The sequence below is a fragment of the Pseudoalteromonas sp. SR43-7 genome (assembly GCF_014163785.1).
Taxonomy (GTDB): Bacteria; Pseudomonadota; Gammaproteobacteria; order Enterobacterales; family Alteromonadaceae; genus Pseudoalteromonas; species Pseudoalteromonas distincta.
Window position 1 is genome coordinate 57,672 of the sequence record NZ_JACJDY010000011.1, and the last position, 57,671, is coordinate 115,342.

The window sequence follows — 57,671 nt, forward strand, 5'->3', positions numbered from 1 at the left end:
ACAAGCGCCTTTGGTTTGGTTGCTTCCTGCGCTTGAATACCAAGGCGAGCTTAAGCAACTTTTGGCAAATAGTTTAAAACAGTTATTTCCACAGCATGTAAGTCATATTTTGTTTTATGGTGCTACAGGCGCTAATGCAATGATTGAACTTGTGCAAAAAAATCAGTGGAAAAAGGTTAACGTACTTGCAGTAGACGCTACACACAAAGCAAACATAAACGGTGAATATGCCTATCAAGGTGTTGGTGGTGCATTTGCAACTGTTACAGCGGTTAAAACTGGTTGGATGCAACAAAGCCACGAACTGGCTCCATCTGTAGATTTTATAAAGCATAACCAATTAAGTGGGATTTTTTCTAACATTGCGCTTAATAGTAAAAAACAAATAGATTTTATATGTGCGCCAGGTAATGGCGTAAACCACGAAAGCGATGTGTGGTTAACAAATTTACAATTGCTCAGTAATTTAATTAGTGAGCATACACATTATGAATTACCTAATTACAAATTAGGTAAAATTGGTGCGCTTGAAGGACTCGTCAATTTATATCAATTGACCTCAAGCCCGGCTATTGTAAATCACTTTAAACACGCGTTAGTGATTTCTCAAGAACAATCAAAATACCAGGCCGCAGCATCATACTTATGGATAAGTGAGGAAGTACACAACTAATGCAAAGTAATACAGTTGTTTTACAAGGAACAAGTTACCCCATTTGCCTCGTTGCTGGTACTGCAAAAGCACCTGCAGGTTACGAAGCTGTTGTAACAAATACCAATGAAAGTGCGAACCGATTAGTTGATCAAGTTAGTGAAACGCTCACAAATGATCCCTCTAAACGGATTGACACTATTAATCTACTTATAAGTATAGGTATTGATGCATCTAAAGCAGACGACCAACGTAAAACCGCTAACTCGCTTATTAAAGCAATTGCTGCAGGGACTATTAAGTGTTTTCGTGAAAAAGTTAAGTATTCTATTCAAGTTAGTGATAATACTAATAGTAGCTCGGAGGATGAAAACTCTAACAAAAAATCTAAGACAACCGCATCGGGGAAAAGTGCATCACAAGCACCTGTAAAAAACACGGGTGGTGCGATTAATAACACCGCAAGCGAAGAGCCAATTATAAATCAAGAGTGCCGTTCAGATCCGGTATCAATGCTGTCGGGCGAAGAAATTCTCCCGCTTATCGACTTTACCCTAGCAGGCAGCCGCCAATTAGTGTGGCGACGTTTGTATCGCTCATCTCATGCTGATGTGTGCACAACAATGGGTAATGGATGGCGCCATGACTTTATGGCAAGCCTTACAGAGCATTACTTGCCGCCGCCAAAAGTGGGTCCTAAGCAAAAAGGCACCTACTGGTTAGAGTACCAAGACGAGCATGGCGCTAAACATAAATTTGAAAAGGTAAAACCTGGCCAATCAAGCTATCAGCTAAGTAGTAACCTTGCGCTACATTACCAAACAAATGGTAAGCAAGTACTTGTAACGCCAGACGACCAACACCTTACCTTTAAACCAGGCGAAAGCGCATGGTTGCTTGAAAAAATAATTAACGAAAAAGGCCAAAGCATCGCGTTTTATTACGATGCGAAAGAGCGCCTACACCGTATAGAAGTAAACAAAGTACGTGGCTGTATTATTAGCTACAACGCGCAAGGTTTATTAAGCAAAATAGCAGCGTACTGCACCGATAAGAACAACAAACAGCAATTGCTATCGCCATTGCTTGCAAGCTATGAGTACGACGAAAACAAAAACCTTGTTCAGTCTACTAATCAGCAAAACGAAACTGAGCGCTACGCCTACAACGCCGCTAATTTATTAACAAAGCGTACCCGAGCCAGTGGCTTTAGCCATCATTTTGAGTGGGATAGCTACTCACCTAGCGCTAAATGTATAAAGCAATGGGGCGATAACAATACCTATACTTACCAGTTTGAATATAACTTAGAGGCTGGAGAGACAACCTGTATAGACTCACGCGGTCATAAAGAGCACTTTGTACATAACGCACAAGGTAAGCTGGTAAAACATACCGACCCTAATGGCAATATTTGGCAATATACATACAATGCGCAAGGGCAAAAGCTCAGTGAAATAAAGCCAGATAGCAGTACAACGCGCTATAGCTACACACCTTTCGGCCAGTTAGAAACAATAACACAGCCAGATGGTAACCAAACCCATTTTGCCTACAACCAACTTGGGCAACGTGTATTAACTACCCTACCTGATGGTCAAACCATTACGCGTAAATACAGTGTAGCTGGCTTATTACAAAGCGAAACCTTTGGCGATGGCCGCACCACGTTATACAGCTACGATAAGCTTGGCCAGTTAACACAACACATAAACAAAAACGGCCAAATCACCAAGTTTATTTGGAACGAGCAAGGCGAGCTGCTAGCAAAACACCTAAACGATGAGCTAATACGTTACAGCTACGACAGCTTAGGCCGCGTAAATGCCACACTTAATAACGCAGGCTTACTCACTCAATATAAATACAATGAGCACGGCCAACTTACACAAACCATTGCCTTTGATGAAAAAGAGCCTGAAAATAAACAGCATCAATATTTTAGCTACGACGAAGCAGGGCGATTAATTAGCTCGCAAAACAGCAAAGGCGATACCACAGAGCAACACTTTGAAGGGCTAAGCCAACCGCATTGTGTTATTCAGCCTGATGGCAGCGCACTGCATTTAACGTACGACAAAGAGCGAAACTTAACAGCCATCGAGCGAAGCGACGGCCACGTATACCGCATAAGTTACGACGCTAACGAAAACCCAACACAAATAACCGGGTTTGATGGCACGCTACAGCAATATAAGTACGATGCTTGTAATCGCTTAGCCTCAGTAACGCAAAGTAATAAACGCCATGTAAAAATAGAGCGCGACAGCCTTGGCCGCGTAACTGCGCAGCATGCAAGCCTTGCAAGCGACTCACATATCGTTAATAACGCCAATTACTACAGCTACACAAAGCAAGGTAAAATTGCGCGTGCACATAATGCGCAATCAACACTTAAACAAACGTTTGATAAAGGCGGCAGGCTACTGTGCGCCGAGCAAGTAAATAACCAGCAACAAGCGCATACTTTAAAATACAGTTATGACGAATACGGCAGACGGCAATCACTTACTCTGCCAGATTCAACCACGCTTAAATACAGCTACAACCACTTTGGCCAGCTAAGCGGCATTAACTTACTGCAAACCAATAGCAAAGAGATTGAGCTCGCAAAGCCGCTTGTAACATTAAGCTACGACAGCCAAGGTAATATTAAAACCCAGCAGTTTTGTAACAGCATAACCCTTACTCAACAGTTTGATGTATTTAATCGTTTAACGCAGCAACAGCTTACACACCCAGCGCAAACACTATTCGATACCTGTACGTACAATTACGACAGCGTAAACCAGCTGATTGCCCGTAAAAACGAAGGTGTAAGCAGTCAAAACATCAACTTTGAATACAACAGCCTCGGGCAGTTAATACAACAAACTTTAGCAAGCTCACGAGCTGATACAACTACGCATTATAAGTGGGATAGTTTTGGTAACCCAGTTAGCCAGACGGTGCAGTCAAATATAGGCGTTGCAAACACTAAAGATACAGGCGAGCAAGCTACAAAACATAATGCTGCCAATAATGATCATACTGATGCTAGCACTTCTATTGATTTAACGCGCGCCAACCATAACGTATACAGCGATTTAGCGCCAAATAGTAATAAAAATAGCAGCAACGCAGACTCAGTAATAAACAATAAAGGCACTAACAACACGACCATAAACAGTGCTACCGAAGCAGACCGTTTAACACACTTTGGCGACAGCGACTTTTACTACGACGAGTTCGGTAACCAAATACGCGAAACCGGCAAAGGCATTAAAACCCGTCGTGAATACAACGCGTTTAATCAGTTAAGCTGTTTTAACAACAACGGCACGCTTACCCAATACGACTACGACCCATTAGGTCGTCGTATCGCCAAGCACACCGAGCACGGTAAAATTGACTACATTTGGGATAAAGACCAGTTAATCGGCGAATGCCAACACGGTGAATATACCTGGTATATCAACCTGCCGAATCAATTTCACCCAGTTGCGCTGATTAAACAAGGCGAGGTGTACTACTACCACCTAGACCAACTGAATACCCCGCGTTTTGTAACCAACAACAAAGCAGAAGTTGTATGGGAAAATCAAGCAGATGTGTATGGTTATGAAGAACCAGAAGCCGAGTCTGACACTAATAAAGGAAACACCTTCACTCAGCCAATTCGTTTTCAAGGGCAATATTTAGATGAAGAGAGTGGCCTGCATTATAACCGTTATCGCTACTACAGCCCCAAACAGCAACGTTTTATAAACCAAGACCCAATTGGCTTAGTGGGTGGCATAAACCACTATCAATATGCGCCGAACCCGGTGAATTGGGTGGACCCGTTTGGGCTAGAGTGTAAGGAAGGAACTGCCACAATTATAAAAATTGGGCATGGTAAAAACATGCATTTTGCGATTCAGGTTAAAACAATATTCGATACCACTGAAACTCATCAGCATGGTGGCATTGAAGAGGATGGCACAATAACTAATACGCTAATCATCCGTTATGATGAGAAAGACTTTGCAGGGCAATCGATCGAAAAAACGACTATTAAATTACCAAATGCTTTAGCAGCAAGTGACTTACAGAGGCAGCTACTTAGAGAAGGCGACATGGCGCTCGATAGAGCTGATTGGAACCCAGAGAATTTGGACACACCATTATATGATCCTGTTAATCAAAGTTGTTTAACGCATGTATTTGATGTGTTGAAAGCTGGAGGTATTGAGAACGTTCCAGAAAACTCCAACAGTAAAGATCGAAAAGTTCAGTTATTTACAAAAAAACTAATGAAAGGGAAAATTGGGCCACCTGAAAAAACGACACTTGAAAAGCATGTAGAAGCAGTTGCTGCGTATAGAAAGCGTTACGAAGATCGACTGGCTGAATCGATAGGTAAAGGTGATTCTAAGAGAAGGCAAGGTGCTTTTAAAGCTAAGATTACAGAGGCTAAAGGTGAACTTGGTGCTTCCATGTATATGGAAAAAGAGTTTTCAGACCCTCCTCCTCCAGCAAAAATGGAAATGGGCTTTGGCCCGGGTCCTGGAGTCGATCAGGTTTGGGCTAAACGAGACGAAAATGGCAAAGTTATAGAGTACTTTGTTGTTGAAGCTAAAGGCCCTGGTGCGAAATTGTTAACTGGTGCAAAAAAAGGCGACCAGATGACTGACCCGTGGGTTAAAAATAGTTTGAAATCAATGAAAAAGTCAGAAAAATATAAAGAGAAAAACAAACTAGGTAAAGATATTTTAAAAGCTATAAAAAATGATGATCCTAAAGTAACTAAATTAGTAATTGAGGCCAAAGAGGTCGAAGGTAAAATTATTGGTGGAAAGCTTCAGCCTCTTCCATAGGAAAAAATATGTTAAAACTAAATAATTATGATTTTGAATTTGATGAGTTATTTGAAGAATCGCCTATTACAATAGAGATAAGACTGAGGCATATGGGTGATCAATCTGTTGAGGTTGGTATCAAAAAGAGGGCTTGTTGGGTTCTTTCTGAAGAGTACCAAGAGTTGGCGTACGCACACTATGTTTTAGAAAATTATGAAGAAGCTAAGTGTTATTTAAAAAAGGCAGCGCCATTCGCGTATTTAACAGGCTTTGATCCTGAATTAAAAGGACACAACAATGAGTGGACAATTCAAGGTGAGTTAAATGTTACTTTGTTGTTTGGTGATGAAACAACAATAAGTAAGTTACGTGAACATGCAGATGACTTTACAACCAGCAGCGTAACTAAGAAAGCTATTTTTTTGTATGATCACTTACTAATAAAAATAGGCACAGGTAAAGTACTGCCGGAAGAAGAAATTGAAAATGCGCTTAAAGAGGCTAAATCAACTAAAGATAAAGATGTACAACAATGCATTGTTCCTCTTATTGAGGCCATTAAAGGTCTTACCATTGGCGATGATTTATTATGGCAATCAAGCATTGACAAAGTAATTGCGTGGCACGCTGATGAGTGTAAATACGGTGACTTCAAAGAAGATGGAAATGCGGTCATGTCATTAAATGCGCTTAGCATGGCTAAATTGGGTAAAGATATGCATGGTTGGCAGTGTAAAACTGACTCACTTTATTTACCGTTATATTTAATTAATGATTAAATCTATCCCCACCTATTTTAAGAGGTAATGATGAGTAGTGTAATTAATCTTTTTATTGTTGATGAAGATGTTTATCCCACAACACTGAATTTAAGTGATGAGCAAAAATATCAAGAGTTGTTAGATATAACCCAAGATGAAGCTACTAGATGGCAATCTATAGAGCTAAACATGCGTGGCTTTATCCCGGCCATTGAGTTACTTGATGCAGTGGTAGGTGGCCAAGGGTTGTTGCCAGTTTGTACATTTAACTATTTCCCTCATCAATTAATTGGGCCGGATGCTAACATAAGTGGTTCTTTTGGCTTTTTTTCAAGTGAGATGGTGCAAGACCTATTTCCTTTGCTAAAAAAGTATTTTGAAGTTGATATAGATAATAGTGAAAATAAAGGTCTAGTAGATGATGTTGAGCATAGGGCTGGTGAGCTCGACCCGCAAGCTTATGAAATAGTTCGCGACCGCTACTTTGTTACGTTTAGAGACGCCGCAGAGCAGAATAAATCTATCGTAGTATTGATAGAAGAGTAAAACATTCAATCGATTTTAAAAGATGCTTTAATATTTTTCTTAGATGAAAACGGAGAAATAATGCCTACAAAAGAAGAGATAAATAAATTTATTACAGCACAAAAGGTGTGTAGTCATTTAGCAAAAAGCATGGCAAGCAAAAGGAAGATAAGGCCAATTCCATATGCAATCGATTTCCTCGATGATAATTATGATTTAACTTGGTACTGCGATGAATGTGTTAAAAAGTATCACCTACCAGAAAACGGTGTTTTTTTATACCACTTTCCGGAAGATGATGAAGAGATAACTGATTACGTTAGAAAGCTAGGTGATTTGAAAAGCCTTGAATTTCAAGTAAGTAAATTAAAAGGGTTTAAAGTGTCAGAGAATTATGACAATGACCCTTTTGCAGAGTTTAGTGAGAATGAAGCTGAAAAACCGTTATTGTTTAGTCAAATGCTATTTGATTCGCTGTCGGGGCTTAATGACGAAAAAGTCGAGCATATGGTGGAGAAAGCATTAATGGTTCCATTTGGCACAGAGATTGACTTAGATGATTCAAATTAATAATAAATATGCAAATGGCTTTTTCAAGCGCAGAGATTAATAACATTAACCAGTACTTTAATTAACTATAACTGCGGCGCTTTAAATCAAACCTAAAGTACAAATTAGCACCGTTATTTCTAATAAAAATTATTAAAATAATACACTTCTATAGAAAAGGAATTTCATGTTCAACTTAAATATGATTGCAAGCGTTGGATTAAAATCAGCAAATAAATCGGCTGACGTACAACTGATACGCTCACTTTTAAATGCTTATGCACGTAAAACGGGGTTATCCCTTATTGTAAATAGTAAGGTCGATCACCACTTTATTGACCTAATTAAGCACTTTCAGAAAAAAGTTATAAAAATGGGGAATCCAGATGGCATAGTTTCTGCGAACCGAGGGACTTTTAGAAAGTTAGTTGAATTTTTATCTAGCATTTATACCAAAGTCTCAATTACAAAGCCTAACTACGGTATCTTAACATGGGATGCTGAGGGTACAGAAGGTGGGGTTTATCACAGCCGCTGTTTCCATGTGCCATCCAATAGGTCTGGGTTAACCATTGGTCGAGGTTACGATATGCGTGATAAAACATCTTCCAAAATTAGTGGTCAACTTATTCAATCGGGCATCGATAATAAAGTGGCTAATGTTATAGCCCTTGCTGCAGGTAAAATGGGTAATGCAGCTAAGCAGTTTGTTATAGAAAAAGACTTACTTGATTTTGAAGTATCAGCACAGGTGCAATTAAAGCTATTTGAAATTGTTTACAAAGAAATGGAAGCTGATGTAAAGCGGATATGTAATAAAACTATAACAAGTCAAACATATGGAAAAACAGATTGGCTAAATTTAGACCCGAAGATAAAAAATGTTTTGATAGATTTAAGGTTTAGAGGAGATTACCGCCCTGCTAGTCGTAAAATTTTGCAAAAACATGTTGCGAACAATGATTTAATATCCTTTAAAGCTGAAATAAATAAAAGTGCTAACTGGGGTGGTATACCGCTTGCCAGGCAACAGGCGCGTATTAAATACATAAACTCATAGGTGTATGATGAAACAATTGATGATTAGCATTTATTTGATTTTTACTTTTTTTTGTACTGAAGCAATAAGTAATGATGACAAAACTTATGTTAGCTTTGATGTTATAGAGATGGATGTGGAAAGGGTTAATGATAACTTATTCCGCTGGATAAAATTTCATCCTGATAGCGAGTTCCCATGTTTAAGATTAGAGATTTTAGAAGCAGGTAGTAATGCGCTTATCAAACGAAAGAATATTTGTAACGTGTATGATGAAGCTTTAAAAGTTACACATGATTTTAAAAAGTTATCATTTTTAGATATCTACAATCTGAGTGTTGAATCTCAGACTCTAACATTTGAGTTGGAGCTATCTCTACTCAGTCAAAATGTGGTTAACATGAATTGTTCAATTAAGATTGAAAATAAAGACTTTTCTCCACTTGTTTGTAACCGTTCAGAGTAGTTGGGGGTAAAGTTTGGTGAGAATACCGTCCACATTTGTGGATGATTTTAATAATTCAAGTTTTAATGGACATATATTTAACATTTTTAATGTAATAACGGCTCCAAACTATCTAAAATAATTACTTAAATAAGTAGGTATGGTTTGGTACGTTTCAAAAAAGCTCAAGAGTTTTGATTAGCTAAAATTTAAAGTTAGGTCTATGGGGATGGTTTTAATGGCTAAAGGTACCGAAACCTTTTTATTATTCCTCCCATGGAAGCTTTTGCGTAGGTTCTGATTAGTAACAATCATCTTACTTTTGGGTACCGTATACTCCGGAATGACTGTGTTAACGCAATACTTTGATACAGAACCTGAGTGGCTGTTAGGAATTTTATTTTCTACAGGGGTAGCATTTTGCCTTATAAATTTCAAAGTAAGCCAAGGCTCTTTTTTTGCGCAAATATATTAAAATTCTATGCTTTATTTTTAGCTGTGATTTGTTTACCGTTTTTTATAATTTTAGAAGGTAATGGGTATTATATTCAACAGCTATCAATGTAGCCTTTATGTTGCTCTCTTTTTATTTAATTAAAGGAGAAAAATACCAAGGTCTTGTTAAATATCAGTATGATTTTTTTAAAGATATAAAAGACGCTCGTGCTGCTGTCGAAAAAGAAATGGCAAAAAGTAACCGAAGGAACAAAAAGTAATAAATTTTATTTACCTTTATTCAATTTAGAACTCTAGGGAGCTATGAACGCCTAAGCTAAGGCGCTATAGAAATGATATGGAACAACAAAACCAACAAACACTAACTAACCTTGTTTACGATATATACGAAAACCCAACTTTAATAGAAGAGCATCAAGTACTTATTAAGCCCTTATTGAGCGATTTAGTTGCTAGTGCACCTGCTGGGTTTGAGGGTATGGCGACGATGATTAATACTCATATTTCTAATGGGTTTAAATTCAAAAATCCTAAAATACAAAAATTTGAACTTGAGTCGGGGCTTTTAAAACTTAAAACATATTTTCAAAAAATAAACCTATAACCCCCATCATAATTACACACTCAATTTTTAATATTAATGCAGCACTAGTGCTGCATTAATTTTTTCTCATCAAGGATGATCTATGAGCCTTATCACCACGAGTATTTTAATGCTGTTTTTACAGCCTTTATTTGTATATTTAGCTCTTTTTAAAGAGTCAGAACGGAGTACTCCAAGCCGTTCATTAGATAACGAAGATGCTATGTATCTTTTTATAGCACCAGGGTTAGCTGTATTTTATTCTGATAACATTTGGCAGGCGTTACTTTATTTAGGAAGTGTATGCCTGTTAGGTTTAATGCTTGCCATTATTGTAAAAAGCAAAGCTAAAAAGCGATTAACAAGAGATGACGCTATCGGGTTTACTATTGCCAGTTTTTTATTTTTTGGGATTATAAAATTAATTATTGGTGGGTTAGGATATTTTTTTACCGAAAATGCCGCGAATGCTTCAGCGCCTGTCATAGGTGAACAAACTTATTCATCAACTACAGGTGAGCTTTTAAACTGGGGCTATTTGTATTATCAGTTTTGGCCAACGCTATACTTTTTACTCTTTATGTTAGCCACATTAGTTATAAAAATAATAGAGAGCCGATTTAATAAACATTCATTTTCAGGCTCGCTGCTAATATTGGGCGCAGTTTTAGCTGGCGTATCGCCGTTATTTGGCAATGCTTTTATTTTAGGTGTGATAGCTAACTTTTTTATATTTTTTGTTATTTGTACGGCATGCATAGAAATTGATAAAAAGAGCGATCCTTCAGCTGGTGCTATTAGTTTTATATATGGTTTTTTGCTTGTGGGCAGTATCGCGTTTAGTAGTATTGGTAAATTAATATATACGCTATTTTATAATTAAATTAGGATTGTTTTTTGATTAAAAAACATGCAGTATAATTGTACCTAATTAGTATGTTCCCCTACTTTTTTTAATATAAATATGGATGGTGTAATTAATTGGCCATAAACATTAAGTAGCTTATAGCTAGGTCTTGGGAGAGTGTTTGCTTTGTTTTTATCGCGTTTAAAAATTTTTGTGTTGGTAATAGTCTCTATTGCCGTTGTTTTTTTTACTACATCACAGGCTTGTGCGGATATGTTTGGCTTTTTTAATAAACAAGAATTTTATTTATCGGCTCCAGTAAAGGGGCAGTTATTAGATAATGGGCAGCCAGTTGCAAACACTAAAGTAATGCGCTCACTCACCTATGGCGATGAATACGTTGACGAAACCACAACAGACGAATACGGTTATTTTACTTTTACAGAAAAAACAATAAAGACAGGTAAGCCCTCTAATATGTTTGATAACGACTCGTTGGTTCAACATATTTATTTAGAAAACGGCACGCCAGAAGGAATTGTTTTATGGTACACGCTTGTTTCAATTCATGAAAAAAGTGACACACTTAAAGAGCTTCTTGCACACTTGAAGTGTGATATTTCTAAAGAGCCGCAAACATACGATATTCCAATTAAAGAAGATACCAGCCACGCTTTTGCGATTTACACATCATGTAAACTTTAACTATTAATTTAAAGGGAACTTATATGAATACTTTGACGCCAACCCAAGCGGTACAGTTAGCTAACCTTGCTTATAAAGCAAAAAGCATTAAAACCACTAACCTACTTCATCGTTCACTTCATGCATCTTTGCGCGACAATTTTAACTTTTCAGTTAACCCTGGCGCAGTACAAGGTGTAACGGGAGGTTTTTTCTCCCATTTATTTAATTTAAGTACGGGTTTTGCTTTAGTAGGGCATGGGCTTGGCGATTATCAGGGTGATTCAGTCATAACAATTCGTGGAACTAATTCGCTAAGAGATGGCTTAACTGATGGCCATTTTGGTTTAAGTGGAGGCTCAAACGGTAGTATGGTGCATGCTGGGTTTAATAAGACCTTTTACAGTATGAAGCCCGCGTTACAGGAGTTTGTTGAAGCTAATATTAAAGATAAAGTAACCGATTGTATTCATTTAGTTGGCCACAGCTTAGGTGGTGCATTAGCGACGCTTTCTGCCGATTGGATTAGAGCTGAATATTCAATACCTGTAAAGCTATATACGTTTGGCTCACCGCGCGTTGGGCTTGAAAACTTCTCTCGGGCTGCGACATCAAGAATTGATAAAATTTATCGCTGTACTCATGGTGCAGACCCAGTTGCTAAGGTACCTTTGTGGCCGTTCTCGCATGCACCTTATAGCGGTCAAGAAATACGCTTAGATAATGGGCAAGGTTTAAAAGGTGCTGCCCATACTCTCAATGGTACGCCTGGCTATATAAACACAGCCAATAGTAATAATTGGAACAACTTAACCATTCAAGCTAATCATTTTTTGAGTACCCCTGTACGTTTGAAGTTTGAAGATAGAAATCAAGCCTCTTTTACTTCCCACTGGGCTGATAAACTAGGGGCTGCGTTAGTCACACTTTTAAAAGATGCGGGCTATTACAGTGCAGTTGCTGCCCAAGCTGCTATTGGTACTGGGCTCACTTTTTACGATATGTTGGCGCGTACTTTAGATAAAATAGCTAAAGCGTCAGCCTCGTTTGCAACACAAACCTTAGGTTTACTAGGGCATATGTTAGTGTTTGCAGGTAAAGTAATTAGTAAAGCGGTGGAGCTTACATATAGCTTTATAAAATCTGTATTCGACTCAACCCTAGGCGCTTTATACCGAGCGGCGAGAGAGGGGCTAAGTGGCTTAGATTAACTTTAATCTAACCCTCAATCTCGCTCTAACAAAATAGCACCACTTTGGTTTTCGCCTAAGTGGTCGTTTTTGTTATAAATAGGGCATTTACTCATAGATAAGCACCCACAGCCAATACATCCATCAACGCGATCGCGCAAACGCTGCATATACGCTATTCGCTCGTCCAGCTGTGCTTGCCATTGCTTTGAAAGGGCTGCCCAGTCTTTTTGCGTGGGTGTGCGCTGATCAGGTAATGTTGCCAATGTTTGTTTAATTTCATCAAGGGTTATTCCCATTGCTTGTGCGGCTTTTATTACCGCTATACGGCGCAGTACATCTTTTTTATAGCGGCGTTGATTGCCGCCATTTCGCCAGCTACGTATTAGTCCTTTGGTTTCATAAAAATGCAGGGTTGATACTTTTACGCCGCTACGCTTTGCTACATAACCCACGGTTAAGTTGGCCTCAGTTAGTTTTTTTTGATCTATTGGCATTATTTTTAATTTCCGTTTGACCTCAATATAACTTGAGGTTTTAAGCTTCTTTCAACATTAAAAAAGGAGCTAACTAAATGCAACAAAAACTTGAGCGTAGCACTGTTATTATTTATTCAAGCGCACGCAAAAATGGTAATACACAGGCGCACGTTAATGGATTTGCAGAGCAAAATAATGTGCGTGTAATATGCTTAGATGATTATAAAATTGCGCCGTATTGCTATAACAAAAACTATAAAAATGATGATTTTTACGCTGTGTTTGAAGCACTTTTAAAATATGATCATTGGGTGTTTGCGTCTCCTGTTTATTGGTACAGCACCACGGTACAAATGAAATTATTTATCGATAGAATAACCGATTATATGGACGATGAAGTATTAAAACCTAAGCTTCGTAGTTTACGCAGTAAGCATTTTTCAGTACTTTCTAATGCGTCATCAAGTGAAGCCCCCGCCTGTTTTGTAGAGCAGTTTAAAAATACGTTTGGTTATTTAGGTATGCAGTTTATTAACCACAGCCATAAAAGTACCCAAAAGGTTGCTTAAATTGCAGCCTTTTTTGGTTGTCTCTGGTAGTTTAGTAATAATCTTAAAAAACACAGGATTGTTTTATGAAATATTTACTATTGTTAGTGCTGCTTTTTAGCCCTTTAATATATGCTACAGAGCAACCAATTAAGGGGTATGGTAATTATTACAATGTACCCGAGCATGATGAAATTAATGACGCTACGGTATTTAAAATAGCCTTTGATGTTGCTGATGGTGCTGAAAAAGGCGCGCAAAATAATTCAATAAATTCGCTAGCGCGTTTTATTAACATGCATGTGGCGCATGGCGTAAAGCCTGAAAACATACAACTTGCATTAGTTGTGCACGGCAGCGCAAGTGTTGATGTGTTAGCTAATAGCGAATATAAAAAACGCTTTAACGCTGACAATAAAAACCGAGCGTTAATTGAGCAGCTACTAGCAAACAACACTAAAGTGTATGTTTGCGGGCAATCGGCTACTCACTTTAAAGTAACGCCAGCGCTTTTAATTGAGGGTGTAAAGATGTCGCTTTCAGCTATGACCGCTCACGCACAACTTCAACAACAAGGCTATACGCTCAATCCATTTTAATGACTCAAATAATAAAAAACATTCTCTGCTTTGGTGACTCAAATACATGGGGCTTAAACCCTGTAACGGGTAAACGTTTTGATGAAAATACCCGTTGGACATCACTTTTAAATAAACACTTAGGGTGTGGCTTTAACGTAATAGAGGCAGGGCAACCTAATCGCACTTTAGTGCATAATCCCCCGTTTGACGGTGTGCTCAATGGTGTCAGCTATTTAAAACCTTATTTGGATAAGCATGATCTCGACCTTATTATTATAGCTCTTGGTACAAACGATCTTAAAAAACGTTTTAATTTAACACCTAGTTTAATAGCAGATGGCTTGAATGATTTAATTAACTCAATACACATTTATTATCAGCAAGGTAGTACTTTAAAATCCCCTAAAATTATTATTGCCAGCCCACCTAAAATAAGAATAACCGAGCAGTATTCACGTATTTATGAAGAGGCTGATACAAAAGCAAAAGAGCTCTCTAGTGCATTTAAAAGCGTTGCAGCTAATAATAAGTGTGCTTTTATTGATTTAAACTCGTTTATTAGCATATCAGATGGTGATGGAATTCATTTTGATAATAACCAACATTTGTCAATAGGCTTTAAAATAGCGCAATTGGTTCAAAGTTCACGCAATAATTGTTGAATCTATCTGTGTGAATTTAATGCGACTTATGCAATCATCTAATAAAGTAGTGATATAAATTAACAACTTCGGGATGCTATGAAAAAGTACCAACAAAAATCTATTATAGCCGTTTTAACCGGAGTGTTAGTTTTTATAACTGGCTGTATTATTTTACTCAATTTTGCAGCGCAGCAATTAACAGCACAAACAAAGTCAGATGCTGAGTATATTCTCACTCATGTAGAAGGTGCGATTGCAGAGAGGCGTCGAATACTTACCCCATTAAATAAGCTTGCGTTTAAACAGTGTGACAACACGACTCTTCTTGAGATGCGCCGCGCTTTATTTGACGCAAAATATGTAATTGATATAGGTTTTTTTAAAGGTAACCAGTTAGTTTGTACTACGGGGGCAGGCTTATTAAGTAAACCAATTAACGATAAACAGCCTGACTTTATTCGAGATGATGAACAAGTGAGGGTTCGTTTTGAGCCAAAGCTTTATTTATTATTATTTAGTGAGCGCCCTATGGAGGTAATTATAGTCAGGCAAGGGGACTATAATTTAATTATGCAGAGTACTCCCTTTACTAATATTGGAGTTACTGCGCCTGATTGGGAAGTTGTTTATAAAACACCAAATACTTTGCATCATTTAGCGGGTAAAGAGGATCTCTATTTTCAAGTAAAAAACAATGTTTTCTTTCCTTACGAAACTAATTTAGTTTGCAGTTCTACAAATAGTCAATATTGTGTGGTAGTGCACTTACCTTGGAGTCTGTTTTTTTCTAATAACCACTTATTACTAATAATTTCGTTAATTTTAACCTGTTTAGCGGGAATATCGAGTGCGTTAATAGTTGATGCAAGAATTGCTGCACGTCGCTCTATTAATCAGCGTATCCGTAAAGGACTTAAAAAGGGATCATTTTATTGGACTTACCAGCCTATTATTTGTTTGCAAAGTGGCAAGCTGATTGGTTGCGAGGTACTTGCACGTTTTGAAGATAAGTACGGTGCTTTATTTCCAGATGAGTTTATTCCGGTTATCAGAAAAAACAATTTAACCTGGACTTTTACTGAGGCCATGATTGCTACCACAATCAAAGAGTTAACTTCTCTAGAGGAATTGCCTGAAGGCTTTAAGGTGTCGCTTAATATATTTCCGTGTGATGTAGAGCTGGGTAATGTATCGTTGTTGCCGCAAATTACAGAGCTTACCAACTCGCGCTTTATTATTTGTTTAGAGATAACTGAAGACGAATACCTTGATACAAGTATCGCGCATGCTCATTTTAGAACCTTGGTTGAATCGGGATTTAACTTATCATTAGATGACTTTGGTACGGGTTATTCAAATTTAAGAAACTTACAAAATTTGAGCTTTCATCAACTTAAAATTGATCGTACGTTTGTTCAAGATATAACAACTGAGGGCTTAAAAGCCTCTATGATCCCGAATATTATGGAACTTGTGCATAAGTTTAATTATACCTGTGTAGCAGAAGGAATTGAAACCACTGAGCAAGAAGCCATTTTAAAAACAGCGGGTGTGCATTACGGACAAGGCTGGAAGTACGGTAAGCCCATGACTGCGTCTAAATTTAAAAATTATATAACTAGTCAGCATTTTTAGATCTCAGCTGCCATACTAAACGTATCGGTATGAAATTTATAAATATTAGGTTTATTATGATCAAATTAACATTAAGTGGTTTTGCACTTTTACTACTTAGCGCATGTACAACACAGTACCCAAACCAGCAATTAACAGGTAAGCAGTTCCCAAGCATTAGTGGCGAAAGCTTAGAGCAAAGTTTGGTGACTATACCTAGTGATTTTAAAGCCGATAAAACACTACTGCTCATTGGGTACAAGCAAGACAGCCAGTTTGATATAGACCGTTGGTTAATTGGTTTAGATATGGCAGGTGTTACGCTTCCTACCTACGAACTACCAACCATTGCCGGCATGGCACCACGTATGTTTAGCACATTTATAGACAGCGGTATGCGCAAAGGCATCCCTAAAGAATTATGGGGTGGGGTAATCACTATTTATAAAGATGGCGAGACAGTTCAAAAGTTTACAGGTAATCAAAGCCCAAATAACTCTCGTGTGGTACTTATAAATAGCAGCGGCGAAATTTTATATTTTTATGATCGAGGTTTTTCGGTTGATGCGTTAAATAAATTAAAAGCGAATATTGAGTAGCCTTTAAATTCATTTGTTTAGGTTAATTAAAGTGAAAGGGAGCGAATGCTCCCTTTATATTGTATTTTATTTAAAACGCGTAACTTACACTAAAGCGCGTTGTACGAGGCATAATGTAACGACCATTTGGTGCATCAGCATTACGTGGATCACCTTCTGTAATGCCTTGCTCATCCGTTAAGTTATCTATTGCTACTTGAAGCTTGATGCCCTCCATTGGTTCTAATATTAAACCTAAATCAACTTTTTCGTAGCCGTCGAGTGTTACAGTGTTTTCGTTATTGCCAAAGCGATCATCAACCGCTGAAAGCGTACCGTATAAAGTTGCATACATACCTTGTAGCTCAAAATCGTAACTTGGCGTTATACGTACTTGCCATTTTGGTTGGCGCTGCGACTGGTTACCATCGTTTGTTGGGCTCTCTGTAATTTCAGCATCTTGTAATGTCGTATTTAAATTAACAGAAAAACCAGAATCATGATTAAAGTTGTAATCAAGCTCTATACCGTATGCTTCGTTTGTTAAAATTTCTGCTGGCACGCCAGGTCGTCTTACAAATGTGTCGCCTTTAACTTCATTTACAAATACGGTTGCATAAAAGTCGGTTGATTCAGTAATTAACTTATAGCCAAGCTCGCCTTGAGTTATTTCTTTAATAAGCTTTTCGCCGCCTTCGTAAGCATCAAAGTTATCTCTAAAGTCATCAAAGTAAGGCATTTTATAACCACGGTTAACACGGGCAAACACACCCATATCATCATTAATTGAATAGTTTAACCCTGTAGTCCACGATGTTTTACTTTCATCATAGCTAACGGTTTTAGTAATAATACCGTCAAGGCCCTCATCTACACTGTATTCTACTTCGTGGTTTTCTTGACGTACGCCAACATCAAGTGTAAATGCATCAGCAAATTTGTATTCACCGGCGACATAAAACGCGTTAGTGCGCGCATCACCTGTTGAGCTTATGTCGTAGTTAAAATCACAACCATTGGTGTTTTGATTACATTCAATACCGGTTAATGCTTCGCCACCTGATTCAAGTACATGGTATGCAGTGTTACCTAAGCTCCACCAATCTTTTGCTGAAGTACTTGCAGTGTAATATCCAAAGGTTGTTGATAGGTCGCCAAATTTCTTCGAAAAAGCTAAATCATTAGTAAATGAGCTGATTTCTTTAAGTACTACCCATCGACCAAGTTGTTGGACTGGGGTATCGCTTGCGTATTCAGTGTTTGTAACTGCTCCAAATGCAGTTTGGCCGTTATCAGCAACTGCTCCAACCGTTGTTGCTGAGCCACTAGGTACTAAACCGTAGGTATTTGCATCGCCTTTAGTAATGTTAAAGCGATCTGAAAAATGCCAACCACCTTTTAGCTCTAGCTTAATACTACCGCCCGAAACATGGCCGTCCCACCCTCGGCCATCACCTAGGTCAATATCAAGTGCTTGCGCATCGGGGCCTGTAAATATTGTTGCTTGACGGTTTAGCGTACCAAGTTGCGTATATTCTGCGTCAATACCATCAACATTAAGGGGTGTTGGTAAGTACCATGCACCGTGATCGTCTGTTTGGCGGGTATAAAAGTTAAGCTCGCCGTTGTCTAAATCTTTAGTAATGTTGATTGTAAATTGGCTACCTTTTTCAGAAGTAAAGCCCGCATCACGAATACCCGGTGAGCTTTTTACGTAACCGCCAACCATAAAGTATAAATCGTCAGTAATTTCACCACTCATCACAGCGTCAACTCGCTGTAAGTCGTAATCAGAAGTTGTGTATTTAAATAAGCCTTCTGTTTCTTCGCCACCACGTTTTAATCTAAAATTGGTTGTTAATCCTGGTTGTCCGTTAGATAAAACAGGATTAGGTCCACCACGCAGGGCTTCTACTGTCTCAATGGTTTCATCAATACGAAACATTGATGAGTTCTCTAAAAATGACAATGTTGAAGCAGGATAAATAGGTGAGCCTTCAATACTGAGTGTTAAAAATGGGGCATCACCACCACCAGGAAAACCACGAACAAATACATTAGCGCCCGATTCACCACCTGAGCTTTCTACCCAAACACCAGGTATTGCTTTAAACAAGTCAGCGGTGCTTTTTGGAGACAGTTTAATAATTTGTTCACTATCGATATTAGTTACCGCATAGCTGGCATCAATTTTTCTAACTCCAACACCCGTAGGTGTTCCCGATACCACAATGCGCTCAACTTTCTGTTTTTCTTGTGTTTGCTCTGCTGCAAATGCGCATTGAGTGCTAAGCGCTAAAGTAATTGCACACGCTAATGTACTTTTTGCTTTATTGATTTTCATGTGTGTGATCCCGTTTTTAGTGTATTAAACAGTGTATTTCAGCAGCCTTTTTACTAAAAATCATTGTAAATAGGCTGTGTATATTGAAACCTTAGAGATAAATGCAAACGTTTGCAATATTTATTTGTAAATTATTTATGAATTTATATAGTTTATTTATTGAGCTTATTTATATGTTAAACACTTTTTAGGTCGTTGTTCGCGCCAGCAAAAAATAATAATGCTATATTGTCAGCGAGTTAGATAATTGTATTGATCAGTGGTAAGCGACTATTTAGGAAGATCATGAATAACAAAAAAATTAAATTAACTGATTTAGCGAAACTAGCAGGCGTGTCTACCTCTACAGTTTCGCGTGCGCTTAATGATAATCCGCTAATTAAGCAAGAAACCCGCGATAAACTTCAGCGCTTAGCTAAAGAGCATAATTTTAGCCTTAATACGGCTGCAAGTCGGTTGCGGACACAAAAAACCAATGTAGTTGCGGTTATAATTAACCTTGACGAACAAACAGAGCAGTCGATTAGCGATCCGTTTTTACTTAAAGTAGTGAGCGAAATTAATCTTGCACTTAATCAGCAAGGGTTAGAGCTTTTACTATCTAACTCCATCATGGCGCAAGACGATTGGGCTAATTATTTTATTAATAGCCGCCGTGCAGACGGTATTATTGTTGTAGGTCAAGGTAAAAACCAAACCAATATAGAAAATGCAGCTAACGCAGGTATTCCGCTGGTGGTATGGGGAGATCCTAAAACACCTAGCAACTACCCCATTGTAGGAAGTGACAATTACTTGGGAGGCTTGCAAGCAACAACGCATTTAATAGAGCACGGAGCTAAAAACATTGTATTTTTAGGTGATCCAGAACATGGTGAAATTAGTGAGCGTCATAGAGGGTACTCTGCCGCATTAGCATCCCATAAATTAGAGCAACATGTTGTATCTATTGATATTACAAGTAGCTCAGCGTATCAATCAATTAACCAATTACTGCGTGAAAAAGGCCTTTATTTTGATGCTATAGTTGCATGTAGTGATATGGTTGCCTTAGGTGCCATGAAAGCCTTAAAAGAGCGTTATGTAAGCATTCCTAATGATGTCGCTCTAGTAGGTTTTGATGATATTGCTATGGCCGACATTAGCCACCCTTCATTATCAACTATCCGACAAAACACACAGTACGCAGCCACGCTATTAGTTCAAAAGTTGATGCAGCAACTAGCTGGTGAAAAAGTTGAATCACAAGTAATTGATATTGAACTGATTACCCGCCAATCAAGTAAAAGATAGTTTATAAATCATGTTGAGTTAATGTTAAATTTAAAATGCAAACGATTGCATTGAGGGCTATTCTAAACTAAACTCAAACCTCACTGATATAAACACACACTGTGTATGCACTCGTTATGGGCATACAATAAAGGTCGTTATAGCGTTTAAATAACGCTGTAAAGCGAGGGCAATTATGAGTAAAACAAAAGTCACACTGGCAATTGCAGCAAGTTACTTTATTTTCGCTATTTTGTTGAATAGCGTGGGCACCGTTATTTTGCAGGCAATAAATACCCTTGGGGTAAGTAAAACAGAAGCTTCAGTGCTTGAGGGGTTTAAAGATTTATCCATTGCGATAATGTCATTTGTAGTGGCTTCGTTTATTCCTCGCCTAGGCTATAAATTGGCTATGCTTGGGGCACTTACTGTTGTTGCCCTTGCTTGTGTAAGTACGGCTTCAATTAGTGACTTTTATGCGTTTAAAATTTTATTTGCCGCCATTGGTTGTGGCTTTGCTGTGGTTAAAGTGTCGGTTTACTCTATTATCGGCCAAGTGACAGATGATGCAAATAGCCACTCTTCATTGTTAAACACCATTGAGGGCATTTTCATGGTTGGTGTGTTAAGTGGCTATTGGATTTTTACTGCTTTTATAGATTCAAACGATTCAACCGCGTGGCTCAACGTTTATTACTTACTAGCAGCTCTGGCCCTAATCGTTATAGCGAGCGTAATTGCTGCGCCTATAAAGCCCGCCATTATAAGTAAAACTAAACGCTCCTGTTGGTTCGATTTTATCGCCATGCTTAAGCTAACATATCAACCGTTAGTACTCATATTTATAATTAGTGCTTTTTTATACGTATTAATTGAGCAGGGCGTAGGTACTTGGCTCCCCACATTCAATAATGAAGTTTTAAAACTTCCTATAGCTATTAGTATTCAGCTGGCCAGTATTTTTGCTGCGGCACTTGCATTTGGGCGCTTAGTCGCAGGGCAAGTACTTAAACACATTCACTGGTTTGTTGTATTGAGCAGTTGTTTAATTGCGATGGCCAGCCTCATACTTATTACCCTACCGCTTACTGAGAATGTTACTGAAAATACAGTAATTAGCTTATTTGATGCACCACTTGCTGCATTTATTTTACCGTTAATTGGCTTTTTCATGGCGCCTATTTATCCGGTACTTAACTCAGTTATGCTCAGCGCTCTTGAAAAACATCGTCATGCCGCTATGACTGGCTTAATTGTAGTTTTTTCAGCACTTGGTGGAACAACAGGCTCAATAATAACTGGTTATGTATTTGAGCACTTTAGTGGCCAGCATGCGTTTTACCTTTCTTTGGTTCCCATTAGTTTGATTTTTATTAGCGTGATTTTCTTCAAAAAACGAACCGACGCTATCTCACAACACGCAACGACAGCTTAACAGTAAGGAAAGTTATGAGTTTTTTTGACAGCCAATTATTTAAAGATGTTCAAATGCAGCATGTATTTAGCGACTGTAAAACATTCGCAGATGCAATTGCGCGTGTTAATTGGCAAAGTGCATGTAAAAGCTATGAACAATTAGCGCCTTTAACTAATACGCAGCTTAGTGAGTTTGTAAACGCACACTTTATTACTTCCCCAGTGCTAGCAATGGGCACTGAGGCTGATACGTCATCGGTTAAACATTATATAGACTCGTTATGGAGTGGCCTTAGAAGAGAGGCGGATACCCAGAAGCAAGATTCATTACTAGCACTAAAGCACAGCTATATTGTGCCTGGCGGGCGCTTTCAAGAGATTTACTATTGGGATAGTTATTTTACAGCATTGGGCTTAATCGATGCAGATAAAGGTGATGTAGTTGAAGATATGCTACTTAACTTTGTCGATTTAATTAACGATTATGGTTGTATTCCAAATGGTAACCGTCGCTATTATTTATCACGCTCGCAGCCACCGGTTTTAGCACTCATGGTCGAGTTATTATGGGAACATACGCATAGCAAATCACTCAATACGCAATGGCTTGCTATGTGTGTTGCAGCACTTGAAAAAGAATATATATTTTGGATGCAAGACGCGCAGTTGCTTTCGAGTGATTTATTGGGCTCAAAGCGGGTAGTAAGAATGCCTTGTGGTGGTGTTTTAAATCGTTATTGGGACGATGTAAGTGAGCCAAGAGCAGAGTCATTGCGTGAAGATTTAGCGCTAGCGGAAGGGTTGGCGAAGGAGAAAAAATCTGATTTTTATCGTAATATTCGCGCTGCATGTGAGTCGGGTTGGGACTTTAGTTCTCGTTGGCTTGGTGAGTCTAATTTACTAAGCTCTATTCAAACAACTGATATTGTTCCTATAGATTTAAACTGCCTTATGTACAACTTAGAGAATCAATTAAGCAAATTCTTTCAATTGCTCGGCAATAGTGAACAAGCAGAGCATTACCAATTACTTGCCAGCAATCGCAAGGCACTTATTAATGCTTACCTTTGGAATGAACCAACCGGTTTTTTTGTTGATTATAACTGCCGTACAACGACTCAATCTCCAATACTTAGTGCAGCGGCAACTACTGCTTTATTTGTTAATTTAGCCAGTAATGAGCAAGCAATCAAGGTAGCTACAATATTAGCCAATGAATTTTTAAAAGAGGGTGGCATTGTTACAACTATTACTCAAACGCCTCAGCAGTGGGATAGTCCAAATGGTTGGGCTCCACTCCAATGGCTTGCGGTAAAAGGGCTTAATAACTACGGTATTACTCAATTGAGTACACATATAATGCAAAATTGGGTAAATATGGTTGAGCAAAATTTTGCAGTAAATAAGTGCTTACTCGAAAAATACAATGTGTGCACACCAGCGGTTTTAGCCGGTGGTGGTGAATATCAAGTACAGCAGGGTTTTGGTTGGACTAATGGCGTAACGACTCGATTTTATAAATTACTAAACTACTAATCCGATCTGTTATTTATCTTACAAAAAAATTATTAAAACAAAAGTAATGTAGGTTATGTATTGATTTAATAGGTTTTTATCTGTTTTAGGGTGAGAAACGATAACTTTATTTTAATACCAAAATCTCATTGTAAGTTGTATTTGATTTAGGTAATGTAGTGTAAATGTTTCAAGGACGAAATTTATGCCCCATAAAAACTCAGTATTCGTAAAAACTACATTTCAATCATCTTTTCATTCACACAACTACACAGCTATTTTAAGAACACTACAGGCCTTGTTTGGTGATATTAAAATGGACGATGTTATTCCTAAAGCTGAGCAGCGTGCAAATTATGATTTGTTTTTAATAGATGGTGCTAAAAGCAAATGGCAAGATCTCATTCCCGCAGACCTTATTTGTTTAGCTAAACACCATAGTGTTGTTATCTTTAATGTTGATAAAGAAGATGTGTGCGAGCAAAACTTATTGCTTAACCATTTTAATGGTGTTTTTTATAAATCTGATGCGCCAGAAGATATTTTTAAAGGGTTAGTTCGTGTTGATACTGGCGAGCTTTGGTTTACGCGTAAAGTGATTTCAAAAGCTTTTAACGATATTTTAGCCGTGGCATCGTCATTTAATAACCTACATGACGACATTGAATTAAAGCAGGACGATTACGATCATTTAACAAAGCGAGAAAAGTCCGTTATTCATTTAATTGCACAAGGTGCGAGTAACAATACAATTGCTGATAAGCTCAATATTAGCGACCACACTGTAAAAACACATTTGTACAGTGCGTTTAAAAAAACTAACTCACGTAATAGGGTAGAGCTTGCGAATTGGGCTCAGCGTTACGTTTCTGTTTTATTACCAATGGCTAAATAAATAGCATATATAATCTCAATTTCTGCCATAAAAAAGGCTACTGTTAGTAGCCTTTTTTATTTATTATGACGGCCTGTGTAATTAGCTCACTTTTTTAGCCCATAAGCCTTTATCAATGCCTTTTGTTATAAGGTCTGTCAGTGCTTTTTCTATTGCCTGAGTTACACAAATACTCATAGGTTCGTTGTCACTAAAGCCGGCTTCAGCTTCAGCTAGACGTTTGTAGCTTACGTATCTAAAAAAGCCTGCACGCATCTCTTGGCTTAATACTTTTTTGCTGGTGGCCACACTAAGCAACACTTGGCCTGTACGAACATCCACAGCGCGTAGATAAATTGAAATAGCATCTTCACGGTAAAGCTCAGATGCGCCTATACCAAAGTATTCCATACCTAACCCACCCGTTTTTACATTGGTGTCATAGCTTATAATACCGCCCTCTAAAATGATTTTAGCTGTGGTAAGTGGAGGTAACTCAGCCTGGTTAGGGTTATCAGTTTGGCCTGCACGAATAATTTTTCGCTCAGTTAAAATGTTTTGTAAACCTTCACGCTCAACAGGTGTAAACCAATCAGATTCATGCAGTGCTTGTACGAGTATTGAATTAGCACCTTGTGTAACGGCAGTCGAAAACGAACTAACGTTAGTTTGTGGTTTGTATTGACCTGTTTGGTCTCTAAATGAGTAGACCGATACCGGAATGCTGCCAACAGGTTTTGGTAAGTTTTTTAAGTCTGCAAATAATTCAGTTGGCTCTAGGCTAATTGCTTTTTGCTGTGATGGTGGAATAAGCTTACCTAAACTTGTACAGCCGCTCAAACCCAGTAATGTTATTGTTATTAGTAGTTTATACATTATCCAAACCTCGGTACTTCAATGATCACAACAGAGTCATCTAATATGTTTGTTATTTTTACTGTAATAGAATCGGTTGTGCTGGTTATAACTTCAATTTGATAATCACCACTCATAAAAATTGAGTCCTGATTAAAAATACTATCTTCAATATCCTCACCAAAAGCCATATCGGTAATTTCTCTTACCATGCGGTTTAAGTAAGTGCGCTCTAAAGAGTCTTGAAATTGTTCAGCGTAACCTTTTTCGATTACCGGAGCCTTGTGCTTATTTTGAGCCTGTGCTTTGCTCAGCAGCATATTTGCATTGAGTGGATTACCACCAAAGCTTGGATTTATTGGGGTGTAAATTATTTCAGTCGCGGAAGCTGAAAAGCTTAATATTGTTATTATTATAAGGGCTATTTTTTTCATTTTACCATCCATCTTTAGCCATATCTGGTGTTGATGCAGCCATGTTTGAGCGAGCCATTGCATCTATTACTGTATAAACAGCTTGCTCAACACGTTCATCGAGGGGTTCTAATCTGCGACCTAAATAAGTCGCGTAAACAAGTTGGTTATTCATTATTAAAGAAAGTTGTGTACCCGCTTTTGGTATTACGGTTTCTTTTATTTCAATATTAAAACCAGCTGTTGAAGGGAGATCTCGCCAGTAGTTTGAAAATTCATAATAAAATTGATGACCAAAGCGGCTAATACTTCTATCAAGTAATAAGCCATCTATTTCTAGTTCATCCGCAGCATGAGTTGCCCCAGAAAAACATAGGAAAAGTGTGAGTAGGTAACGATTAAAGTTAGTATTTTTTTTCATAATTTAAAAAGGGGAGAGGGTCACTCTCCCCACCTCAACAATTACATTTGAGTAATTGTTGCTGCGTTTCCATCACCAATTTGGGTAACAGATACAGTGCTGTCAAAGCCAATTACTGAGCCTTCAACAATATTGTCGTTACCAATTTGAGTAACACTAAACGATACGTTTTCACCACCAACTAAAAATGCTGATTGTTCAACGCCAGTAACCCAGTTACCTTCACCTGTTTGTGAAATATCAATGCTGTGGTTATTGCCTTCAACCATCATATCAATAAGGTTTAACGTGCCACTTTGTGCAATATCAATTTGGTTGTTATTACTATCTAAAATGCCAGCAAGGGTAACAATTGCTTCATTTTGAGAGCCGTCTTGAGCAATATCGATGTCATTATCGTTAGATGTAAGCGTTACATCTGGGTATGAAGATTGAACAAGTACGGCATTTTCATCGCCAGCTTGTACTAAATCAACATCATTGCCAGAGCCGTTAAAGTTAGCTAAGTGAATCGAGTTTAAATCACCTATTTGGGCTGATGTAAATTCATTGTCTGAACCAATTACACCCATGTAGGCTTCGTTTAAATCACCGTTTTGCATTGAAGTTAGTTCGTTGTTGTCACCAATTAAATCAGCTGTCATTAAGTTTTCAGCGCCAACTTGTGTTGCTGAAACCTCATTATTAGAACCTTCAAATAAGTTTGATTCAATTGTGTTAAATGAACCTTCTTGATCTAAATCTATTTGGTTGTCGTCGCCAATTACAGTTGCAAACGTTACCGCATTAGTTAAGCCATCTTGCTCAATTTCAATTTCATTTGCATCACCAGAAATTGCACTAAATGCTACAGCATTACGATCACCTACTTGTTCAACTTCAAGCTCGTTGTCATTGCCTTGTAAACTACTTACTTTAAAGGTACTCCAATAACCGTCTTGAACTAAATCAAGAGTATTTTCGTCGCCTGTAAGCATCGTAATTTCTGCTTCATGCCATTCACCGGTTTGCAGTGAGGTAATTTCATTTGCGTTACCTTGCATATCCATGTTGTAGAACCAGTGACCACCAGTGCCTTGTTCAACATCAATGATATTATCATCACCAGTTACAATATTAATCGCTTCATTATTTACAAAAAAGCCTTGGCCAAATTGTGAAACAAATAACATATTATTATTACCAGTCACTTCAGAGATAAAACCATTAGCAACGCCATCTTGGCTGTATACTTGCAGGTTGTTGTCACCAGTGGTGGTTACTTCAGCATAATTACCAAATTGACTCTGCACAACTTCAGTTTCGTTATTATTACCGGTTGTTGTTACAAGCATGGTGTTGCTATCACCATCTTGTGTAAGTAGTGCAGTATTTTCATTAAAAGTTTGGATAAGAGTCATTGAGTTTTCAACACTTGCTACAGAAACGTTGGTAGCAAGTTCTGAGCTTGATGCTGATTTGTTGTTAGTATCTGCATAAGAAGCAAAGCTAGTACCCATTGCAATTGCAACTGCGCAGCTTAAAAGTGATTTGTTCAACTTCATTATTTTCTCCTTGAAATATTAAAACCAAACACCTTAAATTTTATAGGTTTTATAAGGTATTTGCTGTGTCAGCATGCCGTGCCGATATAATGTTTTGTGATCCGCTTGAAAAGCTCTTAGAGTAAAATTTTTCGATGTAGTTAATAATTATCACTAAACGCTTTGTCATTATTTTAACTTACGTTTAATAACTGTTAATTATTAAGTACCCAATTACTGTATTCCTCAAATGTATTTTCTGAAATCATCATTTTTTACCAATTTTTTAATTTTTATTTTTCAGTGGGTTATGGTGAGGTTGTTGAGGTTTTTTATTAATTCAATCTAAAAGCAGTAAAAATATCCGACCCTTTATTAGGTAAATGGTTTTGCGTGAATTTCATTAAAAGGTCTGTCTTTAGTGTTTTTTTTATACTTTAACTGGTCAAAATTGTTGGTTTTAACAACGTTTTTATTTTTTAACTTGTTAAATGATTAGTTTGGTTGTTTCCTTAGGGTATGCCATGTGATCCCTTGTACTCGAAATAGTGAAAGAACGTGCTTAGAGCATCTAAGCTAACCCAAAAAAAACTATGGATAGAACAATGAAAAAAAAATTATCTATTATTACTCTTGCCTTACTTCCGTGCTTAGCAGCTGCAAAAGTTCCTGATGTGGGTGTAAAGCAATCTGTAACTGCTAGCAGTGATTCTATAATTGTTAAATATAAAAGTAATGCAACGAAAGAAATGCGTAAGCAGGCTCGTTCATTAGTTAAAGCTAAAATTACTGATCTAAATAAAGATGAACTTGATGACAGCTATACGTCTTTACTTTCAGGTCGCTTAGCTAAGTTTAAAGTGTCGGGAATGAGCACTAAAGACGCAATTGCGCTTTTAAAGTCTCATCAAGCTATTGAATATGTAGAGCCTGATTACCAAGTAAGCATTGCACGTACGCCAGATGATCCTCGTTTTGATGAGCTTTGGGGCTTAAATAATGATGGCCAAACGGGTGGTACAGCAGACGCTGATATTGATGCAGTAGAAGCATGGGATATTTCGACAGGTAGCCGCGATGTAGTGGTAGGTGTAATCGATACGGGTATTGATTACAGCCACAGTGATTTAGCGAGCAATATGTGGGTAAATAGCAGCGAAATACCAGGAGATGGTATTGATAATGATGGTAACGGTTTTATAGATGACGTGCATGGTATAAATGCCATTACTGACAGTGGCGACCCTATGGATGACGAAGGCCATGGTACCCACGTTTCAGGTACTATTGGCGCAAGTGGTGGCAATGGTATTGGTGTTGTAGGTGTTAACCATGAAGTATCACTTGTTGGTTGTAAGTTTTTAGATGCTGCGGGGAGTGGCTCAACATCAGACGCCATTAAGTGTATTGATTACATGGTTAGCCTTAAAAACTCAGGCGTTAACTTACGCGTATTAAATAATAGCTGGGGTGGTGGCGGTTACAGCCAAGCACTAGCAGATGCAATTGCATCAAGCGAAGCGGCGGATTTACTCTTTGTAGCCGCAGCTGGTAACGATACTATTGATAACGATGTTAACCCGCATTACCCATCTAACTACGAAAACGCAAGTGTATTATCGGTTGCAAGTACAGATCAAACCGATGGTATTTCATGGTTTTCACATTATGGTTTAACAAGCGTTGATATGGGCGCGCCGGGTAGTGCTATTTTATCTACTACACCAGGTGAGAGCTATGCATCTTACTCTGGCACATCTATGGCAACCCCTCATGTAGCAGGTGCAGCAGCGTTAGTGTTGTCAATTAATCCTGAGCTTAGCACTCAAGAGTTGAAAGATTTACTAATGAACTCTGGCGATGCAAATGCTGCGCTACAAGGTGTAACGGTTGCAGGTACTCGTCTTAATGTTAACCAAGCGCTTATTGATGCAGACCCTACACCTGGCTTTAAAATATCAGCTGATCCACTTACGCAACAAATTGAAGCAGGCCAAGCTACAAACTACACATTTACAATTGGTTCAATTGCCGAATGGGATGAAGAAGTAACGCTTGAGTTATCAACAACATTAGGCGGCGCTTATTTATCATCGCTTACAGCGCGCCCAGGCGATGAGGTAATGTTAAATGTTGAAACCGATACTAACACTCAGTGGGGCGAATACGAGCTTACTGTAACAGCTACAGCTGGTGATATTGTTAAAGAGCAGTCAGTTAAATTAATGGTTCAACCTGTTGGCTTAAACGACTTTACTTACAGCAGTAACACAAGTGTTGATATTCCTGACAACTCGCCAGTAGGTGCAGTGTCAGTAATTAATGTTCCTGATGACTTAACAGTATTTGGTACTACTGCTGATGTAGATATTTCGCATACTTACTCTGGCGACTTAGTGGTTAAGTTAGTATCTGCTCAAGGCACACAAGTAACGCTACAAAGCAATGTGGGTGGTTCAAACGACGACATAGTTAGAAGCTTTACTTCTGAATCATTTAACGGCGAAGTTGCTACAGGCGATTGGACACTACAAGTAGAAGATACTGCCGCAGCCGATACCGGCACAATTAATGGCTGGTCATTAACGCTAAGCGCTATTGGCGAAGTTAGCCCACAACCACCACGTGCTAGTTTTGACGTTGAGACACAAGGCTTAACAGTTAACTTTATTGATTCAAGCACTGATTCAAATAACGATATTACACAGTGGAGCTGGAGCTTTGGCGATGGTGCAACATCATCTGATCAAAACCCTATGCATGTGTATGCAGCATCAGGTAATTACGATGTAGAACTAACGGTAACAGACAGTGAAGGCAATACAAGTACATCAACTCAAACGGTTGTTGTAAGTGATGTAGAGCTAGAAATTACCTTAAAACGTGCTAATAAGTCTCGCCTTGATACTATGCGTGTAGAGCTTAGTTGGGAAAGTGTTGGCGCTGAATCACTAAGTGTTTACCGTAATGGTGAGCTTGTAGATACTACTGCTGATAGAGGTCGTTACCGCGACTACGTACGTGGTGCTACATTACCATCGTACGATTACCAATTATGTGTAACTGAAAATGTATGTTCTAACATCATTACGGTTTCATTTAACTAACTACTCCTAAAGTGACTTTAAGCCCAGCATTGCTGGGCTTTTTTATGTTTTAAAAAAATATAAACTATGCTTTTTTATACGGATGGGTTTTAAGCCAGTGCTCGGCTATTTGTTCACGCGTGGCAAACCAAACTTGCTCATGCGATCGGGCATATTCTAAAAACCGTGCTAATGCTTTTATTCTTCCTGGTCTGCCAATTAAGCGACAATGCAGCCCTATCGACATCATTTTAGGGGCGTTTTCACCTTCTGGGTCGCCTTCCTCGTATAGCGTATCAAAGGCATCTTTTAAATAATTATAAAATTGATCGCCTGCGTTAAAACCCTGCACGGCAGCAAAGCGCATGTCGTTTACATCAAGCGTGTAGGGCACTATTAACTGTGGTTTACCTTCTTTAATACTGTAAAAAGGTAGGTCGTCGCTGTAATCGTCGGCGTCATATAAAAATGTGCCATTTTCAACTACTAGTGCTGCGGTATTTGGGCTAGTTCGGCCGGTATACCAGCCTTTGGGCTTTTTACCCGTAAGCGTTTGAATGATTTCAATGGCTTGTTGCATATGTTCGCGCTCGGTTTGTTTATCTATATGTTGATAATTAATCCAGCGCAGGCCATGGCTTGCTATTTCGTGCCCTGCATCAACAAAAGCTTTAGCTACATCGGGGTGGCGCTCAAGGGCCATTGCAACTGCAAAAATGGTGACCGGTATATCGTATTTTTTAAAGAGTTTAAGTAAGCGCCACACACCCGCTCGCGAGCCATATTCGTAAATAGACTCCATGCTTATATGGCGGTCTTCTACATGTGGGGCACTGACTATTTCAGACAAAAACGTTTCAGCGGCTGCATCACCATGCAGCACGCAGTTTTCGCCGCCTTCTTCGTAATTTAATACCACTTGGACGGCAATGCGGGCTTTATTAGGCCAGTTTGCATGGGGTACATCTGGACCATAACCAATTAAATCGCGCGGGTAGTTTTTAAAATGCTCACTCATTTTATTGCTCCTTTTTAAGTGCTGAGAGCCAAGCGCCTAGCGTTTCGCGCTCTGTGTCTGTCATTTTTGTCATATTGGCCAGTGGCATATCTTTGGTTATAACCGCGCGAGTATGAATAAGCGTGCTGGATTTTTTTACATCACTAATAGAGTCGAGCTTAAGGCCTAGCGGCGCTGTTTGAAAAAGCTCAGAGGTGGGTGTTTCGCTGTGACACCCAGTACAGTGTTTGCTGATTATATTCCACGCTTGTGCGTCGGTAATACTTGCTTGTAAAGGCGCGCTTTCGCCTGCATTTGTTGGTGTACTGGGCCAAGGGGCTATGGCGAGCATAAGAGCAAAAAATGCTGCAATACCGCTTACAAGTACTGAGGGCTTATTAACGCCTTGATGTTTTAAGTTAAAGTAGTGGCGTATCCACATACCAATACCAAACAACGCAATTAAAATAAGCCAGCCAAAGTTGTGGCTATACGTGTAAGGAAAGTGATTGCTAAGCATTATAAATACTACAGGTAATGTGGCGTAGTTATTATGAATAGAACACAGCTTTGCCTTTAAACCTGGCGCTGAATCAGGGATTCTACCAGCTTCTACTTCACTCACCATGTAGCGCTGCCCTGGCATAATAATGTGATACACATTACCCACCATACACGTGCCAATAAGTGCACCTACATGAATATAAACAGCGCGGTCGCTAAATAATTGATCAACCCCAAAAGTCCACAGAGCTAATAAACCAATAACTACAGCAATAAACACTTTGCCGTTTTCAACCAGTGGGGTTTTACACAATAAACGATAAACACCATAGCCTAAGCCAATAAAACCAAGGGATGCGCCAATAGCGGCAAATTTACTTAGCTCACTTTTACTGTTATCAATTAAATACACATCGGCGCCAACATAATAAAGTAAGCTAAATAGTAATATACCGGTGATCCACGTTGTGTAGGCTTCCCACTTAAACCAATGCAGAGTATGAGGCATTTGTTCAGGACCATTTTGATACTTAGCCACTTCGTAAAAGCCACCACCATGCACGGCCCATAAATCGCCTTTTATGCCTTTATCTATTTTCCACTGCGGTGGTGTTTGTAGGTTGTTATCAAGCCATGCAAAATAAAATGAAGCGCCAATCCATGCTATACCAGCAATAACATGAAAATAACGCAGTACTAAATGAGCAAGCTCAAATAAATAGTTTTCCATAACGGTTAAGCCTCTTCTAATACCGGTGAGCGGGTGTCTGAAAATTGATTGTTATCATCGCGCTTATACACACTTTTACCCATAATGTAGGTTTGCTCAACGCAGCGGTCGTCGCCTAACATCATCATTGCAAACAGTTTTTCATGCAGGGTTTTGGCATGTTGTATTCTAAATTTTAAAAATGAAGTTGCTGAACAATCCATTACAATAAAATCGGCTTCACAACCGGCTTCAAAATTACCAATTGTCCCTTCTAAATCAAGTGCTCTGGCACCGCCGAGAGTTGCTAAATACAGCCCTTTAAATGCTGAAAACTTTTGACCTTGTAATTGCTGAATTTTATAAGCTTCGTTACCTGTTTGTAGCATAGAAAAGCTTGTTCCTGCGCCTACATCGGTTCCCATGCCTACGTTTATACCGTGCTCTTCACAGGCTTTTAAATTTAAAAGTCCTGATCCTAAAAATAGGTTTGAGGTAGGGCAGTGCGATATTGCCGCATTGTTATCTGCAAGGCAGCAAAGCTCGCGCTCAGATAAATGAATACTATGGGCAAATACTGAGCGTTTACGTACCATTTTTGCTTGCTCGTACACGCCAAGGTAATCTTCAGCTTCTGGAAATAGCCCTTTAACCCATTCGCACTCGTCTTTGTTTTCCGATAGGTGTGTATGCAGGTAGGTGTCTGGGTATTCTTCAAGCAACTGAGTGCATTTTTGAAGTTGCTCAGGGGTAGATGTAGGGGCAAAACGCGGTGTAACTGCGTAGCTTAACCTATCAACATTGTGCCATTTTTTTATTAGGGCTTTAGATTCGTCATAGCTTGTTTGCGCGCAATCAGATAAGTCGTCTGGGCAGTTACGGTCCATCATTACTTTACCGGCAATCATGCGTAAATTGCGTTTTTGTGATTCTTTAAAAAACGCATCAACCGATTGCGGATGCACTGTGCCAAATACAAGGGCAGTGGTTGTGCCATTGCGCAGCAGCTCGTCTAAAAAGCGGTTAGATATCTCTTTTGAATAATGCTTACACGTAAACTTTTTCTCTGTCGGAAACGCGTATTCGGTGAGCCAACTTAGCAGTTGCTCGCCGTACGCACCCACCATTTCGGTTTGTGGCAAATGTATGTGTGTGTCAATCATACCAGGCATAACGAGTTTGCCATCGTGGCGGATAACACGCGCTGATTTATCAATTGTAGGTAATATGTCGTGCTCATAGCCAAGCTTAACTACTTTGCCGTGCTTGATAACTAATGCGCCTTTTTCAAAAAAACGATGGGCGCTTTCGCCAGCAATGGCAGGGTCGTCAACAAAGTCGAGTATATCGGCACAAACTACTGTTAAGTTATTATTGTTTTGTGTGCTCATAGTTAGCTACCTCTGTATGTAGAGTAGCCAAACGGGCTAAGCAACAATGGGATATGGTGATGTTTAGTATCTTGTAATCTAAACGTTATTTGCGCCTCTGGGTAAAACGCAGGGGTAGGTTGGTTTTGGTAGTAGCTATCTAAATCAAATACTAGCTTATAGGTTGCAAATTCTACTTCTGTATTTAGCCAATCAGTAATACGCCCATCGGAATCGGTTTTGCCTTGGGTTAGTTGTACCCATTCGTTATTTGTAAGTTTAAATAGCTTAACAGCAACATTTGCTGCTGGTTTTCCGGTGCTGGTATCAAGTATATGGGAAGTTATAGGGCTTTTGCTCATAGCAGTGACTCCAATCTTATTTTTGTTATTTTGGCTTGTTCGCCCGCGGCTATATTTAGCTCTGTACTGCGGGTGTTGTGTATGCGCTGCTCTATGAGTTCGAGCATTTGTTCGGCCGTTTTACCGGTGGCGCACACAATAAAAATAAAGCCAAACTTGTTCAGGTACTCTTTATTGAGGGCAATCATTTTGGTAAGTACGGCTTCGTTTGCTTTGCTCATACCCGATTGCTCATGCCCCGCTTTTTGTGCGGTAGCAGCGTATTTATTGCTAAGGGTTGATAAGTCGCCTATTTGCGGGTGGCCTTCAAAGGCAGCTAAATAGTCGCTCTCGCCAAGGCTATTCCATATGCTTTGTGCGCATTCAAACAGCTGTTGAGCACTTTTAAATGGCATTGCTTTTATCATGCCCGCTACCCAGTTAGGGGCCGCGCAGCAATGCTCAAGTGCTTGTTTTGCTTGTGCATCATTTAGCGTATTTATTTGTAAACTGCTCATGCGTCTACTTCCTCCTGCGTGGTGCTAATTAAGGCATTTTTTAGTGTGCGCCATTGCAAGCCTTGGCGTTTTGGCGCTTGGGTTTGCATAGCCTGATAAATGCCAATTAGCTGCCCACTAATCGAAATAGCCACTTCCATTGGTAATTTGCCCGTAATGTTATTAAGCCCAACAGGGCAGGTCATTTGCTTTATTTGATCGGCTGTAAAATCGCGATGAGCTAGGCGCTGCTTAAAGCGTTTTGCCTTGGTATCTGAGCCAATTACACCAAGCCAATTGGCATCGGCGCGTTTAATAATGGCTTGGGTGAGTGCAAAGTCGAGCTGGTGGTTATGGGTTAATATTAAGTAATTGTTAGCTTTTGGTGCGCGTTTTACTTGCTCTGTTGGTTCTTCATCAACCACTTTTACTACGTTATTTGGAATAGCTTGTGGGAATACATCGGCGCGGCTATCTATCCAGCGTATGCGCATAGGTAGTTGTGCCAATATACTAATAAGCGCCTGTGCTACGTGGCCTGCGCCGTAAATGTCGAGGGTAAAGCGCTCGCATTGCATGCATTCAAGCATAACGGTGGCAGCCCCGCCGCAGCACTGGCCTAAATTTGCACCTAGGTTAAATTGCTCAATTACTTGGGCGGCTTCGCCTTTGGCAAGTAGTTCGCGGGCTTTTTCTATTACTACGTACTCAAGATGGCCGCCGCCAAGGGTGTCGTAAATATGCTCGCCGCTTATTACCATTTTAGAGCCTGTGGCGCGAGGGGTTGAGCCATTGGTGCCAAGTACCGTGGCAATTACATAGTTAGTGCCGCTTTGTTCGTGCTCGTTTATAGCCTGCGCCCAATTTTGTGTATGAAAACCCTGAAACGACTCATTTAAATTAGTCATGTTGATTCTCCTTAAACCAGCTAGCGGTTTGCTCAATTGCACTCAATACTCGCTCTGGGGTTGCGGGTGTATCCAGTGGGGCGGTGTATTTGTAATCAGCCACACTGCTTATTGCATTACGAATGGCGCTCCATACACTAAAGGCCAGCATAAATGGCGGCTCGCCTACGGCTTTTGATCTAAACACGGTGGTTTCTGGATTTGCTGAGTTATAAAGATTGACGTTAAATTCGGCAGGTGTATCGCCAATGGCTGGTATTTTGTAGTTGGCTGGGCCAAAGCTTGCAAGCTGGCCTTTATCATTCCATTGTAAGTCTTCAGTTGTTAGCCAGCCCATACCTTGCACAAAGGCGCCTTCAATTTGCCCTATATCAAGTGCTGGATTAATTGAACTGCCTACATCGTGCAGTATATCAACGCGGGTTACCGTGTTTTCGCCAGTTAGGGTATCTACTTCTACTTCGCTGAGCGCTACGCCGTGAGCGTAGTAAAAAAATGGGCGGCCTTCACCTTTAGCTCTATCGTAATGAATTTTTGGTGTGGCGTAATAACCGGTAGATGAAAGCGATATACGATTCATGTAAGCAAGATTTGCAAGTTCGCTAAAGCTAATTTCCCCTTTACTAAAAGTAATGAGGTTATCTTTAAATACAACAGTGTTGCTGTCTACTTCAAAGTGCTCGGTAATAAAATCAATTAAGCGCTCTTTTATTGTGTTTACTGCATTTAGCGCTGCCATACCGTTTAAGTCGGTACCGCTTGAAGCTGCTGTTGGCGAGGTGTTTGGCACTTTGTCGGTACGCGTAGCACTAATACTTACCGCGTTAAAATCCACCCCAAAGCCGTGGGCCACAATTTGCGCAATTTTGGTGTTTAGTCCTTGGCCCATTTCGGTGCCGCCGTGGTTTAAATGTATAGAACCATCGCTATATACATGTACTAATGCACCGGCTTGGTTTAAGTGTTGTACCGTAAACGAAATACCGTATTTAACCGGCGTCATCGCAAGGCCTTTTTTTATAATAGGTGACGATACGTTAAATGCTTTAATAGCCTCTTTACGTGCCCAGTAGTCACCCGACTCCTCAAGCTGAGCAATCATATCTATTAAAATATGTTGCTCTACGGTTTGATGGTACGGCGTGGTATCGCGGCCTTTTTTATATAAATTGAGTTTTCGGATCTCAAGCGGATCTTTACCTAATTTAGCGGCTATATCGTCCATTATTAGCTCGCCCATAATCATTCCTTGCGGGCCACCAAATCCTCTAAATGCGGTATGGCTTACGGTATTTACTTTACAGCGATTACCCTTAATTGTGGCGGCTGGGTAGTAGTAGGCGTTATCGGCATGAAACATGGCGCGGTCTACTATTGCATCTGATAAATCGGGGGAGTAGCCACAAAATCCGTTTACGGTAATGTCGGCACCTTCTATTAAACCATTTTCGTCAAAACCAACATGATAGTGATTATAAAAAGGGTGGCGTTTACCGGTTAATTTAAAATCGTCGCTACGGGCTAGGCGCATTTTTACTGCGCAGCCAAGGTGGTAAACCGCAAGGGCTGCAAGGCATGCCCATGGTGCGCCTTGGGTTTCTTTGCCGCCAAAAGCACCGCCCATACGGCGGGTTTCTACGTTTACAAAACTAAATGGCTTTTTTAAAATTTTAGCGACTAAGTGCTGCACCTCAGTAGGGTGTTGCGTAGAGCACTGAACATGAATGCCCCCGTCGTTATCAGGTTGCGCCAGCGCTATTTGGCCCTCAAGGTAAAAGTGTTCTTGCCCGCCTATGTTTATTTCGCCTTTAAGCTGGTGGGCTGCGTTATTAATGGCGTTTTCGCTGTTACCACGGTTAAGTGAATGTGGCGGCCTTACCCAATGCTCTTTGCTAATGGCTTCTTTAATATCAAGTATTGGAGTAGTTTGCTCGCACTCTATAACCACTAAACGTGCCGCGCGGCGCGCTATTTCATATGTGTCGGCAACGACAATTAATACAGGTTGCCCGTGGTATTGAATTTCATGGCTGGTCAGCAGTACATCACCAGGAAATACCGGGCCAATATCTAATTTACCCGGAACATCTTCGGCCGATAAAATACGTTTAACGCCTTCAACTGCCAGTGCGAGACTGGTATCTATTGATTTAATAAAGCCGCTTGTAACAGGGGCGAGCACTGGGTAGGCATGCAGGCAACCGTAAGGCTCAGGGTTATCGTCGGCAAAATTTGCACTGCCACAAACTTGTTTAATAGCGCTTTCGTGATATTTAGATTGTCCAACGCTACCACCTTGCGCTTTTAGTTTATCCATTTCAAAGTGACGCATGTGAGATCCTCGTAATGACAATGTTGTTATTGTTGCGTGCTTGTGGCTCACAAAACTCAATACCAATGCGTTGTAATAAGTTTTTGCTTACCGTGGTGCGGTAATGCGCACTGCTTCTTACATCGCTCATGGGCGTAAAGTCATCGTTAATAGCCGTTGCTGCGTCTATAAAACTACTTACTTGTAATGATTGAGATATCAGCTTTTGCTCAATATGATGTGCGCGCTTAGGAATAGCAGCCATACCGCCCATAGCGCAGCGGGCTTGAGTAATCATGTTTTGTGAATGCTCTATAGCAAGCACCAAACAAACGGTAGATATATCGTCTTCAAAGCGTTTTGATATTTTATGACATGCCAGTTTTAGTGACTCTGGGCGCTTTGGAATGGTGAACTTACTAATTACTTCATCGCTTTTAAGAACCGTTTTTTTGTAATCAATAAAGTAGTCGGCAACTTTAATAGTGCGCGTACCAGCGCTGCTTAATAAATCTATTGATGCATTAAGAGCGATTAAAAGGGGAGCGGGATCGCCAATAGGAGAGGCATTCCCTATGCTGCCACCAAGCGTGCCGCTGTTACGTACTTGGCTTGATCCTAAGCGTTCAAATAGCTCTTTTGACTCTGGGTAATGGTTATAAAATACTTCAACAAATTGGCTATAAGGAAGTGCTGCACCAATGTGTAACTCACCGTTATTATCTGCCAAGGTGCAAAGATCCTTTACTTGGCTAAGGGAAATAATTACATCCGGTAAGAGCATGTTTTGGCTAAGCTCAATGGCAAAGTCGGTGCCACCAGCAACTAAATGTGCATAAGGATAAAGCGCTTTTAGTTCAACAAGTTGCTTAGCATTTTGTGGTAAGTAAAATTTGCGAGGACCATTTTTTAAAAATGGAATATCGTCATCATATTGCGTATTAAGTGATGCTTTAAATTGAGCGGCCATTGCTGAGTACGGTTCAGCTTTACGCTCATAGCTATAGGCTTTTTCGGCTGCAAGTAATATAGGGCTATAACCTGTACAACGGCATAAGTTACCGCCAAGTGCATGAATAACCGCTTTTTTACCAGGGTACGTTGGCTCATTAATATAAAGAGCCAACAAACTCATTATTATACCGGGCGTGCAAAAACCACATTGCGAACCATGGCACTCTACCAGTGCACGTTGTACGGGATGTAAATCGGTTAAGCTTGGGTATAAGCCAGTAGTCACAGCCTCTACCGTTACTATATGTTTTGCATGCGCATTACCTAATAACAATAAACAGCTGTTCATTGTTTTGTATTGCCAACCAGTTTGCCCGTTTGCATTTATACGCTCTTCACCCACTAAAATTGTGCACGCGCCACAGTCGCCAGTTGCACACCCTTCTTTGGTGCCCACTTTCCCTTTTTTGGTGCGTAGCCAGTCCAAAATGGTGAGACTTGGCGAACATTCTTGTACTTCAATTGGCGTGTTATTTAATAAAAATTGAATCACACAGACCCCCTTAATTTTTATAAAGCCCTGATACATAAAGGCTTGGCGTATGTTTTTTCTTGTTGTTTGCGCACGGGTAAGAAAAATACTTTTTCATCTTGGTAAGTATATTGCAGTTACCATGCCATTGTTGACCGGTTGGTCAGTTGATATTTTGAGTAGGTTAAATTGCTCATTAAGTACAAATAGGCCCTAATAATGAATAATAAATACCGCCTTACTATGCAGGGAATGACAAAGCAGTATCCCGGATGTATAGCCAATAATGACGTAACCTTAAAAATTAAGCATGGTGAAGTGCATGCCTTATTAGGTGAAAACGGTGCAGGTAAAAGCACATTAATGAAAATGCTTTATGGTGTGATTAAACCTGACCAAGGGGACATGTTTTTCAACGGCCGTATAATGAATATAAAAGAGCCTGCTGATGCGCGTGATTTAGGCATTGGAATGGTGTTTCAGCATTTTTCGTTATTTGAAACACTTACGGTCGCCCAAAATATTGAACTAGCGTTAGGTGATTTAGCAGGGCATAGCAGCACGCTTGCAGGTCGAATTACGAAAACATCAACACGTTATGGTATGCCATTAGACCCCCATAGACTGGTATCAACACTTTCAACTGGCGAGCGCCAACGAGTAGAAATTGTTAGATGCTTATTATTAGATATTCAGTTACTTATTTTAGACGAACCCACTTCAGTACTGACTCCACAAGAAGTCGATGCATTATTTAAAACCCTAAAGTCACTTAAAAAAGAAGGCTGCTCTGTGCTGTTTATTAGCCATAAACTGCACGAAGTGATTGAGCTATGTGACAGTGCGACCATTTTGAGAGGCGGGAAAGTAAGCGGGCATTGTATTCCTAAAAACGAAACTAGTGAGTCAATTGCTAGGCTGATGGTAGGCGACAACACGCCAATTAGTAACCAAACTCGCAGAGCTTTGGGTACTGCGGATTTTTTAACCGTTAATAATCTAACCACCGCCGCACAAGCGTTATTTGAAACCCCCCTTAAAAACATTAACTTTGCAGTACAGCAAGGCGAAATAGTGGGGATTGCGGGTGTTGCTGGCAACGGACAAGAAGAGTTATTAAAAGTGCTTTCGGGGGAGCAAATTCAAGCTAGTAGTAGCGCCATTAAATTTAAAAATACCGTAGTTGATGCACTGTGCCCGCTAAAAAGGCGCCGCCTTGGGCTTGCATGTGTGCCAGAGGATAGGCTTGGGCGAGGAGCCGTGCCCACTATGGATTTAGCACAAAATGCATTGCTTACTAGTTTTGATAATGGACTAGTTAAAAATGGCTTTTTAGTAAAACAAAAAATTACTGAGCTTGCTAATAAAATCATTACAAAATACAAGGTTAAAACGCCAAGTTTTCGCACTCATGCAGCTAGCCTTTCAGGTGGTAATTTACAAAAATTTATTATTGGTCGCGAGGTAGAGCAAAGCCCAAAACTACTCGTTATGTCGCACCCTACTTGGGGTGTAGATATAGGCGCACAAGTGGCGATACATGAAGCAATTTTAAAGCTTCGCGACGAAGGGTGTGCGGTACTCGTTATTTCAGAAGATTTAGACGAACTTTATAACATTTGCGACCGCATTGGCGCAATTTGTGATGGCAAACTGTCTCCTATTTTAAATACCGATACCGTACCGCTTGTGCAGTTAGGGCAGTGGATGGCTGGCGACTTTAGCGATGTTTTTAATAACCAGCCTAAAGTACACACACCACAAGGGGAACTTGCATGATTAAGTTAGGACCACGTGTTGAGCGCTCACCGGCTTGGAGTTATCTCTCTCCTGTTTTAGCTATTTTACTCACATTAATAACCGGTTACGTGGTGTTTGCCTTATTAGGGCATGATCCTTTAAATGCCCTGTATACATTGCTTATAGCACCTGTTGCCGATTGGTATGGTGTAACTGAGCTACTTGTAATGACCATTCCTATTTTGCTATGCGCCTATGGCTTAGCGCTTTGTTATAGAGCATCGGTTTGGAATATAGGCGCAGAAGGGCAACTGCTTATTGGTGGTGTATGTGCAAGTGCTGTAGCCGTTAACTTTGTTGGCTCAACAAGTGCTTTTGCAATGCCACTTACATTATTCGCTGGTATTGCTGGTGGCATGTTGTGGGCGGGGCTTGCTGCTTTTATGAAGCTGCGTTTAAACACCAATGAAATTTTAGTCACCATAATGCTCAACTACATAGCAGTAAATGTATTGCTGTGGGCTGTTCATGGGCCACTCAAAGATCCTCACGGTTATAACTTTCCTGAAAGTGCATTGTTTGGCGATAGCACGCTATTACCTATTTTATTCGACGGTACTCGATTGCACTTAGGCCTGGCGTTTGCGTTATTAGCGCTATGCGCCACATGGGTTTTTATTAGTAAAACCTTTATAGGCTTTCAAATACAAGTACTTGGACTTGATGCATCCGCGGCCAAAATGGCGGGTTACAAGCGAGCATTATTAATTGCCGGAGTGCTAGTTATTAGCGGGGGCTTGGCGGGGCTCGCTGGAGCGGGCGAAGTAGCTGGGCCTATTGGGCAGCTAGTTCCGCAAATATCACCTGGTTATGGCTATGCCGCCATTATTGTTGCTTTTTTAGGGCGACTCCACCCAGTAGGAATTACGTTTGCGGGCTTACTAATGGGGCTTATTTATATGGGAGGTGAACTTGCGCAAATTAACATGGGATTACCTAACGCTATAACCGGTATTTTTCAGGGGTTAATGCTGTTTTATTTACTCTCGTGTGATGTGCTTATTACTTATCGCCTTAGATTTTCGCTGCCATTTAAACAACAAAAAGCGCAGCCAATACATATTGCACAGGAGTCTTAAATCATGGAATTAGATGTAATTACTAATATTTTATACGCCACTATTCGTACAGGCACCCCCTTATTGCTGGTGGCGCTGGGTGAAATGGTATGCGAAAAAAGCGGCACCTTAAATTTAGGGCAAGAAGGCATGATGCTCTTAGGCGCTGTGGCAGGGTTTATAACTATGTACCAATGCGACAACCTATTTATTGGTTTTACGGTAGCAGCTTTGGTCGGGGTTATGGCCTCACTTATTTTTGCTTTTGTAGCACTTAATTTAAATGCTAGCCAAGTAGCGGCAGGTTTAGCGCTGACTATTTTTGGTACAGGCCTTTCGGCATTTTTAGGTGCCGACTATGAGGGAAAAACCATTAACGCGTTACCTACTTTAGCAATTGCAGGGTTTGAGCATATTCCGGTTTTAGGCAAAGCGCTATTTTCGCAAGACGCCATTGTGTATTTAAGTTGGGGTTTAGTGCTTGGTGCGTATTTGTTTTTTAAATATCACAGAGCAGGGCTTGCAGTACGAGCTATTGGCGAAAACCCAAGTGTGGGCAATAACTTAGGATTACCTGTAATGCGTACACGTTATTTAGCCGTTATGTTTGGCGGCGCACTGGCTGGCATTGCGGGCGCATATTTGTCGTTGGCTTATACACCACTTTGGACTCAAAACATGACGGCAGGGCGAGGTTGGATAGCCCTTGCTTTAGTGGTGTTTGCAAGCTGGCGTATTGAGCGCGTAATACTTGGCGCTTATTTATTTGGCTTTGCCAGCATTATGCACTTAGTGGCACAGGCTTTTGGGTGGGCTGTGGAGTCTAACTTACTGGCCATGTTGCCTTATGGTGCAACGCTTATAGTACTGATTATGCTCAGCAAAAATAAACAAAAATTAAAAATGTACGAACCCATGTGGCTAGGTAAACCTTGGCACAAGGGTCATTAAATTAATTACAAAATCAATAAGGTAAATCACCTGCTACAACAGGATATTAAAAATATAACACGGAGAATAACAATGAAAAAACTTATAACAGCACTCGGGGTTGCATTGAGCTTAGGCATAAGCGCATCTGCTATTGCAAAAGATAGCGTAAAAGTTGGCTTTGTATATGTAAGCCCCATAGGTGAGGCCGGTTGGACTTATACACATGACTCTAGCCGCCACTACCTAGAAGAAAAGTTTGGCGACAAAATAGAAACTACTTTTGTCGAAAGCGTACCAGAAGGAGCGGATGCAGAGCGTGTTATTACGCAACTGGCTAAAAGCGGGCACGATTTAATATTTACCACGTCGTTTGGCTACATGAACCCAACACTTAAAGTGGCTAAACGATTTCCTAATGTAAAGTTTGAGCATGCCACAGGCTATAAACGCGCAAAAAACGTAAGCACTTACTTTGATCGCATTTACGAAGGACGCTACCTAACAGGTGTTATTGCAGGGCATATGAGTAAAACCGACAGCATTGGTTATATTGCTGCGTTTCCTATTCCGGAGGTAATACGCGGTATAAATGCATTTACGCTTGGCTTGCGCTCAGTAAAGCCTAATGCAAAAGTAAAAGTAGTGTGGGTTAATAGCTGGTTTGATCCGGGTAAAGAGCGCGAAGCTGCCGATAGCCTAATAGATCAAGGCGTTGATATTATTACCCAACATACTGATTCGCCTGCACCATTGCAAGCTGCGCAAGCCGCTGGTATTTACGCTATTGGCTACCACTCAGATATGAGCGGATATGGTAAAAAAGCACATTTAACGGCAGCGGTTCATCACTGGGATGAATTTTATGCAGAGCGCGTACAGCAAGTACTTGACGATAAATGGCAATCGCAAGATATATGGAAAGGGATAGGCTCAGGGATGACTCGCTTAGCGCCGCTAAGTAAAGACATTCCAAGTGATGTAGTAAGTGAAGTAAATGCTATTTCAGAGAAAATTGGTAAAGGTGAATTTCATCCATTTACTGGCCCTATAAAAAATCAGCAAGGTGAGCTGGTTACAACAGCAGGGCAGACTATTGATGATAAAACCTTACTCGGCATGGACTTTTACGTTGAAGGCGTAGAAGGGCAGCTTAAATAAACGCAGACGTATTTGAATTTAAATAGGGCAGGGCGTTAATACCTTGCCCAAGTTTAAGCGCTAAAAGGATATTGACCATGTCAAACCAAGAAGCTATTTCAGAAGACATAATTTACGCGGTAGATGATAAACCAGGGCTAACTGAATCATTTTTTGCTGCACTACAGCACGTACTCGCAAGCTTTGTAGGCATTATTACACCCACACTTATTATTGGTGGGGTGCTTGGCCTAGCTGCTGAAATACCATATTTAATTAGTATGGCGTTGTTTGTATCGGGTGTTGGTACGTTTATACAAGCGCGCAGAGTAGGGCCTGTTGGTTCTGGACTTATATGTGTGCAAGGCACCAGTTTTGCTTTTTTAGGCACTATTTTGGCCACAGGCTTTACTGTTAAAGCTACGGGTGGCAATAACGACGAGGTCCTTGCCACTATATTTGCAGTGTGCTTTTTGGCCGCTTTTGTTGAAGTATTTATTAGTTTTTTTATTAGTAAATTAGGCAAAATAATTAAGCCAGTAGTTACTGGTGTGGTCATCACTACTATTGGTATTTACCTAATTAAAGTAGGCATGACTGATATAGGTGGCGGGCAATGGCTACTTACTAATATGCCTGAAAAATTTGCTTCAACGAGCAACTTAATTATTGGTTTTTCGGTTGTTGCTTTAGTGGTGCTGCTTAATGCAAGTAAAAACCAATGGGTGAGGCTAACGGCTGTGGTAGTTGCAATGATACTTGGCTGGTTACTTGCGTTTGTATTAGGTATCGCTAATTTTAAATTAGGTGAATTTGACCTAATTGCTATCCCACTGCCTTTTAAATACGGCTTTAATGTTGATTTTGGTGCACTCATAGTCTTTGGTTTTTTATACCTTATTACTGCAATTGAATCGACAGGCGATATTACTGCCAATTGTGCTGTTTCTAAGTTACCTGTTAGAGGGCCTAGCTACTTAGCACGCATACGCGGCGGTATTTTAGGTGATGGCGTTAACTCGATGATTGCCGCTTTATTTAATACTTTTCCTAATACTACTTTTAGTCAAAACAACGGCGTTATTCAGCTAACTGGAGTTGCCAGCAGATATATTGGCCTGTGGATAGGCAGTATTTTAATTATTCTTGGCTTGTTTCCTGTGATTGGCGCTGTATTACAAAATATACCTAAACCTGTTTTGGGCGGTGCAACGCTTGTAATGTTTGGCACCGTAGCAGCCGCTGGGGTCAAAATACTCGCCAGCGAAAAAATAAATCGCAGAAGTTTACTTATTATTGCGGTGAGTTTGGGGCTCGGGCTAGGTGTTAGTTTTGTACCAGAGTTGTTTGCAAACGCACCTAAATTAGTTACTGCCATATTTGGTAGCGCAGTGACGGTGTCGGGTATCACCGCAATAATAATGACGTTGGTACTACCAGAAAATTACTCAGCAAGTACGGATCATCTTAACTAAACTAATAAAAATCATAAAAGGGATTAACAATGAAAATCAAAACAATAAAAAAATTAGCATTAGTAACTGCAATTGCAATGTGCTCTAAAGGTGTATCGGCTAAAGAACTTTGGTCTGATTTTAGTATTACCGCAATGACAGGAGCCGACTACCTAGAGCCGTTTTCAGGTACTGAAGATGATAGAAGTGTTGTTACTATAGAGCATGCATCGGGACATACATGGGGCAGTACGTTCTTCTTTATGGATAGACTAAGTAATCCCGATGAAGTGTACGGTGAGCTAAACATAAACCCTACTCTTTACAAGCCACAAAAAAGCTTTGTTAAAGAGGTGTTTTTAGGCCTACAAACAGAGTATGGCTCGGGAGATACGGATCAAAATAACTATTTATTAGGGGGCGGTGTATCACTTGATGTACCTGGCTTTCAATATTTTAATGTGGCTTATTATCGTCGTTTTCAAGATGATATAGGTATTCAACGTGAAGATAATAACCAAATAACAGTCACGTGGGGCTATAACAAAGGTAACTTTAGATACGATGGCTTTTTAGATATTGTAGATAGCACCGACACAATGTTTGGTAAAAGTGAAGGTGGCTTTAACTTTACCTCGCAGATTAAATACAATATTGCCTCTATGCTCGGCTTAGATACCACTCGTCTTGATGTGGGTATTGAGTATGTTTATTGGAAAAATAAATTTGGTGTAGATGGGCAAACCGAACATAATCCAAACTTGCTAGTTAAATGGCATTTTTAACAGCAAATTGAATGGTATTTAATTAATAATTAAAGGCTACTTTTTAGTAGCTTTTTTATTTGATAATCTTAAATAATTGAATAGCTTGAATTAGTTGTGTTAGATTGCTTTTTAATAACACTATATGACGGATTTTTTTCATGGACTCTGAAATTGATTTTTCTACCTACACTTTAGATGAGCTTTACTCATCAGCGAGAGCTATAGATCGCGAAGCCTACCCAGATCGAGCAAAAGAAATAGACGACTTAATTAAAACGCGAGAAGCACAGAACCCATCTGAAAATATTGTATCAAAAGTAGCAGGAGAAAAAGCAACGCGCTCAGACAGGCTAGTGGCTGCTATTGTTGATGGCGTTTTAGGTGTTGCTTGTTTTATACCTGTATTCATACTCGTAGGGTTTGAAAATTTAAGCCAACCAACGCTTACTTTATCTGCAAGTTTGCTAGGTTATGGCATATTAAGCACGTTAGTGCTTCATGGTTACCTTATGTACCAACGCGGACAAACAATTGGTAAATCTTTAATGTCTATCCGTATTGAAAATTTAGATGGTACACAAGCAAGCTTTACTACAATTTACTTTAAACGCATGCTTTGTATGCAACTATTATCACTTGTCCCTTCGGTAGGTCAATTTATAGCTGGTTTTGTTAATCCATTATTTATATTTGGAAAAGATAAACGATGTTTACATGATCATTTAGCGGGAACAAAAGTGAGTTATGTAGATTAATCAAGGTATTAATTAGGGCAACTTTGCCCGGATTTAAGTTTGATTTGCAAAAGTTACAAAATGGCGTATTTCACTAAATTGGTAATATAATTAAAAAACCTTACCGATTTTTTTGACTAGTAACCAAGGATGATTATGAAAAACAACACACAGCTAATTTTAGCACTAGCGGCCTCTTTAATTTGTTACTCAACATATATTGTATTGATAGATAAACCTTTTAGTTTGCAGGCGTTTAACCTGTTTTTATTTCCCGTTATTTTATATTTTGTGTTTATTCGTTCGCGCAATGTTGAGCAAAGCCCGTTAAAGGCTGTACGCGTTGAGGGGCAAATATTATACGTTTATAAGCAAGTGTTTAATATTAACGATATTAACAAAGTTGTCATCGACAAAACTAAGAGGCACGGTATATTTGCACTACCATATAATCAAGTTGATGGTAAAACAACTGAGTTTATTTTCAATAAAGATGCGTTTGAATCTTTAAAATCCTACCTTTTACAAAACATTCCAAATGTAAAAATTATTGAATAAAGTAAAGAAGTAACAATGAATTTAAAGAGCATATATTATTCACTGGTTTTCTTACCGCGGCGAAAATCAATGAGGTGATAAATGAGAATATTTAGGAAAACAAACGAGTTTGATAAACTGTCGAGGCGTTACGCATGTATTAAATGTGGTACTTGGGTGAGCATAAAAGCCCAAAACTGTATGCAGTGCCAGCATAGTTTTACCAATAATGATAAAAGCTCAATGCAAACACTCTATAATCAAAATAAAGAACAAAACTGGCAACATGCAATATTGCCTATTATTTTTGTAATATTGGTAATAGCTTTATTGTTCATTTAATTTTTGCTTAAAATTTAAAAGTGCTCGACTGCAACTCTGTAACAAAATCCCTCTGTACTTTAACGTGTAAAAACTACCCATAATTAAAATAATTACTCTTATTAAGCCTTCACTAAATATCACATAGCTAATGTTTTTTAATAAATGAAATAAGCTTATAAATTTCAGTCACTTAAGTTGTGGGTTTATTTATATTTACTCATTTTTTTGGCACGTAAGTTGATACAACTCCTAATAAACTTTAAAAAGGAATTACCATGACTGCTGAATACTTTATGGTACTAGGGTTACTCGGTGTTGCATTTTTTGCTGTTGCAGGGGCATTGCTTGGGTATGAAAAAAACATTAGTGGCTTTGGCGTCGTAGTGGTTGCAACCGTTACTGCACTAGGGGGCGGTACCCTCAGAGATATACTTTTAAACAAACCGGTATTTTGGATTGCTACCCCAGAGTATTTATATTCGACCTATGGGGCCGTTATAGCAACAATTGCATTTATTCGATACTTACCGCGCGTTAATAATTACTACTTTTTATTGGTAGACGCTGTGGGTATGGCGTTATTTAATATTATGGGGATAGAAAAAGCACTCATTAATGGCTCTGGTATGGTGGTCGCAATTACCATGGGCATTACTACAGGTATATTTGGTGGTTTAATACGTGACGTAATTTGCCGTGAAGTACCAACTGTTATGCGCAGCGAACCTTACGCCTCTGCGTGTTTAGCGGGTGGTGCAGTCTATGCTGCTTTATTTAGCCTTAATGTAGATTACATTTGGTGTATTTTAGGCTCATTTTTCACGACTATCTTTTTAAGATTAGGCTCTTTGCATTGGGGTTGGCATTTAACTATTTTCAGAAAAAAAGACTTCAGAGATCAAAGCGACTAATTTTAGCTACGAGTAGCTCGCGTTTGCATGTGGTACTCGTAATTATCCTCATCCGTTATAGTAAAACCCAGCCGCTTATAAAGTCCTAATGCTGGGTTGTTTTTAAGCACGGTGAGTTTAATGGGTTTTGACTGCGCATTTGTAATAACTTGTTCAATAACCGCTTTCCCATACCCTTTATTTTGGTGCAATGGATGTATTTGTAATTGCATTATTTCAACGTGTTGAGCGTGTGTTTGGTATTTTAAAGTACCAATTGGTACCTCATTTATAACTATAAGATGGGATCAGTCATATTGATCATTAAGCCTTAAAACATGCTGTTGCTCTGTTATACCAATCCGCAATAATACTTAATCATTTTGCGGGGCTAAACGTGTCGCTACCTGCGTTAAAAAATGCTCATTTAGAACAACTAAATAGCGAATTTTTTGCCTAGCTATCAACACGTTTTTCCAGCCTCAAAATAGATCACTTAATTAAGCGAAGTGGTATTAAAAATAACCTAGCATTTTCTAAGTGTTCAACCATAGTCAGTTTTCTGAGGCTTAATAAGTAGTCTTGGTCTGAATATGCTGCCTTTATAAATTTAAAAACCATAGTGCTCCCTTGCAACAGCCTCAATGTTTATATTTGTAGAACGAACTAAAATAAGTGCGCAGTATTAAATGTGCAAGCCAAACTAACAAAGGCAAGACTACCAATACCCAAGTGCTTTCCACCAAAGCCCGCCAATAATTCCCCATACACTTAAATTAATAACGCTCATTATAAGGCCCATTACCCACCAGTCTTTTAACGATACATAGCCTGAGCCAAACACTATGGGTGATGTGCCTGTTGCGTAATGCGTTAACGACATCATCAGTGATGAAGCGCCAGCTAGCAGTAAACCTAAAAATAAAGGCGGAGCGCCAAGCGCTAAACCTGCGGCGTAAAATGCGGCAAACATAGCAGTGATATGTGCTGTGGTACTGGCAAAAAAGTAATGAGCATAAAAATACACAGCTACCAATATAATAGCCGATACAATCCAGTCAAAGCCCAGTTGCGCAATATTGCTCTCAACAAGTGTTGAAAACCACGTTACCAAACCTAGTTTATTTAAAAAAGTGGCCATCATTACTAATGCTGAAAACCAAACAACGGTATCCCACGCAGACTTTTCTTTAAGTACATCGTCCCAGCTTAATACACCAGTCACTAATAAAACCGAAAGACCCAAAAAAGCCACTGCCGTTGTGTTAACTGCGTAGTCAGCCCCTAAAATCATTGCAGGTACGCCAGCCCATAAAACAAGCAGCATGGCAAAAACTCCCACCATTATTTTTTCGCCATAACTCATTGGGCCCATTTCAGTTAATTTAGATTCTGCGTAGGTTTTAGCGTCGGGTGTACTTTTAACTTCAGGTGGGTAAATGGCATAAACAACCAAAGGCACAAGGGCAATACATAGCAAACCAGGAACAAGCGCTGCCAGCGCCCACGTACTCCAAGTAATACTGATATTTGCACCGGTAGCATCAGCAATCAGCTTTACAATTAGCGGGTTTGGCGCAGTCGCTGTAATAAACATAGCTGATGTAATAGGGTTTATATGGTAACTCACTAAAGCAAGGTAGTGGCCAATTTTACGAGATGTGCCTTCCTCAGGGGACGAGCCAAAGCTTGTTGCTATAGACTTCATAATTGGGTGAATAATAGCGCCGCCTCGTGCGGTATTACTTGGCGTTACAGGTGCTATAACAAGTTCAGAAAGTGCGAGTGCATAGCCAATACCAACTGTTTTTTTACCAAAAAGAGAAATAAAATTATAGCCAATACGATTTCCCAAACCAGTTTTAGCTAAACCCCGAGAAATAATAATAGCAATACCAATCAACCAAATTAATGAATTAGAAAAGCCACTTAATGCATCTTTAATAGCGCCAGATGGGCTGTCATTAGTTACGCCGGTTAACGCAACAGAAGTAATAGCTAAAATAGCAATGGCGCCGATAGGCATTGCTTTACCAATAATGGCAACAACAGTACCAATAAATAAAGCGAGCAGATGCCATGCGTTTTCGGTAACACCTTGCGGAGGCGGTACAGCAAACCAAAGTAGTAAAACAATGGCTATAGAAATCAGTCCAGAGGTAACTCGAATATCAGTACCCTTCATTAAAATATCCCTAAGTTTTAGAAATGCATGCATTCTGTTTATTGAAAAGGCAACGTTATTTTACTTCATTTAATAATAAAAAAGATGACGCACATCATATGAATATTAGGCTTATTTAATTTTATTAATAAAGAGGAAATTAACTATAAACTAAAGTGATTGATTACATTACCCGATAAGAGCTTACAGTGTGCTTAATTAACTCTAATTTTTAAGAGTTAGCTTGAATTGTTTTATCGACTAGCAAGGTCTTAGTAAGTCTTAACGAATACTTGGAAATACAATGAACTTAAAACTAACCAATAACGTGATTACTTTTTTATTAGCGAGTAGCTTTTTGCTACTTGGCTTGTCGTTTGCGTTAGGATCAAATCCTAATACGTTAACGGCTACGTTTAGTTTTTATGGCGTTGACTCGCTAATGTCTGTATCTGCATTAGGTTTAATTAGTGGCTCATTTATGATTGCCTTAGCGTTTGCCACCGTGCTCGCTCACCTTAAACTAATGAAACCTACGCCAGCACTTTTACTTGCAGCAGTTATAAGTTTGGTTGCATTACTTACCTTGTTTGCCAGTAACCGTTGGATGGCGCAACTTGGTGGCTTTCCAATCATTGGTAGTGGGCAGGGCATAATTAAATACTTTGCAGTAGTGCCTTTGTATTTGTTTTTGTTTTATAAAGACAAACTTACCGACAAACAACACGTACTTTTAAACTTTATACCGGTTGCTATGGTTTTATTGTGGATCGGCGGCATGAAGTTTTATGAGTTTGAAGCAAAAGGCATTGTAAGTTTAGTAGAAACCTCACCGTTTATGTCGTGGTTATACACGGTATTTAGCGTACAAGGCGCGTCTAACGTGATTGGCGGGTTTGATGTATTATTTGCTGTGTTATTGGGCTTAGGGCTATTTTTAAATAATAAAAAGCTAATTATTGTAAGTGGCTTAGCGTGTTTAAGCGTATTTATGATGACCCAAACATTCTTAATTACTGCAACCGGTGCATTTAGTTCTTCTACTTTATTGGAGCGTTTAGGGCAGTTTGTAATTAAAGATCTTTGGTATATAGCCAACCTTGTTGTTATTGCTTTTTTAATGATTTTTAAACCGACTAAATAACATATAAAGAGGACATTATGATCAGTTGCAACCAATACGACTACATCGAAATTGCCTGTATGCACCATTTAAGCATTGAGCTTATATTAAAAAATGGTGATGGTGTATGTGGCGTAGCAACTGACACAAAGCGCAATGCTAATAGAGACGAATGCATAGTTGTTAGCGTAAATAGCGAGTTGCAACTCATTGTGCTAACTACAATCAGCGTACTTAAAGCGCGAGAGAAAAACCCATACTTTGACCACGTGAATTTTGAAGTAAAGTAAATACCTCACTCATTCGTTTTTATCATAAATATCTCTAGCGAGTCTGCATCATTAATATGTTAGGGCTCGCTTATCTCACCAATGCTTTAGCTAATTACGCGCTAAATACATAAAGCCAAAATTTTCCTACTACTTTCTTTTATTCTTTACTCGAGTTTTCCACCTAACAAGGCTAAACGCCAACTATTAAAGCGTATAAAAATGCTAATCCAGTATAAGTAAGCCTCAATAAGCCTTAACTAGCGCTTAGTATCCGTACGTTTGTTAATTATGGTTGTAAAGGTAGCTACATAAATAAAGCTCTATTTTTGTTTTGTCCAATAACATTATTAAACACCGTTTTGGTGAAAAATAATAAAGGGCTTTTTGTAACATATTTAATTACTTGTTTACATTAAAGTTGTTTAGTGGAATTATTGAACACTGTAATATACGCCGTTTTGGGGTGCTATAAATCCCTAAAGTGGTGTTCAATAAGCTGTTAGGTGTTTAAGGATAAGCATGAAAAAGTATCTACCTTTAGTCATATTAATAATCTCTGGTTGTGTTGGTATGAAAACTTATAAAGGTGTCATAGTCCAATATAGCGATGTAAGCAAAAACTCTGATGGGACGTATTCAATTGAGGTTCTTGGTCATACCGATCTTAATGAAACAGATATGCTCGAATTGGTAGAGCTCAAAGGAAAAGAGTTATGCAAACCAAGTGATATATACGTAAAAAAATATAAAATGGGTACTTATGGCTCGCATAGTCAGTTTGGTTCTGTCTACCCACCAAAGATTAACGCAACAATTGACTGTAGGGTAAACAATGCATAACAGGCTGTTAAACAAGGACAAAAATAGTTGATTTTGCTCCTTTTTTACTAATTTAACCAACTATTTTCTGCCTGTTAACAGGCTCGTTATATAACTACGTGAGGAGAGATGATGAACAAGGAAACTATAGGGAAATACGTCGCAGTTTTGGGATTATTGCTTTTCTGGGCACCTCTTTGGGGAATTGTTGATTCGTATTTAATTATGTCCTCTTCATTTCAAGAGATAACGCTGTTTGGAAGTAATGAACCTAAAATATCACAAGAAGAAATGTCATCAACAGCTTTGTCTACAGTAACAGGGTTCATCTTATTTTTAGTTGCACTTTGCTTTTTAACATTTTCCGTTGTGGGCTTAAACTATCGAACTAAGTGGCTTTTTTGGGCACTAATAATATATTCAACATTGTTACTCTTCATGTTCCCTGTTGGTACAGTGTTAGGAGTAACTGTGCTGGCAGCGCTAGTTTTGAACAGGGAAAAATTTGGACCTGATGGTGACGTTACATAACAAAACCATTAACCGGGTTTGTGCAAGAGCGCCACAAATCTGGTTATGGCAGGCGTTAGCTTTTTAAGAGGGTTTCGAGTTGAGAACAATATTTAGCTTTATTTTAGCCTCTTTAGTTGTTGCATTTTTAGCGCCAATGACAATTGAAATGAAATTTACTATTATTCCTTTTGGTATATTTATTTGGACGTTAATAGTTGTTCTAATTTTAGTTCCAGTAACAGCATTTCCAATTTATAAATTTATCACTAAAAGTTGTGATTATTCGCTAAATACAGTGCTCAAATCTTCAGTTATATCTACTTGCTTAGTTTCTTTCTTTTTTGTTTTCCCTTCAGGTTTAGATAGCTCAATTATTAATGGTAAGGTATTGGTCGAAAATGGTTCAATTACGTTAATAGGTTATGGATATAGCTTTTTACAATTGTTTTTATTTTCTATAGTAGGCCTTGTTGCTGGTATTGTATTTTACGTTTCAAAAATAGAGTTAAACAAAAGCTAAAGAGTTAGGATGAAATTCATTCTAATCTTTACATAAATAATATCAGTTGGTTAGGTTTTATTTGTCACGCAAAAAGCTGAACTACAATGAAAGAAAGAGTAAAAAGCCAACCACACTAAACTTTCCCGTAATACCTTCCAAAACACCAATTAAAACAACAGCTAACAATTTTTTATATTCCACGTGAAATACAGTAATAGATTGAACCAAAATAGGAACTCAGCTATGGTTTGTTTATCAATAAAAAATTTAAAAACGAGTTGATCTACAGGCTTGTTATATTTCACGGAGGATTTAGGTTGTCATTTCCAACTTTAGAGACAAATCGCTTAAGGTTAGATCAATTATCAAAAGAAGATTCAAATAGTTTGTTTGAGTTGTTCTCGGATAATTCAGTTGTAGAATATTATGATTTAGAGGCGTTTACTGAACTGTCACAAGCCAGCCATTTAATTGAGTTTTTTAACGCTCGTTTTAAAGAAAACTCAGGTATTCGTTGGGCTATTCGCCTAAAAGAAACAGATCAACTTATAGGTACTTGCGGCTTTAATACTTGGAGCCCTAAAATGAAAAATGCTGTTATTGGATATGATTTACTGCCTAAATATTGGGGTAAGGGTTTTTCTACTGAAGCAGTTCATCGAATAGTTAAAGCCGCATTTTCAGGTGACTTATCTTGCGGTAAACTTAATCGTATTCAAGGCGATACTGTTCTTGGAAACTCTGCATCTGAGTCACTCCTTTTAAAAGTTGGGTTCAAAGAGGAAGGTATAAGGCGTCAAAGTGGTTACTGGAAAAATCAGTTTCACGATCTTAAATGCTTTGGGTTAATTCAGTCCGAGTACTCTGAAATACGCCAAGTTAGGATAATAACAAACAGTTAGCACACCAAATTTCCAGTAATACCTTCCAAAACGTCAATTAAAGCAACACCTAGTCCTCTTTTTATATACCACGTGAAATACAGTAACGATTGAACCAAAATAGGAACTCAGCTATGGTTTGTTTATCAAAAAAATAAAAAACGAGTTAATCTACAGGCTCGTTAAGATTAAAGAAACTAATTAATTGAATCTGGCTGTTAGAGCTATTCTATAGCCTCGTTGTATTGCTAAAGGATTATCGTGAAATACTCTAGGATTGTACTCTTTTCAGTAGGCCTGTATTTATTACTAATTGCTTTATCAACAATAACAACAAAGGTTGTTGGCTTTGATGAGATGACTCAAAGTACATCATACATTTTTACTCATTACGTCTTCGGCTTTATAGCCTCTTTAATCGTGTATTGTTACTTAGGTTATAAGCAAACAGTGAGCCCCTATAAACAAGCCTTTTTAGTTGCGGCGGTTTATTGGTTTATTGATCTAAGTGTCGGTGCCTTACTATACATTTTATTAGAAATATCAATAGATCCTTTGATATATTTAATTCCTGCTTTGCTGCATGTTATTGCTGTTCTATTAGGGACATTACTTGGTATTCAATTACGTCGTAAAATAGTTGAGCGTAAATAAACAAATCGTAAAGCAGAGCAAAAACAGCTGGTTTTTGCTTTTTCACCCTAACCTTAGATAACAACCTTACGGCCTATTTATTCGGCATAAGTAAAAAGGAATTTAAATTTGCTATTCGATTGGTTTAGCTCTGAAAAGCCAAATGTTTATTTGGGTTCGTTAGTTGTAGCTAATAACAGCCATTTTTCTAAGGTTGAGTCGTTTTTTTATATAACGGGCGATTCACTACAAGATCATATGCACAAGAAGCTTGAGGATATTTTTTGTCTTCACAGCATTTCGTCTATTAAAGAGCCTAAAAAGTCAGATATTGGTTTAGATGTTGTTATAGTTACTTTGCATGGTGGTGATGCATTCACTATAGATTTTGATACAGCTGTTATTCCGCTATTTTGGCGACCAAAAGTTAAGTTAGTATCGCGCTTGTATAACATTAAACACAACAAGACGATTAAAACGTTCAGCGTTTCTAAATCTGTTACGTGGCGCGAATTCATAGCTAAAAAATTTAGCTTAAGAGGCTTTTTTCGTTGGGGTCCTTTGTATCATAACGAAGACATGGAAATACTGTTGTATAAAGCATGCTACGAGTTATTAAATAAAATGCGAAAGGCTATTTAACCAGTAGCCAATAAGAATAATTAAAATAAGATAAAAATACATTTTGCTCTTGGTGAACATTATTACAAACAAAAGAGGAACTCAGCTATGGTTTGTTTATCAATAAAAACAAATAAAAAACGAGTTAATCTACAGGCTCATTATTTTTCGAACATCGAGGATATTTATGGAAATTGAATATATTTGGGGTGTTTTAGCGGTTATTGCAGTTTTATTTATATTAATATTTGGTAACTCAATACCTAAGCATGGCAGCGTAACTGAAGGTGATGTTATTGTTGCTTTAAAATCAGGTCATAAAGTTAGAGCAATAAAATATTATAGATCTGTTCATGGTGTAAGTTTAAAAGAAGCTAAAGATGCTATTGAAAAATTAACTTCAAAAACATAAAAACATGCTCTGAAGTGAGGCCCAAGTAAAATTCAGCCATTAATTGCAAGTCTTAAAAGTGGTGAGCCTCTTCGTTTTTCCACCACCTAAATACAACCCTTATCCATTTGAATACCAGCGATCTAATAATAAATTGCGCTATCCCCGCTTATTTCACTTCAGCGATATCATTAAACGCGCGCAATTTCCCTTAAATCAATACCCTAAAAAAATAATTATGGGAGGTCCTATAGTCAAATAACAATATTTTAGTAAACGCT

Annotated in this window: 56 protein-coding genes (1 of these 56 only partly in view); 40 read left to right on the plus strand and 16 right to left on the minus strand. The window is 39.0% G+C overall.

Annotation, left to right across the window (positions count from 1 at the left end; all coding sequences use genetic code 11):
- The 12 genes from H5087_RS10120 to H5087_RS10175 all read left to right on the plus strand — a co-directional run.
- A protein-coding gene (locus H5087_RS10120) for a hypothetical protein (RefSeq protein WP_182671937.1) crosses the window boundary here: on the plus strand, positions 1-673 show its 3' portion. 179 nt of this gene lie to the left of the window's left edge; the window shows 673 of its 852 coding nt (coding positions 180-852); its start codon lies beyond the left edge, outside the window; the stop codon is at positions 671-673.
- Positions 673-5,490, plus strand: coding sequence for an RHS repeat-associated core domain-containing protein (locus H5087_RS10125; protein WP_259397762.1), 4,818 nt, complete (start codon positions 673-675; stop codon positions 5,488-5,490). Before H5087_RS10120 ends, H5087_RS10125 begins: the two co-directional genes overlap by 1 nt.
- Before the next feature lie 8 nt (positions 5,491-5,498).
- Positions 5,499-6,251, plus strand: coding sequence for an immunity 49 family protein (locus H5087_RS10130; protein ID WP_182671938.1), 753 nt, complete (start codon positions 5,499-5,501; stop codon positions 6,249-6,251).
- A gap of 27 nt (positions 6,252-6,278) precedes the next feature.
- On the plus strand, positions 6,279-6,779 hold the full coding sequence (locus H5087_RS10135) for a hypothetical protein (RefSeq protein WP_259397763.1): 501 nt from the start codon (positions 6,279-6,281) through the stop codon (positions 6,777-6,779).
- A 60-nt stretch (positions 6,780-6,839) separates the two neighbouring features.
- Positions 6,840-7,328, plus strand: a complete 489-nt coding sequence (locus H5087_RS10140; RefSeq protein ID WP_182671939.1) for a hypothetical protein — start codon at positions 6,840-6,842, stop codon at positions 7,326-7,328.
- 166 nt (positions 7,329-7,494) lie between these two features.
- Positions 7,495-8,367 (plus strand): hypothetical protein, encoded by an 873-nt coding sequence (locus H5087_RS10145; protein WP_182671940.1) that lies wholly within the window; start codon positions 7,495-7,497, stop codon positions 8,365-8,367.
- Between the two features lie 4 nt (positions 8,368-8,371).
- The gene (locus H5087_RS10150) at positions 8,372-8,812 is read left to right on the plus strand and encodes a hypothetical protein (protein WP_182671941.1); all 441 of its coding nucleotides are present in this window, start codon (positions 8,372-8,374) and stop codon (positions 8,810-8,812) included.
- Positions 8,813-9,363: 551 nt separating this feature from the next.
- Positions 9,364-9,507: a hypothetical protein gene (locus H5087_RS10155; protein WP_182671942.1), complete on the plus strand. Its 144-nt coding sequence runs from the start codon at positions 9,364-9,366 to the stop codon at positions 9,505-9,507.
- Between the two features lie 77 nt (positions 9,508-9,584).
- Positions 9,585-9,851, plus strand: a complete 267-nt coding sequence (locus H5087_RS10160; RefSeq protein ID WP_064387122.1) for a hypothetical protein — start codon at positions 9,585-9,587, stop codon at positions 9,849-9,851.
- Between the two features lie 82 nt (positions 9,852-9,933).
- On the plus strand, positions 9,934-10,713 hold the full coding sequence (locus H5087_RS10165) for a hypothetical protein (protein ID WP_182671943.1): 780 nt from the start codon (positions 9,934-9,936) through the stop codon (positions 10,711-10,713).
- 237 nt (positions 10,714-10,950) lie between these two features.
- Complete coding sequence (locus H5087_RS10170; RefSeq protein WP_259397764.1) at positions 10,951-11,382, plus strand: transthyretin-like family protein; 432 nt, start codon at positions 10,951-10,953, stop codon at positions 11,380-11,382.
- Between the two features lie 23 nt (positions 11,383-11,405).
- Positions 11,406-12,572 carry a lipase family protein gene (locus tag H5087_RS10175; RefSeq protein ID WP_076924320.1) on the plus strand — a complete coding sequence of 389 codons (1,167 nt, stop codon included), beginning with the start codon at positions 11,406-11,408 and terminating at the stop codon, positions 12,570-12,572.
- A 14-nt stretch (positions 12,573-12,586) separates the two neighbouring features.
- On the opposite strand, the gene soxR is transcribed toward H5087_RS10175, so the two are convergent.
- Positions 12,587-13,048, minus strand: a complete 462-nt coding sequence (gene soxR, locus H5087_RS10180) for a redox-sensitive transcriptional activator SoxR (RefSeq protein WP_024595605.1) — start codon at positions 13,046-13,048, stop codon at positions 12,587-12,589.
- Positions 13,049-13,125: 77 nt separating this feature from the next.
- Between soxR and H5087_RS10185 the strand changes: the two genes are divergently transcribed.
- From H5087_RS10185 to H5087_RS10205, 5 genes are all read left to right on the plus strand, one after another.
- Positions 13,126-13,599 carry a flavodoxin family protein gene (locus H5087_RS10185; protein WP_182671944.1) on the plus strand — a complete coding sequence of 158 codons (474 nt, stop codon included), beginning with the start codon at positions 13,126-13,128 and terminating at the stop codon, positions 13,597-13,599.
- 65 nt (positions 13,600-13,664) lie between these two features.
- Positions 13,665-14,177, plus strand: coding sequence for a DsrE family protein (locus H5087_RS10190; protein ID WP_182671945.1), 513 nt, complete (start codon positions 13,665-13,667; stop codon positions 14,175-14,177).
- Positions 14,178-14,185: 8 nt separating this feature from the next.
- Positions 14,186-14,821, plus strand: coding sequence for an SGNH/GDSL hydrolase family protein (locus H5087_RS10195; RefSeq protein WP_182671999.1), 636 nt, complete (start codon positions 14,186-14,188; stop codon positions 14,819-14,821).
- Positions 14,822-14,899: 78 nt separating this feature from the next.
- Positions 14,900-16,438, plus strand: a complete 1,539-nt coding sequence (locus H5087_RS10200; protein ID WP_182671946.1) for an EAL domain-containing protein — start codon at positions 14,900-14,902, stop codon at positions 16,436-16,438.
- A gap of 56 nt (positions 16,439-16,494) precedes the next feature.
- A complete protein-coding gene (locus H5087_RS10205) occupies positions 16,495-17,016 on the plus strand; it encodes a hypothetical protein (RefSeq protein ID WP_182671947.1) in 522 nt (173 codons plus the stop codon).
- Positions 17,017-17,086: 70 nt separating this feature from the next.
- Here the strand turns inward: H5087_RS10205 and H5087_RS10210 are convergent, their stop codons facing one another.
- Positions 17,087-19,339, minus strand: a complete 2,253-nt coding sequence (locus H5087_RS10210; protein ID WP_182671948.1) for a TonB-dependent receptor — start codon at positions 19,337-19,339, stop codon at positions 17,087-17,089.
- Between the two features lie 285 nt (positions 19,340-19,624).
- On the opposite strand from H5087_RS10210, the gene H5087_RS10215 reads away from it, so the two are divergent.
- The 4 genes from H5087_RS10215 to H5087_RS10230 all read left to right on the plus strand — a co-directional run bounded on the left by H5087_RS10215 (position 19,625) and on the right by H5087_RS10230 (position 24,437).
- A complete protein-coding gene (locus H5087_RS10215; protein WP_007378432.1) occupies positions 19,625-20,632 on the plus strand; it encodes a LacI family DNA-binding transcriptional regulator in 1,008 nt (335 codons plus the stop codon).
- 175 nt (positions 20,633-20,807) lie between these two features.
- The gene (locus H5087_RS10220; protein WP_182671949.1) at positions 20,808-22,046 is read left to right on the plus strand and encodes a sugar MFS transporter; all 1,239 of its coding nucleotides are present in this window, start codon (positions 20,808-20,810) and stop codon (positions 22,044-22,046) included.
- A 14-nt stretch (positions 22,047-22,060) separates the two neighbouring features.
- Complete coding sequence (locus H5087_RS10225; protein ID WP_182671950.1) at positions 22,061-23,563, plus strand: trehalase family glycosidase; 1,503 nt, start codon at positions 22,061-22,063, stop codon at positions 23,561-23,563.
- A gap of 184 nt (positions 23,564-23,747) precedes the next feature.
- Entirely contained in the window at positions 23,748-24,437 is a 690-nt protein-coding gene (locus H5087_RS10230; RefSeq protein ID WP_024595599.1) for a LuxR C-terminal-related transcriptional regulator, read from the plus strand.
- A gap of 81 nt (positions 24,438-24,518) precedes the next feature.
- On the opposite strand, the gene H5087_RS10235 is transcribed toward H5087_RS10230, so the two are convergent.
- The 4 genes from H5087_RS10235 to H5087_RS10250 are packed head-to-tail and all read right to left on the minus strand — an operon-like array spanning position 24,519 to position 27,649.
- Positions 24,519-25,292, minus strand: coding sequence for a CsgG/HfaB family protein (locus H5087_RS10235; protein WP_182197166.1), 774 nt, complete (start codon positions 25,290-25,292; stop codon positions 24,519-24,521).
- A complete protein-coding gene (locus H5087_RS10240; protein WP_024595597.1) occupies positions 25,292-25,717 on the minus strand; it encodes a curli assembly protein CsgF in 426 nt (141 codons plus the stop codon). Before H5087_RS10240 ends, H5087_RS10235 begins: the two co-directional genes overlap by 1 nt.
- On the minus strand, positions 25,707-26,105 hold the full coding sequence (locus H5087_RS10245; protein WP_182671951.1) for a curli production assembly/transport protein CsgE: 399 nt from the start codon (positions 26,103-26,105) through the stop codon (positions 25,707-25,709). The genes H5087_RS10240 and H5087_RS10245 overlap by 11 nt, the downstream gene beginning before the upstream one ends.
- A 41-nt stretch (positions 26,106-26,146) precedes the next feature.
- On the minus strand, positions 26,147-27,649 hold the full coding sequence (locus tag H5087_RS10250) for a curlin (protein WP_182671952.1): 1,503 nt from the start codon (positions 27,647-27,649) through the stop codon (positions 26,147-26,149).
- A 584-nt stretch (positions 27,650-28,233) separates the two neighbouring features.
- On the opposite strand from H5087_RS10250, the gene H5087_RS10255 reads away from it, so the two are divergent.
- Positions 28,234-30,735 carry a S8 family serine peptidase gene (locus H5087_RS10255; protein WP_182671953.1) on the plus strand — a complete coding sequence of 834 codons (2,502 nt, stop codon included), beginning with the start codon at positions 28,234-28,236 and terminating at the stop codon, positions 30,733-30,735.
- Between the two features lie 64 nt (positions 30,736-30,799).
- Here the strand turns inward: H5087_RS10255 and puuE are convergent, their stop codons facing one another.
- Genes puuE through xdhA form a run of 8 tightly spaced genes read right to left on the minus strand, consistent with a single transcriptional unit; the run spans position 30,800 to position 39,858 of the window.
- A complete protein-coding gene (gene puuE / locus H5087_RS10260; protein ID WP_182671954.1) occupies positions 30,800-31,732 on the minus strand; it encodes an allantoinase PuuE in 933 nt (310 codons plus the stop codon).
- A gap of 1 nt (position 31,733) precedes the next feature.
- Positions 31,734-32,945, minus strand: a complete 1,212-nt coding sequence (locus H5087_RS10265) for a urate hydroxylase PuuD (RefSeq protein ID WP_182671955.1) — start codon at positions 32,943-32,945, stop codon at positions 31,734-31,736.
- Positions 32,946-32,950: 5 nt separating this feature from the next.
- The gene (gene guaD / locus H5087_RS10270) at positions 32,951-34,315 is read right to left on the minus strand and encodes a guanine deaminase (RefSeq protein WP_182671956.1); all 1,365 of its coding nucleotides are present in this window, start codon (positions 34,313-34,315) and stop codon (positions 32,951-32,953) included.
- A 2-nt stretch (positions 34,316-34,317) separates the two neighbouring features.
- A complete protein-coding gene (uraH, locus tag H5087_RS10275) occupies positions 34,318-34,656 on the minus strand; it encodes a hydroxyisourate hydrolase (RefSeq protein WP_182671957.1) in 339 nt (112 codons plus the stop codon).
- Complete coding sequence (uraD, locus tag H5087_RS10280; protein WP_182671958.1) at positions 34,653-35,153, minus strand: 2-oxo-4-hydroxy-4-carboxy-5-ureidoimidazoline decarboxylase; 501 nt, start codon at positions 35,151-35,153, stop codon at positions 34,653-34,655. The genes uraH and uraD overlap by 4 nt, the downstream gene beginning before the upstream one ends.
- A complete protein-coding gene (gene xdhC, locus H5087_RS10285) occupies positions 35,150-36,040 on the minus strand; it encodes a xanthine dehydrogenase accessory protein XdhC (RefSeq protein ID WP_182671959.1) in 891 nt (296 codons plus the stop codon). Before xdhC ends, uraD begins: the two co-directional genes overlap by 4 nt.
- Positions 36,033-38,372, minus strand: a complete 2,340-nt coding sequence (gene xdhB, locus H5087_RS10290; RefSeq protein WP_182671960.1) for a xanthine dehydrogenase molybdopterin binding subunit — start codon at positions 38,370-38,372, stop codon at positions 36,033-36,035. Before xdhB ends, xdhC begins: the two co-directional genes overlap by 8 nt.
- Positions 38,359-39,858 carry a xanthine dehydrogenase small subunit gene (gene xdhA, locus H5087_RS10295; protein ID WP_182671961.1) on the minus strand — a complete coding sequence of 500 codons (1,500 nt, stop codon included), beginning with the start codon at positions 39,856-39,858 and terminating at the stop codon, positions 38,359-38,361. Before xdhA ends, xdhB begins: the two co-directional genes overlap by 14 nt.
- A 198-nt stretch (positions 39,859-40,056) precedes the next feature.
- Between xdhA and H5087_RS10300 the strand changes: the two genes are divergently transcribed.
- From H5087_RS10300 to H5087_RS10340, 9 genes are all read left to right on the plus strand, one after another.
- The gene (locus H5087_RS10300) at positions 40,057-41,616 is read left to right on the plus strand and encodes an ABC transporter ATP-binding protein (RefSeq protein WP_182671962.1); all 1,560 of its coding nucleotides are present in this window, start codon (positions 40,057-40,059) and stop codon (positions 41,614-41,616) included.
- Positions 41,613-42,716: an ABC transporter permease gene (locus H5087_RS10305; RefSeq protein WP_182671963.1), complete on the plus strand. Its 1,104-nt coding sequence runs from the start codon at positions 41,613-41,615 to the stop codon at positions 42,714-42,716. Before H5087_RS10300 ends, H5087_RS10305 begins: the two co-directional genes overlap by 4 nt.
- Before the next feature lie 3 nt (positions 42,717-42,719).
- A complete protein-coding gene (locus H5087_RS10310) occupies positions 42,720-43,646 on the plus strand; it encodes an ABC transporter permease (protein ID WP_182671964.1) in 927 nt (308 codons plus the stop codon).
- A 72-nt stretch (positions 43,647-43,718) separates the two neighbouring features.
- The gene (locus H5087_RS10315; protein ID WP_182671965.1) at positions 43,719-44,786 is read left to right on the plus strand and encodes a BMP family ABC transporter substrate-binding protein; all 1,068 of its coding nucleotides are present in this window, start codon (positions 43,719-43,721) and stop codon (positions 44,784-44,786) included.
- A gap of 77 nt (positions 44,787-44,863) precedes the next feature.
- Positions 44,864-46,240, plus strand: a complete 1,377-nt coding sequence (locus H5087_RS10320; protein ID WP_182671966.1) for a uracil-xanthine permease family protein — start codon at positions 44,864-44,866, stop codon at positions 46,238-46,240.
- A 29-nt stretch (positions 46,241-46,269) separates the two neighbouring features.
- Positions 46,270-47,004, plus strand: coding sequence for a DUF5020 family protein (locus H5087_RS10325; protein WP_182671967.1), 735 nt, complete (start codon positions 46,270-46,272; stop codon positions 47,002-47,004).
- Positions 47,005-47,144: 140 nt separating this feature from the next.
- Positions 47,145-47,741 carry an RDD family protein gene (locus H5087_RS10330; protein ID WP_182671968.1) on the plus strand — a complete coding sequence of 199 codons (597 nt, stop codon included), beginning with the start codon at positions 47,145-47,147 and terminating at the stop codon, positions 47,739-47,741.
- 135 nt (positions 47,742-47,876) lie between these two features.
- Positions 47,877-48,278 (plus strand): hypothetical protein, encoded by a 402-nt coding sequence (locus tag H5087_RS10335; protein ID WP_182671969.1) that lies wholly within the window; start codon positions 47,877-47,879, stop codon positions 48,276-48,278.
- A gap of 578 nt (positions 48,279-48,856) precedes the next feature.
- Positions 48,857-49,492 carry a trimeric intracellular cation channel family protein gene (locus tag H5087_RS10340; protein ID WP_004334621.1) on the plus strand — a complete coding sequence of 212 codons (636 nt, stop codon included), beginning with the start codon at positions 48,857-48,859 and terminating at the stop codon, positions 49,490-49,492.
- A 2-nt stretch (positions 49,493-49,494) separates the two neighbouring features.
- Here H5087_RS10340 and H5087_RS10345 read toward each other — a convergent pair whose 3' ends face one another.
- Both H5087_RS10345 and H5087_RS10350 read right to left on the minus strand, forming a co-directional pair.
- Positions 49,495-49,770: a GNAT family N-acetyltransferase gene (locus H5087_RS10345; RefSeq protein ID WP_310736466.1), complete on the minus strand. Its 276-nt coding sequence runs from the start codon at positions 49,768-49,770 to the stop codon at positions 49,495-49,497.
- 419 nt (positions 49,771-50,189) lie between these two features.
- Positions 50,190-51,656 (minus strand): DASS family sodium-coupled anion symporter, encoded by a 1,467-nt coding sequence (locus H5087_RS10350; protein WP_039486658.1) that lies wholly within the window; start codon positions 51,654-51,656, stop codon positions 50,190-50,192.
- Positions 51,657-51,939: 283 nt separating this feature from the next.
- On the opposite strand from H5087_RS10350, the gene H5087_RS10355 reads away from it, so the two are divergent.
- From H5087_RS10355 to H5087_RS10395, 9 genes are all read left to right on the plus strand, one after another.
- Positions 51,940-52,779 carry a DUF417 family protein gene (locus H5087_RS10355; protein WP_182671970.1) on the plus strand — a complete coding sequence of 280 codons (840 nt, stop codon included), beginning with the start codon at positions 51,940-51,942 and terminating at the stop codon, positions 52,777-52,779.
- Between the two features lie 17 nt (positions 52,780-52,796).
- Positions 52,797-53,048, plus strand: coding sequence for a Rho-binding antiterminator (locus H5087_RS10360; RefSeq protein WP_182671971.1), 252 nt, complete (start codon positions 52,797-52,799; stop codon positions 53,046-53,048).
- 501 nt (positions 53,049-53,549) lie between these two features.
- The gene (locus H5087_RS10365; RefSeq protein WP_182671972.1) at positions 53,550-53,870 is read left to right on the plus strand and encodes a hypothetical protein; all 321 of its coding nucleotides are present in this window, start codon (positions 53,550-53,552) and stop codon (positions 53,868-53,870) included.
- Positions 53,871-53,981: 111 nt separating this feature from the next.
- Positions 53,982-54,380 (plus strand): hypothetical protein, encoded by a 399-nt coding sequence (locus H5087_RS10370; RefSeq protein ID WP_182671973.1) that lies wholly within the window; start codon positions 53,982-53,984, stop codon positions 54,378-54,380.
- 79 nt (positions 54,381-54,459) lie between these two features.
- Complete coding sequence (locus tag H5087_RS10375) at positions 54,460-54,882, plus strand: hypothetical protein (RefSeq protein WP_182671974.1); 423 nt, start codon at positions 54,460-54,462, stop codon at positions 54,880-54,882.
- Between the two features lie 299 nt (positions 54,883-55,181).
- Positions 55,182-55,766 carry a GNAT family N-acetyltransferase gene (locus tag H5087_RS10380; protein WP_024596159.1) on the plus strand — a complete coding sequence of 195 codons (585 nt, stop codon included), beginning with the start codon at positions 55,182-55,184 and terminating at the stop codon, positions 55,764-55,766.
- Between the two features lie 240 nt (positions 55,767-56,006).
- Positions 56,007-56,399 (plus strand): hypothetical protein, encoded by a 393-nt coding sequence (locus H5087_RS10385; protein WP_310736465.1) that lies wholly within the window; start codon positions 56,007-56,009, stop codon positions 56,397-56,399.
- A gap of 108 nt (positions 56,400-56,507) precedes the next feature.
- Positions 56,508-57,020, plus strand: coding sequence for a hypothetical protein (locus tag H5087_RS10390; protein WP_182671975.1), 513 nt, complete (start codon positions 56,508-56,510; stop codon positions 57,018-57,020).
- Positions 57,021-57,186: 166 nt separating this feature from the next.
- A complete protein-coding gene (locus tag H5087_RS10395) occupies positions 57,187-57,411 on the plus strand; it encodes a ribosomal protein L7/L12 (RefSeq protein WP_007378552.1) in 225 nt (74 codons plus the stop codon).
- The last annotated feature ends 260 nt before the right edge of the window (positions 57,412-57,671 follow it).

Excerpts from the sequence above, each read along its gene's own strand:
- H5087_RS10125 (WP_259397762.1), top strand. The coding sequence starts at position 673 with ATGCAAAGTAATACAGTTGTTTTACAAGGAACAAGTTACCCCATTTGC.
- H5087_RS10130 (WP_182671938.1), top strand. The coding sequence starts at position 5,499 with ATGTTAAAACTAAATAATTATGATTTTGAATTTGATGAGTTATTTGAA.
- H5087_RS10135 (WP_259397763.1), top strand. The coding sequence starts at position 6,279 with ATGATGAGTAGTGTAATTAATCTTTTTATTGTTGATGAAGATGTTTAT.
- H5087_RS10140 (WP_182671939.1), top strand. The coding sequence starts at position 6,840 with ATGCCTACAAAAGAAGAGATAAATAAATTTATTACAGCACAAAAGGTG.
- H5087_RS10145 (WP_182671940.1), top strand. The coding sequence starts at position 7,495 with ATGTTCAACTTAAATATGATTGCAAGCGTTGGATTAAAATCAGCAAAT.
- H5087_RS10150 (WP_182671941.1), top strand. The coding sequence starts at position 8,372 with ATGATGAAACAATTGATGATTAGCATTTATTTGATTTTTACTTTTTTT.
- H5087_RS10155 (WP_182671942.1), top strand. The coding sequence starts at position 9,364 with ATGTTGCTCTCTTTTTATTTAATTAAAGGAGAAAAATACCAAGGTCTT.
- H5087_RS10160 (WP_064387122.1), top strand. The coding sequence starts at position 9,585 with ATGGAACAACAAAACCAACAAACACTAACTAACCTTGTTTACGATATA.
- H5087_RS10165 (WP_182671943.1), top strand. The coding sequence starts at position 9,934 with ATGAGCCTTATCACCACGAGTATTTTAATGCTGTTTTTACAGCCTTTA.
- H5087_RS10170 (WP_259397764.1), top strand. The coding sequence starts at position 10,951 with ATGTTTGGCTTTTTTAATAAACAAGAATTTTATTTATCGGCTCCAGTA.
- H5087_RS10175 (WP_076924320.1), top strand. The coding sequence starts at position 11,406 with ATGAATACTTTGACGCCAACCCAAGCGGTACAGTTAGCTAACCTTGCT.
- soxR (WP_024595605.1), bottom strand. The coding sequence starts at position 13,048 with ATGCCAATAGATCAAAAAAAACTAACTGAGGCCAACTTAACCGTGGGT.
- H5087_RS10185 (WP_182671944.1), top strand. The coding sequence starts at position 13,126 with ATGCAACAAAAACTTGAGCGTAGCACTGTTATTATTTATTCAAGCGCA.
- H5087_RS10190 (WP_182671945.1), top strand. The coding sequence starts at position 13,665 with ATGAAATATTTACTATTGTTAGTGCTGCTTTTTAGCCCTTTAATATAT.
- H5087_RS10200 (WP_182671946.1), top strand. The coding sequence starts at position 14,900 with ATGAAAAAGTACCAACAAAAATCTATTATAGCCGTTTTAACCGGAGTG.
- H5087_RS10205 (WP_182671947.1), top strand. The coding sequence starts at position 16,495 with ATGATCAAATTAACATTAAGTGGTTTTGCACTTTTACTACTTAGCGCA.
- H5087_RS10210 (WP_182671948.1), bottom strand. The coding sequence starts at position 19,339 with ATGAAAATCAATAAAGCAAAAAGTACATTAGCGTGTGCAATTACTTTA.
- H5087_RS10215 (WP_007378432.1), top strand. The coding sequence starts at position 19,625 with ATGAATAACAAAAAAATTAAATTAACTGATTTAGCGAAACTAGCAGGC.
- H5087_RS10220 (WP_182671949.1), top strand. The coding sequence starts at position 20,808 with ATGAGTAAAACAAAAGTCACACTGGCAATTGCAGCAAGTTACTTTATT.
- H5087_RS10225 (WP_182671950.1), top strand. The coding sequence starts at position 22,061 with ATGAGTTTTTTTGACAGCCAATTATTTAAAGATGTTCAAATGCAGCAT.
- H5087_RS10230 (WP_024595599.1), top strand. The coding sequence starts at position 23,748 with ATGCCCCATAAAAACTCAGTATTCGTAAAAACTACATTTCAATCATCT.
- H5087_RS10235 (WP_182197166.1), bottom strand. The coding sequence starts at position 25,292 with ATGTATAAACTACTAATAACAATAACATTACTGGGTTTGAGCGGCTGT.
- H5087_RS10240 (WP_024595597.1), bottom strand. The coding sequence starts at position 25,717 with ATGGATGGTAAAATGAAAAAAATAGCCCTTATAATAATAACAATATTA.
- H5087_RS10245 (WP_182671951.1), bottom strand. The coding sequence starts at position 26,105 with ATGAAAAAAAATACTAACTTTAATCGTTACCTACTCACACTTTTCCTA.
- H5087_RS10250 (WP_182671952.1), bottom strand. The coding sequence starts at position 27,649 with ATGAAGTTGAACAAATCACTTTTAAGCTGCGCAGTTGCAATTGCAATG.
- H5087_RS10255 (WP_182671953.1), top strand. The coding sequence starts at position 28,234 with ATGAAAAAAAAATTATCTATTATTACTCTTGCCTTACTTCCGTGCTTA.
- puuE (WP_182671954.1), bottom strand. The coding sequence starts at position 31,732 with ATGAGTGAGCATTTTAAAAACTACCCGCGCGATTTAATTGGTTATGGT.
- H5087_RS10265 (WP_182671955.1), bottom strand. The coding sequence starts at position 32,945 with ATGGAAAACTATTTATTTGAGCTTGCTCATTTAGTACTGCGTTATTTT.
- guaD (WP_182671956.1), bottom strand. The coding sequence starts at position 34,315 with ATGAGCACACAAAACAATAATAACTTAACAGTAGTTTGTGCCGATATA.
- uraH (WP_182671957.1), bottom strand. The coding sequence starts at position 34,656 with ATGAGCAAAAGCCCTATAACTTCCCATATACTTGATACCAGCACCGGA.
- uraD (WP_182671958.1), bottom strand. The coding sequence starts at position 35,153 with ATGAGCAGTTTACAAATAAATACGCTAAATGATGCACAAGCAAAACAA.
- xdhC (WP_182671959.1), bottom strand. The coding sequence starts at position 36,040 with ATGACTAATTTAAATGAGTCGTTTCAGGGTTTTCATACACAAAATTGG.
- xdhB (WP_182671960.1), bottom strand. The coding sequence starts at position 38,372 with ATGCGTCACTTTGAAATGGATAAACTAAAAGCGCAAGGTGGTAGCGTT.
- H5087_RS10300 (WP_182671962.1), top strand. The coding sequence starts at position 40,057 with ATGAATAATAAATACCGCCTTACTATGCAGGGAATGACAAAGCAGTAT.
- H5087_RS10305 (WP_182671963.1), top strand. The coding sequence starts at position 41,613 with ATGATTAAGTTAGGACCACGTGTTGAGCGCTCACCGGCTTGGAGTTAT.
- H5087_RS10310 (WP_182671964.1), top strand. The coding sequence starts at position 42,720 with ATGGAATTAGATGTAATTACTAATATTTTATACGCCACTATTCGTACA.
- H5087_RS10315 (WP_182671965.1), top strand. The coding sequence starts at position 43,719 with ATGAAAAAACTTATAACAGCACTCGGGGTTGCATTGAGCTTAGGCATA.
- H5087_RS10320 (WP_182671966.1), top strand. The coding sequence starts at position 44,864 with ATGTCAAACCAAGAAGCTATTTCAGAAGACATAATTTACGCGGTAGAT.
- H5087_RS10325 (WP_182671967.1), top strand. The coding sequence starts at position 46,270 with ATGAAAATCAAAACAATAAAAAAATTAGCATTAGTAACTGCAATTGCA.
- H5087_RS10330 (WP_182671968.1), top strand. The coding sequence starts at position 47,145 with ATGGACTCTGAAATTGATTTTTCTACCTACACTTTAGATGAGCTTTAC.
- H5087_RS10335 (WP_182671969.1), top strand. The coding sequence starts at position 47,877 with ATGAAAAACAACACACAGCTAATTTTAGCACTAGCGGCCTCTTTAATT.
- H5087_RS10340 (WP_004334621.1), top strand. The coding sequence starts at position 48,857 with ATGACTGCTGAATACTTTATGGTACTAGGGTTACTCGGTGTTGCATTT.
- H5087_RS10350 (WP_039486658.1), bottom strand. The coding sequence starts at position 51,656 with ATGAAGGGTACTGATATTCGAGTTACCTCTGGACTGATTTCTATAGCC.
- H5087_RS10355 (WP_182671970.1), top strand. The coding sequence starts at position 51,940 with ATGAACTTAAAACTAACCAATAACGTGATTACTTTTTTATTAGCGAGT.
- H5087_RS10360 (WP_182671971.1), top strand. The coding sequence starts at position 52,797 with ATGATCAGTTGCAACCAATACGACTACATCGAAATTGCCTGTATGCAC.
- H5087_RS10365 (WP_182671972.1), top strand. The coding sequence starts at position 53,550 with ATGAAAAAGTATCTACCTTTAGTCATATTAATAATCTCTGGTTGTGTT.
- H5087_RS10370 (WP_182671973.1), top strand. The coding sequence starts at position 53,982 with ATGAACAAGGAAACTATAGGGAAATACGTCGCAGTTTTGGGATTATTG.
- H5087_RS10395 (WP_007378552.1), top strand. The coding sequence starts at position 57,187 with ATGGAAATTGAATATATTTGGGGTGTTTTAGCGGTTATTGCAGTTTTA.